Genomic DNA, 56,093 nt, shown 5'->3' with positions numbered 1-56,093 from the left:
GGGCGTGTGGGTCCTTATTGACTTAACGTTTCAGACAGTGGAGGATGATTGGATGCGTAATATCTCTGATATTATCGAACGATATCTGAAGAGTATTTTGCATGAAAGTCCCGAAGGAATGGTTGAAATTCAGCGTAATGATCTGGCAGATCAATTCTCATGTGTACCTTCCCAGATCAATTATGTCATCAGCACACGTTTTACACTCGAGAAGGGATACCTGGTAGAGAGTAAACGCGGCGGTGGTGGTTATGTTCGCATACAGCGCATTGAATTACCGGCCCAATCAGCTCTGCATAATCATTTGCACCATAGTATTGGTGAAGAGATCGGGCAGACAGCTGCCGAAGGTTTGATCTATCAATTGGAAGAAGCACGCTTCTTGAGCAAGCGGGAAGCCGGGTTGATGCGAGCTGCTGTATCTAGAGAGGTTATATTAGTCAAACTTCCTTACCGGGATCAAATTCGTGCCAGAATGTTGAAGGCGATGTTAATATCTTTGCTCGGTAAATGAAAACTATCGGGGTCAAAGGAGGTACATCAATATGCTGTGCCAAGAATGCAATAAACGTCCGGCGACACTTCATTTTACGAAAATCGTAAATGGAGAGAAGACGGAATTCCATATTTGTGAGTCATGTGCCCGTGAAAAAGGGGAAATGATCCCTGGAACAGCAGGTGGGTTTTCCATTCACAACTTGTTGTCCGGATTGCTTGATTTTGATCCAGCCAGCAAAAGTGGATCGGCAGGAACACCACCTGCAAAAGCACTTCAGTGTGAAGAGTGTGGTATGACGTACTCACAATTCAGCAAGATAGGCCGATTTGGCTGCAGTTCATGTTATAAATATTTTGACAGCCGTCTGGACCCTTTGTTCAAGCGGGTTCATGGTAGTACGTCCCATGTAGGCAAAGTGCCTGCACGAGCTGGTGGTCGCATCAAGGTGAAACGGCAAATCGCTGATCTGAAGCGTGAGCTCCAGGAGAGCATCGCGCAAGAGGAATTTGAAGAGGCGGCTCAGATCCGTGACCAGATCAGAGGACTTGAAAAAGGAATAGCTCAGGAGTAAAGTTTGTCATGAGTAGGAGGGATGCGTAATGCCTAATCTGCGCTTTACAGAGAAGGCGCTCAGCGACTGGATGCGCAGTGATGCGGCTGATTCCGAAATTGTCATTAGCAGCCGTGTCCGGATTGCACGCAACCTTCAGCATGTTCCGTTTCCGATGCTGGCTTCCAATGAGCAATCGGAAGAGGTGCTGAATAAGCTGAGCGAAGTACTTCAATACGATGACGTTCATGCCTTTGGGGATTTTCATACGTTGGATCTGATCGATATTGACGAACTCGACAAACGGGTGCTGGTGGAGAAACATCTCATCAGTCCAAGTCTTGCGAATGAATCCAGGAATGGTGCGGTTATTCTCAGTGAGGATGAGTCGGTCAGTATTATGATTAATGAAGAGGATCATCTTCGTATCCAGTGCCTCTATCCGGGGTTCCAGGTGAAAGAAGCCTGGGAGAAAGCTTCCGCAATAGATGATGCTTTTGAAGCGCACGTGGACTATGCTTTTGATGATCGCAGAGGATACTTAACCAGCTGTCCTACCAATGTAGGTACAGGTGTTAGAGCATCGGTTATGATGCACTTGCCTGCCCTGGTGATGACGCAACAGATAGGCCGTATTCTAACCGCAGTTTCCCAAGTGGGATTAACTGTAAGGGGGATATATGGTGAAGGCAGTGAGGCGATGGGTAACCTGTTCCAGATCTCGAACCAGATTACATTGGGACAGACCGAACAGGAAGTCATCGAGAACCTGCATGGTGTTGTATTACAGATGATAGGTCATGAGCGTACAGCCAGAGAACGGTTAATTACCGACTCCAGACTTCGGATTACGGATCGTGTCATGCGTTCTTACGGCATATTGTCTCATGCAGCTATTGTTGATTCTAAGGAAGCTGCACAGCGCTTATCGGATGTACGCCTTGGCGTGGATCTCGGCTTACTGGATGGATTGTCCATCACGGTAATGAATGAGTTGAATGTGATGACACAGCCGGGATTTTTGCAGAAAACATTCGGGGAAGATATGCGCACAGATGAGCGTGACATCTATCGTGCTCAGTTGATTCGTGATACGATCAATGCAGCGAAGCAGTCCTAGCTTAGCCTGATATTGTATTGAATTATGGTTTCATGCCGCATTGCGGCTTTTATATAATAAGGCATGACGAATGCCAAATGACTTTATTCGCAGCACGGCTGCAAACAAAAATGATATGAAGAATACGACGGTTATTTTATTACATGACCCTCGTTTTATCCAAAACCATGGAGGTGCAGGAGATATGATGTTTGGAAGATTTACGGAACGGGCCCAAAAGGTGCTCGCACTCGCGCAGGAAGAAGCTGTCCGTCTCGGTCATAATAACATCGGTACTGAGCATATTTTGCTCGGCCTCATTCGTGAAGGCGAAGGCATCGCAGCCAAAGCACTGATCGGCCTGGGACTCGGATTGGAAAAAATTCAGGATGAAGTAGAAACGCTGATTGGCCGTGGCCAAGAGCAACCTACCAACATTGCATATACGCCACGTGCGAAAAAAGTAATTGAACTGTCTATGGATGAAGCTCGTAAATTGGGCCACACCTATGTAGGCACAGAGCATATCCTGCTCGGATTGATTCGTGAAGGCGAGGGTGTTGCAGCACGTGTGCTCAATAACCTGGGAATTAGCCTGAACAAAGCACGTCAACAAGTGTTACAGTTGCTTGGCAGCAGTGAAGCTGTATCCAGTCATAATGGAACACCTGCCAATGTCAGCACACCAACACTGGACAGTCTGGCACGTGACCTCACGGCTTACGCCAGAGAGAATAACCTTGACCCAGTCATTGGGCGTAGCAAAGAAATTGAGCGTGTCATCCAAGTGCTCAGCCGTCGTACCAAGAACAACCCGGTATTGATCGGTGAGCCAGGTGTAGGTAAAACAGCGATTGCTGAAGGCCTTGCACAAAAAATCATTGCAAATGAGATTCCGGAAACATTGCGCGACAAACGTGTAATGACCCTGGATATGGGTTCAGTAGTCGCTGGAACCAAATATCGTGGTGAGTTTGAAGATCGTCTGAAAAAAATTATGGATGAGATTCGCCAAGCAGGTAACATTGTCCTGTTTATCGACGAATTGCATACCTTGATTGGTGCAGGCGGAGCTGAAGGTGCCATCGATGCTTCTAACATTTTGAAACCGGCTCTGGCCCGTGGAGAACTGCAATGTATCGGTGCGACAACACTGGATGAATATCGTAAATACATCGAGAAGGATGCAGCGCTTGAGCGTCGTTTCCAACCGATTACTGTAGATCAGCCTTCTCCGGAAGAAGCGATTCAAATTTTGCATGGCTTGCGTGACCGTTATGAAGCGCATCACCGCGTGAAAATTACGGACGAAGCGATTGTACAGGCGGTTAAACTGTCTGACCGTTACATCACAGACCGTTTCCTGCCAGACAAAGCGATTGACCTGATTGATGAGGCGGGTTCCAAAGTAAGATTGAACTCTTACACGATCCCACCAAACCTGAAACAACTGGAAAGCCGTCTGGAAGATATCCGTAAAGAAAAAGACGCTGCAGTTCAAAGCCAGGAGTTCGAAAAAGCCGCAGCGCTTCGTGATACGGAACAAAAAATCCGTGAAGAGCTGGATGTAACGAAGAATCAGTGGAAAGAAAAACAAGGTCGCACGGATTCTGAAGTAACACCTGAGGATATTGCACAAGTGGTAGCCAACTGGACAGGAATTCCGGTGAACAAGCTGAAAGAAGAAGAGACACAACGCCTGATGAATCTGGAATCAATTCTTCATGAACGTGTCATTGGCCAGGATGAGGCTGTGAAATCGGTCAGCCGTGCGGTTCGTCGTGCTCGTGCGGGATTGAAAGATCCAAAACGTCCGATGGGTTCATTCATCTTCCTCGGTCCTACTGGGGTAGGTAAAACAGAACTTGCTCGTGCTCTGGCTGAAGCAATGTTCGGTGATGAAAATGCAGTAATCCGGATTGATATGTCTGAGTATGGCGAGAAACATTCAACTTCCCGACTCGTCGGAGCGCCTCCAGGATATGTTGGATACGAAGAAGGTGGTCAGCTGACAGAGAAAGTTCGTCGCAAACCATACTCCGTAGTCCTGCTTGATGAGATCGAGAAAGCACACCCAGAAGTATTTAATATCTTGCTGCAAGTGCTTGAAGATGGTCGTCTGACAGATTCCAAAGGTCGCGTTGTTGACTTCCGGAATACGCTGATTATCCTGACATCCAACGTGGGTGCCGAAGCGATCAAACGTAACTCTACACTTGGCTTCACAGCGGTTGTGGATGCAGGTGCGGATTACGATAACATGAAGGGTAAAGTTATGGATGAGCTGAAGAAAAGCTTCCGTCCAGAGTTCCTTAACCGGATTGATGAAATTATCGTATTCCACTCTCTGGAACAGAAACACATTGCAGAGATTGTTACCCTCATGAGTGAGGAACTTCGCAAACGGCTGCGTGAATACGAAGTTGACTTCGAACTCACCGACAATGCGAAGGACTTCCTTGCCAAAGCCGGCTTTGATCCAGCTTACGGTGCACGTCCGCTTCGTCGGGCAATCCAGAAGCATATCGAGGACAAATTGTCTGAAGAGTTGCTCACAGGTAACGTAACCAAAGGGGATTCATTGCTCATCGACGAAGAGAACGGTGCATTGTCTGTTACGAAAAAAGACGTGGTTGTTCCTTCGAATGAGGAAATCGAAACTAAATAATATACAGCAAGCACTGGAGTTAAACTTCAGCTTGTATTAATCCTTAATCCTTCTCGGCTTCGGCCGGGGAGGATTTTTTGCACTTTGGACAGAAGACGGACATGATTATGTCAGGAACATGTGTAAAGTTTGCGATAATCCTTTACGAAAAATCTCAAACAATGGTAAACTTTTAGTAACCCTGCACGTCAGGGAGTTTGGGTGAAATTCGTCGAATAATGCAAAATGCTGTTATAAAACTAAATTATAGGAGTGCTGAAGTGGCCAAAGTTAAAACCAAGTTTCAATGTACGGAATGCGGCTATGAAGCCCCCAAGTGGTACGGTAAGTGTCCGGGTTGTCAGTCATGGAATTCAATGGTGGAAGAAACAGAGACGGTGGTCAAAACACAAGGGAGAAATTCTCCTCTGTTTGACAGTAAAGATAAACCGCTTCCTATCATAGATATAGATAGCGGTCAGGAACCGCGTGTACAGACTGGAATCGGAGAGTTGAACCGGGTATTGGGTGGCGGAATCGTTCCAGGTTCACTCGTTCTGGTGGGCGGAGATCCGGGTATCGGTAAATCAACGTTGATGTTGCAGACGTCTCATGCTTTAACGCACTCGGGTTTGCGTGTGTTATATGTTTCCGGTGAGGAATCAGTCAAGCAAACCAAATTGCGGGCAGACCGTCTCGGGGCACTCTCTGCCGAGTTGTATGTGCTGTGTGAAACCAATATGGAACGTGTAGAGGAAGCGGTGGATCAGATCCAGCCGCATTTCCTTGTCATCGACTCCATTCAGACGGTATATCTTCCCGAAGTTACCAGTGCGCCGGGTAGTGTAGCACAGGTAAGGGAATGTACGTCAAGGTTCATGCGGATTGCCAAAGGCAGAGGCATTGCAACGGTTCTTGTGGGGCATGTTACCAAAGAAGGTGCCATTGCCGGTCCGCGTATGTTAGAACATATGGTGGATTGCGTGCTTTATTTTGAAGGAGAACGGCATCATACGTATCGCCTGCTGCGTGCGGTGAAGAACCGTTTTGGTTCAACCAATGAGATTGGCATTTTTGAAATGGGCGAGGATGGACTTCGTGAGGTGGGCAATCCGTCCGAACTCTTTTTGTCAGAACGCCCACTGGGTGTAGCGGGTTCAACGGTAGTTGCCAGTATGGAGGGGACACGTCCTCTGCTCGTGGAATTACAGGCGTTGATCTCGACTACCCATTTCCCTTCTCCCCGCCGTATGGCAACAGGGGTAGATCTGCATCGATTAAATCTGATTATTGCAGTGCTGGAGAAACGGATGGGCATGTTTTTACAGACCCAGGATGCGTATCTGAACGTGGCTGGTGGAGTACGGTTGGATGAGCCCGCTGTAGATTTGGCGGTTGCTGTCAGCATTGCATCCAGTTTGAGAGATGTACCGACCAAGCCGGATGACGTCATCTTTGGCGAGATTGGTCTGACAGGTGAGGTTCGAGCCGTATCACGGGCCGAACAACGAGTGAAGGAAGCCGCGAAGCTGGGCTTCAAACGAGTCATTTTACCGGAAAAAAGCTTAAAGGGCTGGAAACATCCTCGCGGGATACAACTGATCGGTGTGAATACCGTGGCAGATGCACTAGCGGTTGCTTTAGATTAGGGGGCATAACAAGATGAAAGATTCGAGCCAACTGGATAATATGAATGAATTGTTAAGGCTGATCGCACCAGGTACACCTTTCCGCGAAGGTCTGGAAAATGTGCTACGCGCCAAGACGGGCGCACTGCTTGTTGTAGGATACAGCCCTGAAGTAATGGAAGTGGTGGATGGGGGATTCTCGATTAACTGTGATTTCTCCCCGAACTACCTGTACGAACTCGCCAAGATGGATGGAGCCATTATTCTTAGCGAGGATTTGAAGCGTATTCTTTACGCCAATACCCAGTTAATCCCGGACTCTTCGATCTCTTCATCAGAGACGGGGATTCGTCACCGGACGGCAGAGCGTGTAGCAAAGCAAACGGGTAAATTGGTCGTATCCATATCACAGCGCCGGAATATCATTACCTTGTATCAGGGAACACTTCGTTATTCCCTCAAGGAAATCGGGGTTATTTTGACCAAAGCGAATCAAGCGATTCAAACCCTGGAGAAATACAAAGCGGTATTAACACAGTCCCTTACAAATCTGAGTGCCTCTGAATTTGAGGAACTGGTGACGATTCCTGAGGTGGTCAATGTAATTCAGCGTACCGAAATGGTGATGCGGATCAAAACGGAAATCAAACGATATATTCATGAACTCGGGAATGAGGGACGACTCATTTCCATGCAAATGGAAGAACTCGTGGGTACAACGGAAGAAGAAGCCTGGTTATTGTATAAGGACTATGCTCGTGACGACAGTGATGACAAAATCCGTGAAATTATCGTGGGACTGAAAAGATTGTCGGACGATGAGTTGCTGGATGCACATCATATTGTCCGTCTTCTCGGCTATCCTTCATCAGCCGCTACTTCTGAGGATTCGGTTGCACCTCGTGGATTCCGGGTATTAAATAAGATCCCCCGCCTGCCCAATGTCATTATCCATAACCTGGTGGATCAATTCGAACAATTGCCTCATGTTATTATGGCTACAATTGAAGAACTGGACGAAGTGGATGGTATTGGTGAAGTTCGTGCCCGGACCATTAAGGAAGGCCTCAAACGTTTGCAGGAGCAGATGTTTATCGACAGACAGATGTAAGGGTTTGCCTATATAAAGGCTTGAAATGGATGAGGTGAAACAACGATGCTAACCAGATTCATTCCGAATCTCTTTACCCTGGGTAATCTGTTTCTTGGAATGATGGCAATTTTGCTTGCGATTGATGGGAATTACAGTTTGGCTGCCATTATGGTCATTGTAGCGATGCTGCTGGATGGTCTGGATGGCCGAGTGGCACGTGCACTCAATGCCCAAAGCGAATTCGGCAAGGAACTTGACTCCTTGTCTGACATGGTTTCCTTTGGTGCAGCACCAGCCTTGATCATATTTATGGTGTCGTTTCAAGATTCGATGCCGATCCTCGCCTGGATCGCAACAGCGGCTTTTCCGATCTGTGGAGCCATTCGTCTTGCTCGGTTTAATGTTCGTCCGGGAATCCCCGGTTACTTTACAGGTCTGCCGATTCCCGCAGCCGGTGGGGTGCTGGCTACACTGTCCTTGTTCAATAAGGATATTGGCCCGGTTAGCATGATGATTGCTACATTGCTGTTATCGTATCTGATGGTGAGTTCGCTTAAATATCCCAATTTCAAAAAGGTCGGTTTGCCACGCAAGGCAATCTGGATTGCACCGTGGGTTGTGTTATTTGCCATAGCCGTAGCCGTTATTTTTCCGGAGCAGTTATCCAAATTGATCTTTATTCCGCTGGTGTTATACGCCTTGTATGGAATGAAGCATAATGTGCGAACAGCGGCCTCGCGTAGTCGGGCGAAAAAGCGCAAGGATGAGAAATCTTCCCGTCCTTCCGATCGTTAAGTCGCCTTGGGGACAGACACTATACAAAGAAAGCACGTACTCTCCTGAACTGGAGAATGCGTGCTTTTTGTTTATTCAGATCTATTTACGGTAAAAGAAACCCTTGCGGACGACATGCATATCTTCTTACGACAGATTAAACATCCCTAACGTTGAACACTTCTGTGATTCGTGATTTACGACCTCTTCCATGTTAATGTCCAGCAGATTGCAGAGAGCCGACATGTAGAATAGGTTCCGCCCTAGCTCAGAACTGATGACCTCTCTGCAGTTCTCACACAACTCACCTTCCACATGCGTTTCCAGCAGGCCCTTGGTTTGAGCGATATCGCTCTCCGGGGCATATTTCTGCTTGGTGGCGTGCAGCTCGATGCAGCCGCATTCGGTAATGGCTTTGGACACGGCACGGTTAACAGACGCTCCGGCTTGTCCCGTTTTGGACAGTACATCAATCAGGCTGCGATGACGCAGCAACAGTTCAGAAACTTGATCCTGGAAAGCCTGTAAACTTAGCGTACTCATTTTGCCACTCACCTCGGGATATGAATTGAATTCATTATATGCCAATAATTTACCTACTTTCAACTGACGATTGCAACATTTCCAAAAAGTTCTTCCAGATGGGATTAGCAATTCAGGAATTGGATCATACTGGATATAAAGATCGAGATACATTGAAGGAGGTGCAGGGACTAATGTGGAAAAAAGGCATTTTAACTTTTACAGGATTGTGCGGTGCATGGTTCGGCTACACGGCATATCATCTGGCAGGAAAATCGGTCCCATGGATGGCTGAGTGGATTCAGTCAGCAGGATTACTGGGAGCTGGTATATCAACGCTGCTGGGAGCTGTAATGTTTATGGCTGTATGTAATATTGGTGGAACATTGATGGCAGACAGGCTGCATAGTGGGATCAATTCATTGGCGAAAGTACCTATGAACGAATTGGCTGCAGGTGCCGCAGGTACCGTTGCTGGGTTGCTGGTGGCTTTGTTGCTCTACCCTGTTGTGAGATGGATGGGGACGGCAGGAGAAGTGCTGCAAGTGGCGCTGACGGTGATTAGTGCTTATTCCGGTTATGCCCTTGCCATGGCGAAGAAAGACGATCTGGGGGCCTTCTGGATGTCTGGACGATGGGGTCATCCCGAGGTGGACGAGGATAGACGGATGGAAGAACATAAAATTCTGGATACCAGTGTTATTATCGATGGGCGTATTGCTGATATATGCAAAACCGGATTTATTGAAGGCACGATCGTAATTCCGGAATTTGTTCTTGAGGAGTTACAGCATATTGCCGATTCATCGGATCTGCTCAAGCGGAACAGAGGACGGCGTGGACTGGACATTTTGAACAAAATCCAGAAGGAACTCGATGTAAAAGTCCTGATCTACGAGGGGGATTTCGAGGAAATCTCCGAGGTGGACAGCAAACTGGTTAAACTGGCTAAAGTGCTCCAGGGTAAAGTGGTCACCAATGACTTTAACCTGAACAAAGTGTGCGAACTTCAGGGTGTATCTGTGTTGAACATTAATGATCTCGCCAATGCGGTTAAGCCAGTTGTTCTGCCAGGTGAGGAGATCATGGTGCAGATCATCAAGGATGGTAAGGAGCATGGTCAAGGTGTAGCCTATCTGGATGATGGCACAATGATCGTTGTGGAGGGCGGACGCGAGTATATCGGCATGATGATGGAAGTGCTGGTGACCAGTGTGCTGCAGACTTCAGCGGGGCGAATGATTTTTGCCAAGCCGAAACTGTTGGAAAAAGCCCAATAAAGCGGTATGATGGGTAGTGTATCGTTGAATGATATTGTATATCTTTGGACGATAAACTGACAGACAAGGCAGGGATTGCGGCATGGATAAAGGGTGGGGCGTTGTCATTGTGGCAGCAGGTCGCGGAACCCGGATGGGGACGACCGAGAGCAAACAGTTTCTGTTGCTGCAGGACAAGCCCGTTTTCATACATACGCTTGAGGTATTTGCTGCGCTGGACGAGATCCGCGAGATGGTGCTGGTCACAGGAGCCGCAGATGTTGAACGCTGCCAGGATTGGGTAAAAGAATACCAACTGGATTCACGTGTCCGTGTTATCCCCGGAGGGAAAGAGAGACAACATTCTGTCCATAAAGGCCTTGAGGCACTTGGGACTGATTGGGTTCTCGTTCACGACGGGGTACGTCCTTTTGTGAACCATGAGCAGATCAAGGGATGCATGGCGGCCGCCATATCCGGTGGTGGAGCAGCTGTACTGGCGGTTCCCGTGAAGGATACGATCAAACAAGTGAATGCGGAAGGAGTCGTTACGGCGACGCCAGACCGCAGCAGTCTGTGGAGCATTCAAACCCCGCAGGCTTTTCGTCTTTCCTCCCTGCTCTCCGCCTACGAATCAGCCGAGCAGGACGGATTTCTGGGGACAGATGACGCCATGCTGGCTGAACGTCAGGGAATGTCGGTCAAGGTTGTGGAAGGCAATTATACTAATATCAAATTAACAACGCCGGAAGATTTGCAATACGCTGCGTTTTTGCTGGGGGGAGAGAAGAAGCGATGATACGTGTAGGACAGGGATTTGATGTACATCAGCTGGTAGAGGGACGCCCGTGTATTATTGGCGGAGTAACGATTCCTTATGAAAAAGGACTGCTGGGTCACTCGGACGCAGACGTGCTGTTACACGCGATTAGTGATGCCATTTTGGGTGCGCTGGCACTTGGAGATATTGGCAAGCACTTCCCGGATACCGATCCGGAATTCAAAGATGCCGACAGCCTGAAATTGCTGGAGCATGTATGGCAGCTTGTGAAGGATCGCGGGTATAAGCTAGGGAATATCGACTCAACGATTATTGCCCAAAAGCCGAAGATGGCTCCTTACATTCCACAGATGGCTGAGGTTATTGCCAAGGCGCTAGAAGCGGATGTAACACAGGTGAACGTGAAAGCAACAACGACAGAGCAACTGGGATTCCCGGGACGGGGAGAGGGCATTGCCGCTCAATCCGTTGTTTGCCTTGTACGTGTGTGATATCATCAATCAATTAGTGACGGAGGGGATCATATGAGCACGGAAATTCGTGTGCGTTACGCGCCGAGCCCAACGGGACACCTGCATATCGGGAATGCCCGTACGGCGTTGTTTAACTATTTATATGCCAAACATAATAACGGTAAATTCATTATTCGTATTGAAGATACAGACGTGAAACGGAATATTGCTGGTGGTGAAGAAAGCCAACTGAAATACCTGAAATGGCTCGGAATCGAGTGGGACGAAAGTATTGACGTGGGCGGAGAATACGGACCATACCGTCAAACGGAACGTCTGGACCTCTATCGTAAATATACGCAGGAATTGCTGGATAAAGGTCTGGCTTACCGTTGTTTCTGCACGGAAGAAGAATTGGAGCAAGAGCGCGAGGAACAGTCAGCACGTGGAGAAACACCGCGTTATTCTGGCAAACACCGTGACCTGACTCCAGAGCAAATTAGTGCGTTTGAAGCTGAAGGCCGCGTAGCGAGTATTCGTTTCCGTGTGCCGGAAGAGCGCACATATACGTTTGATGACATGGTTAAAGGTACAATCTCGTTCAACAGCAAGGAATCCGGTGACTTCGTCATTGTGAAAAAAGACGGCATTCCCACATACAACTATGCCGTTGCTGTGGATGATCACTTGATGAAGATCTCCCACGTCCTGCGTGGGGAAGATCACATCTCAAACACGCCGCGTCAACTGATGATCTATGAAGCGCTTGGCTGGGAGCCACCGCAATTCGGTCATATGACGCTGATCGTGAATGAAAATCACAAGAAGCTGAGTAAACGGGATGAATCCGTCATTCAGTTTATTGAGCAGTATGATCAGCTCGGCTATTTGCCTGAAGCGATGTTTAACTTCATTTCCCTGCTTGGCTGGTCGCCGGAAGGGGAGGAAGAAATCTTCTCGCAAGAGCAGCTGATCTCCATTTTTGATACGAAACGTCTGTCCAAGAGCCCGGCGGTATTTGATACCCACAAGCTGGCTCACTTGAACAACCACTATATCAAACATGCTGACCCGGAACGTATTGCCGAAATGGCCATTCCGCATCTGCAAAAGGCTGGACGTATTTCTTCCGAGCTGTCTGCTGAACAAAAAGAATGGGCGTATACTTTGGTACACCTGTACCAGGAGCAAATGAATTCTGCCTCCGATATTGTCGAATTGTCGGAAGTATTCTTCCGTTCCAATCTGGAGCTTGAAAGTGAAGGAGAAGCCGTGCTTGCGGAGGAGCAGGTGCCAACCGTACTGAAGGCATTTGCGGATAAAGTACAGGCGAGCGAAGAGTTTACTCCAAGCAAAATGGCTGCATTGATCAAGGAAGTACAGAAAGAAACCGGCTTTAAGGGCAAACAGCTCTTTATGCCAATTCGTGTAGCCTTGACTGGACAGACGCATGGACGGGATCTGAACCAAACGATCGTACTTCTGGGTCGGGATACGGTGATCGAACGTTTGCTTGCGCAAGTAAAATAATCTTAGTCGAGGACATTCCGTTTATTTGGAATCTGAACACAGTCCTATGATGTTTGGATTACGTAGGAGGCTGTTGTCAGTCTGAAGCCTTTTCGCTATAATAACAACACAACGAATAATTGATATGATTTATCTAATAGAACAGCAAAGATCGGGAGGAGTAGACTGACCCGGACAGATTCAGAGAGGATGGTCCCGCAGCAAAGAAAGATTTCTTTGGTTGCGGTGGCTGTGAACCATCCACTGTCCATCAGTCGAAATGCGCCCGTGAGCTGCACAGCCGAATCCAGCCCCGCCTTTGTCGATCATGACATAGGAAAACGTTAGGATAGGTTGTGACGATTGGTTTCCGTTACCAAACCGCTTGAGGGCTTATTCTATTTAAGAATGAACCGAGCAGAGTGGGACCGCGATAAACGCCTCTGCAGCTAAATGCTGCAGGGGCGTTTTTTTGTTTAGGCGAGTGTGCAGTACACTACCAAGGAACGCGCCGTCCGGTAAGCCGGAGGACGGGAACCTGAACAAGAGGGGAACGAGCATGTTCAAGAAGATCAGATCAGATATCCAGGTGGTGTTTGAAAACGATCCGGCGGCCCGAGGTTGGTTTGAGGTGGTATTTACCTACTCAGGGCTGCATGCGATATGGGCACACCGGATCGCTCATTTTTTATACAAGCGAAGATGGTTCTCGGTTGCCAGGTTCATTTCGCAGGTTAGTCGATTTATGACAGGAATCGAGATACATCCTGGAGCTACGATCGGAAATCGGTTGTTTATTGACCATGGAATGGGCGTCGTTATTGGAGAAACATGTGAGATTGGCGACGATGTTGTTATCTACCAGGGGGTTACTCTTGGCGGAACAGGGAAAGAAAAAGGAAAGAGACATCCGACCATTGGTAATAATGTGGTTATCTCATCCGGAGCAAAGGTGCTGGGTTCATTTAGCGTGGGGGATCAATGCAACATTGGTGCGAACTCCGTTGTGCTTAAGGAGGTCCCTTCCAATAGTACCGTGGTAGGTATACCGGGCAGAATTGTAAAACAGGATGGCCGACGGGTAGATCGCCTCAGTCAGCAATTGCCCGATCCGGTCGTTGACTCCTTGCGCAGTATGCAAAAAGAACTCGAACGATTGCAGGAAGAAGTACGTACACTGCAGAATGCCCGTGAAAATGAGACTGTGCGTGATACGTGATACAATAAATAAAGGCAGTATAGGATGAAAGGATAAGTGACCATGACGCTTCAGATTTATAATACGATGAGTCGTACCAAAGAGGAATTTGTTCCCCAAGAGCCAGGGAAAGTAAAAATGTATGTCTGCGGACCAACGGTATATGACTACATTCATATCGGGAATGCACGCCCGGTTATCTTTTTCGACACGGTTCGTGGATACCTGGAACAGACAGGACATGATGTGAACTATGTGGTGAACTTCACGGATGTGGACGATAAGCTGATTCGCAAAGCAGAACAACTTGGAACAGACGTTCCTCACGTGGCTGAGAAATTTATTGCTGCCTATTATGAAGACCTTGAGGGATTGGGTATTCCCAAGGCGAGCAGTAATCCGAGAGTAACGGAAAACATGCCGCTGATCATTGATTTTATCCGTGAGCTCGTTGAAAAAGGATTTGCGTATGAAAATGGCGGTGACGTTTATTATCGTACAGGCAAATTCAGCGAATATGGCAAACTTTCGAAACAAAACCTGCAGGAGCTGCAGTTCGGAATCCGTGTGGGTGTAGACGAGCGCAAAGAGCATCCCGAAGATTTTGTGCTCTGGAAGGCTGCCAAACCAGGTGAGATCTATTGGTCCAGTCCTTGGGGCGATGGTCGACCAGGCTGGCATATTGAATGCTCCGCCATGGCTCGGGAGTACCTTGGGGATACACTGGACATTCACGGGGGTGGACAGGATTTGCAGTTCCCGCACCATGAGTGCGAATGCGCCCAATCCGAGGTATTAACAGGTAAACCACTTGCGAACTACTGGATGCATAATGGATTCATCCGGATTGATAACGAGAAGATGTCAAAATCACTCGGTAATGGTGTTCTTGTTAAAGACTTGCGGAATCAATATAAACGCGAAGCGATTCGTTATTTCATGTTGTCTACCCACTATCGCAACCCATTGAACTTCACGGATGATACGATGGAGCAGGCACAGAACAGTGTGGACCGGATTGCGAATGCGGTAGGTAACCTGAACCATCGTCTGAATGCAGTAACTGTTGATCAGGATATCACAGCAGAGTTTGCGGCAAGACTCGACCAAATTCGTCAACAATATCACGAGAAGATGCAGGATGATTTCAATACTCCTGATGCAATTACTGCGATGTTTGAGTGGGCAGGGGAAGCCAACCAACTGTTGCAGCAAGAAGTAGTTAATGCGGCAGACATTCGCGCGCTCCTCGAATTGTTCAGTGAATTGAATGCTGTACTGCGCATTTATACTGACGCAGAGCCAGAACTTCTGGATGAGGAAGTAGAACGTCTGATTGAAGAGCGTGTAGAAGCACGCAAGTCCAAAAACTGGGCAAGAGCGGATGAAATTCGCGATGAATTGTCTGCACGTGGCATTCTGCTTGAAGATACGGCGCAGGGCATGAGATGGCGGCGCAAATGAGCGAAGGACATCCAAATACACCAAAACAACAGGAGCAGGTCACAGAGGGAGGATGGTTCCCATATCCTCCTTCCAGACCTGCGAGGTTGATTCCACCTATTGCACTGGCCTATATTGGTGATGCGGTTTATGAGGTAGCTGTTCGTCAATATCTGTTGTCGAAAGCCAACATGCGTCCCAATCATTTGCACCGTAGTGCAACAGGGCTGGTATCAGCGAAGGCACAGAGCCGCATACTTACAACGATTGAGGCTGAACTGACAGAGGAAGAACGGGATATCGTCCGGCAAGGGCGGAATGCCAAGTCGGGTAGTGTACCCAAAAATGCAGATGTGTTGGAGTACAGACATGCCACGGCTTTTGAATGTCTCATTGGTTACCTCTACAGTAGTGGTCATCATGATCGCATGATTGAACTGATCGGGCATGGCATTGAGCACGCGGAACAACAATCGCCATCACCGACAAAAAAATAGAAATTTCAACAAAACAACGCATTACAGAGAGGATCGAACAACGATGGAAGAAGAATGGATCGCCGGTAAACACTCCGTGACGGAGGCGCTGCGTTCAGGCCGGACCATTAATAAAATATGGATTGCCGATACAGCACAGAAACATCTGACTCAACCTATTATCTCAGAAGCTAAAAAACTAGGTATTGTCATTCAACACGTGGACAAGCGTAAGCTGGATCAAACGGTACCAGGCATTCAGCATCAGGGGGTAGTTGCACAAGCTGCACCTTACGCTTATGTTGAGGTAGAAGACATTCTTGCCGCAGCAAAAGCGAAGAATGAGCATCCTTTCCTGATTCTGCTGGATGAGATTGAAGATCCTCATAACCTGGGGTCAATTTTGCGGACAGCAGATTGCACGGGTGCACATGGCGTTATTGTACCCAAACGTCGTTCGGCAGCAGTAACCGTGACGGTATCCAAAACGTCAGCAGGCGCCGTGGAGTACGTGCCAGTGGCTCGTGTAAGTAATCTTGGTCAGACCATCGATCGCCTCAAAGAGGAAGGTGTATGGGTTGTAGGGACAGATGTCACGGCTCATGAAGGTGTCTTTGGTAATGGAGTCTTTACTGGTCCTGTGGCATTGGTAATCGGAAATGAGAACAAGGGAATGGGACGACTTATTCGCGAGAAATGCGACGTGCTGATCAAATTACCGATGCAAGGTCAGATTAATTCCCTGAATGCTTCCGTGGCAGCGGGTGTTGTCATGTATGAAGTGCTCCGCTCGCGTCAAGCGCAGGAATAGAAGGTATGGCTGATTCCCGTGATGTGCTTCTTGTAGACGGGTACAACATGATTGGTGACTGGCCGGAATTAACCAAACTGGCGGAAAGTGGGCTCGAAGAGGCGCGTAACAGGCTGCTCTTTCGTCTTGCAGACTACCAGGCTTTCTCCGGCCGTCGGGTCATTGTTGTGTTTGACGCCTACCTCGTGCCTGGACTCGGTAAATCCTTTACTCAGAGCAAAGTGCAGATCTATTTTACAAAGGAAAAAGAGACGGCAGACGAATGCATTGAGAGACTCGTTCGGGAACTAAGCATGCGAAGACGCCAAATCTATGTGGCTACGAGCGATATGGTAGAGCAACATGTCATTTTTGGACAAGGAGCGCTGCGTGTATCTGCAAGGGAATTGCTAATTGAAGTTGAGCAGAACGAAAAAGAATTAAAAAAACGACTGGAAGAAGATCAGGCGAAGACCACGCGTAACACACTTGGGGGCAAGTTGAGTCCGGATGTATTAAAAGAGTTTGAGCGATGGCGCCGGGAATAACAGCGCGTTTTTACAAAATTTAGAATATTGAAACTCTTGACATTTATGTTATTGATGTTCTTTTTTAGGCAGAGCGTGGTTGACGGTGTGAGGTACCATCATATATACTGATCCTATATTTCATAGAGTAGAGTAACGGGGTACCTTGCGTTGCAGCCGGAGGGATTGTCTGTGAGTGTCGACCTCAAAGATATCATGTTATCCAAGTATGATTACCAAAGTGACGAAGACATTGTCGAAGCTTTCCGTGAAGGCGAAAGCGAAGCGTTAGAGTTTCTAATTAACAAATATCGTAACTTTGTACGCGCCAAGGCAAGATCTTATTTTCTGATTGGGGCAGACCGGGAAGATATTATTCAAGAAGGAATGATTGGCCTCTACAAATCCATTCGAGATTTCAAAGGGGACAAGCTGGCTTCGTTCAAGGCTTTTGCCGAACTGTGTATCACAAGACAGATCATCACGGCGATTAAGACAGCAACACGTCAGAAGCATATTCCGCTTAATTCTTATGTATCTCTGGACAAGCCTATTTATGACGAAGAGTCTGATCGTACGTTACTCGATGTGATTTGTGGAACCCAGGTCAGTGATCCGGAAGAACTTATCATCAATCAGGAAGAGTTTGTGGGCCTGGAAGATAAAATGTCCGAGATTCTGAGTGATCTGGAACGTAAAGTATTGATGTTGTATCTGGACGGGAGATCTTATCAAGAGATTGCAGTAGATTTGGACAGACATGTGAAGTCCATTGATAATGCACTTCAGCGCGTCAAGCGCAAACTTGAAAAGTACCTGGAAGTTCGAGATAATTAAACACATGTTGTCGTTGACGGAAAAGGCTCGGTGTTTGAGTCTTTTTTTAGTGTCTCAAGTTTATAAAATCTAAGAATGTTCATACTAGTAATCGCTCGGTCCATGCAGGAGAAGAGAAAAACAGAGATGAGAAACGAATGTATGTTGTACGGAAGTAATACCCAATGAATGAAAGGCTATTCTTTCATTGACACGGTTATACCCTTGTGATAAAGTGTTTTAGGTAGGCCTAAATTTATGGCTTTTTTTCAGGATCAATTTAGAGACTCTGCTTGAATGTGGAAGTCTTCGGGAGGTGTACATCATGCGGGTAATTATTACTTTGGCTTGTACTAACTGCAAACAAAGAAATTACACTACGACAAAAAACAAGCGTAATCACCCCGACCGCATGGAGATGAAGAAATTTTGCAAGTTTTGTAACGAGCAGACTTCTCATCGCGAAACCAGATAGTTTTTGGAGGTGTCGGCGTGAAACGAAGTTTCAAATCTCTGATTTCCTTTTTCTCAGAAAGCTGGGCTGAACTTAAAAAAGTTCGCTGGCCTAATCGTAAAGAGCTGACCAACTACACATTGATCGTACTTGGTACTGTTGTGGTTATGACGCTGTTTTTTTGGGTCATTGACATTGGCATCTCCTTTGTGATCGAAGCGATTATTTAAGAAGGGTTCCGGTGGCTTGATATGGAAAAAAGATGGTACGTCGTTCATACCTATTCAGGGTATGAGAACAAGGTCAAAGCCAATTTGGAAAAACGCGTAGAGTCTATGGGCATGGAAGACAAGATATTCCGCGTTCTTGTTCCTATGGAAGAAGAAGTGGTAAACAAGGACGGTAAGAAAAAAACCGTTATGCGTAAAGTTTACCCTGGTTATGTCTTGGTGGAAATGGTACAGACGGATGATTCTTGGTATGTTGTTCGCAACACACCAGGTGTTACAGGATTTGTCGGTTCGACAGGTTCTGGGTCCAAACCAACTGCATTGTTGCCTGAAGAAGTGGAACAAATTCTGAAGCACATGGGTATGGTTGAACCTAAGCCGAAAATTGAGTTCGATATTAAGGAATCCGTACGTATTAAAGTCGGCCCTTTTGCGAATTTCGTAGGCTCCGTGGAAGAAATTTTGGTAGACAAAAGCAAGTTGAAAGTGCACGTGAACATGTTTGGACGGGAAACACCGCTTGAGTTGGAATACACGCAAGTGGAGAAGATATAGTCTCTTCAAGTTTCTTGTGGGAGGGTTGAAAAACCCGTTAACCACTATTTTGCAAGGAGGTGTCAATCATGGCGAAAAAAGTTATTAAAATGGTAAAACTGCAGATTCCAGCAGGTAAAGCAAACCCAGCACCACCAGTAGGTCCAGCTTTGGGTCAAGCAGGTGTCAACATCATGGCATTCTGTAAAGAATTCAACGCTCGTACAGCTGATCAAGCGGGATTGATTATTCCAGTTGAAATTTCTGTATTCGAGGACCGTTCCTTTACTTTCATCACTAAAACTCCACCAGCAGCAGTTCTGTTGAAAGTGGCAGCTAAAGTTGAAAAAGGATCCGGCGAACCGAACAAGAAAAAAGTTGCTACTGTTAAACGTGATGCGGTACGTCAAATCGCAGAAACAAAAATGCCTGACCTGAATGCAGCAGACGTTGAGTCCGCTATGCGTATGGTCGAAGGTACTGCCCGCAGCATGGGTATCACCATCGAAGACTAATTTTCATAAGAAACATGGCTTCGTAAAACCGGTCGATTCGCGACCGGTTGATGTGGGAGGTATATCCGCTAACACCACAAAGGAGGAATAAAACATGGCTAAACACGGTAAAAAATACCTGGAAGCTGCTAAGCTGATTGACAGCGAAGCAACTTACGAGCCTTCAGAAGCTGTAGAGCTTGTGAAAAAGGCAGCTACTGCAAAATTTGATGAAACAATCGAAGCAGCAGTTCGTTTGGGCGTAGACCCTCGTAAGCAAGACCAGGCTGTACGTGGTGTTGTTGTCTTGCCACACGGCACAGGTAAAACACAACGCGTATTGGTATTTGCAAAAGGTGACAAAGCGAAAGAAGCGGAAGCGGCTGGCGCGGACTATGTTGGTGATGCAGACATGATCAACAAAATCCAACAAGGCTGGTTCGAATTCGACGTCTGCGTAGCGACACCAGATATGATGAGTGAAGTAGGTAAATTGGGCCGACTGCTCGGCGGTAAAGGTCTGATGCCTAACCCTAAAGCCGGAACGGTAACTTTCGATGTAACTAAGGCTGTTCAAGAAATTAAAGCCGGTAAAATCGAATATCGTCTGGATCGTGCAGGTCAAATTCATGCACCGATTGGTAAAGCTTCTTTCTCTTCTGAGCAACTTAATGAGAACTTCAAAGCTCTCATGGAAGCTCTGAATCGTGCTAAACCAGCGGCAGCAAAAGGTGTTTATCTGAAGAATGTTAGTCTTTCTTCCACGATGGGCCCTGGCGCACGCGTGAACGCAGCAGCTTTTAGATAATATCTCTTGACAGGCTTGTCCTGTTTTTGATAAGATATAAAAGTTGTGAGTCCGAGTGACTGACCGTTGACATTTGAATATGCTTGCCGTAGACAGTAGGTGCCATTTGGCTTAATTTCCTGCCGAGGTGTGATTATAGAACTTAGAACGATGCAAATCGATGATGAGTATATATCAAGCCTTCGTGATTCTACGGAGGCTTTTCTTAATGGGATAAATTTGATCAGGAGGTGTACAGATTGGCAAACGCAAAAGTGATTCAAGCAAAACAAGAGTCCGTAGATGCAGTAACAGCAAAATTGCGCGAGAGCGTTACAACTGTTGTTGTTGACTATCGCGGATTGAACGTTGCCCAAGTAACTGAGTTGCGTAAGCAACTTCGTGAAGCAGGGATCGAATTCCAAGTGCTGAAAAACTCGTTGCTTCGCCGTGCAGCTGCAGCAGCAGAACTGACAGAACTCGATAGTGTTCTTACAGGTCCTACTGCAATTGCATTCAGCGTAGATGACGTTGTGGCTCCAGCTAAAATTCTGAACGACTTCGCGAAAAAGAACGATGCACTGGAATTGAAAGGTGCAGTTGTAGAAGGTCGCGTAATCGGAGTACAAGAAGTTAAAGCATTGGCAGAACTGCCATCCCGCGATGGTCTCCTCTCCATGCTCCTCAGCGTGCTTCAAGCGCCAGTGCGCAACTTCGCGCTTGCGGTTAAAGCAGTTGCGGAAAAAGAAGAACAAGGCGCGTAAGCAACTTGATCTGAATGCTGCTTAAGTGGCAAATGAATTAAAAAAAATAATATTATATATGGAGGTTCACTCATGAGTAAAGAGCAAATCTTGGAAGCAATCAAAGGCATGACTGTACTGGAATTGAACGATCTTGTTAAAGCAATCGAAGAAGAATTCGGCGTAACTGCTGCAGCTCCAGTAGCTGCTGCAGGTGCAGTAGCTTCTGCTGAAGCTGAGCAATCCGAGTTCGACGTAATCTTGACTAACGCTGGTGCTTCCAAAATCAACGTTATCAAAGCAGTTCGCGAAATCACAGGTCTTGGCCTGAAAGAAGCAAAAGAACTGGTTGACAACGCTCCAAAAGCACTGAAAGAAAAAGTTGCTAAAGAAGAAGCAGAAGCGGTTAAAGCTAAGCTTGAAGAAGCTGGCGCTACAATCGAAGTTAAATAATTTAGCTTTTATAAGCTAGATGAACAAAACAACAAACCCCTTGACTTATATCAAGGGGTTTGTTGCTGTAATTGTAAATGGAAAGTGAGTGAGGGCATGTCCAATCATTATTATTCGGACAAACCGCAAGTAGCGCATGATCGCAGAGCAACTGAAGCGGTTCTTCGCGGATTCAGTCTGCGATTCGTGACGGACGCCGGTGTGTTTTCCAAAAACGGAATCGATTATGGCAGCAGAGTATTGATTGATGCGATAGAGTTGCCATCAGGGGCTCATGTTCTCGATGTGGGCTGTGGATACGGGCCAATGGGTCTTACAGCAGCCAAACTTGTACCGGATGGGCATGTCACCATGATCGATATCAACGAGAGAGCCGTTGAACTTTCCAGGGAAAATGCAAAAGCGAACGGAATTAACAATGTTACGGTATTACAAAGTAATCTACTGGCTGAAGTAAAAAAGCAAGATTTTGACGTTATTCTGACCAATCCGCCTATACGGGCTGGGAAAGAGACGGTTCATACTATTTTCGAACAGGCACATCGCCATCTGAAGGTAGGCGGTTCGTTGTGGATTGTCATTCAGAAGAAACAAGGAGCCCCATCAGCGAAAGCGAAATTGGAATCTTTGTTTGGAAGAGTGGAAGAAGTGACGAAGGATAAAGGCTATCGGATTTTCAAAGCGGTGAAATCGGAAGAGGTATCTACTAAAAGCTGAATCCGAGTTTGTAAAGTAAGCAGGGGATCATTTTTTTTGCAATAGGACTATTGACTTGAAATTCAGGTCGTGGTATAGTTGTAAAATGTCAGTATTAAGATGCCCTACTTGGCTTTAGCTAACTAAAAAATGTCAACCTTTTTTTTACGCCGAACGGGCTTATTATGCCTACGTTTGGCGTATAATATGTACATTTTGGGCAAACTGGGGATAAGAATGATTTGGAAAGACATCCGCCGATCAAAGTTGCTCTTTTTTCGAACGACATTTCGAGTAAGGGCTTTTCTTTATTTGTGGATGCATTGCTTTGCTCTGTATGTGTACCATTATAAGGTTACAAACAGAGGTTCGCAACGAAATTTTTAAAGTGAGTAGACATTGAGGGGTGAGTTTAAGTTGGCAGGACATCTTGTTCAATATGGTCGACGCACTCGGCGCAGTTATGCACGAATTAACGAGATACTCGAAGTTCCGAACCTGATTGAAATCCAGCAAAAATCCTATGATTGGTTTTTGGAGGAAGGGTTGCGCGAAATGTTCCAGGATATCTCGCCGATTCAGGATTTTACAGGTAACTTGATTTTGGAATTTATCGATTACAGTCTCGGTGAACCGAAGTATACAGTAGACGACGCGAAAGAGCGTGACGTTACTTATGCAGCACCGCTTCGGGTCAAAGTCCGGCTCATTAATAAGGAAACCGGCGAAGTCAAAGAGCAGGAAGTATTCATGGGAGATTTCCCGCTGATGACCAACACGGGCACATTTATTATTAATGGTGCGGAACGGGTTATTGTCAGCCAGTTGGTTCGCTCTCCTAGCGTTTACTTCAGTACCAAAGTAGATAAAAACGCCAAAAAAACGTATACCGCTACAGTTATTCCTAACCGCGGCGCTTGGTTGGAACTGGAGATGGACGCGAAGGATGTTGTTTACGTCCGGATCGACCGTACACGTAAAATACCGGTTACGGTTCTCTTGCGTTCACTTGGTTTTGGCACAGATGCTGAGATTCTGGATCTGCTCGGTAATGACGAATATATCCGCAACACACTGGACAAAGACAACACGGATTCCACGGAGAAAGCACTCATTGAGATCTATGAGCGTCTTCGTCCGGGCGAGCCTCCAACGCTGGATAATGCGAAAAGCTTGCTCGTAGCACGTTTCTTTGATCCAAAACGTTATGACCTGGCTAATGTAGGTCGTTACAAAATGAATAAAAAACTTCACATCAAAAACCGTTTGTTTAACCAACGCTTGGCTGAGTCACTTGTAGACGCTGAGACAGGTGAAATCATTGCAGAAGCAGGTCAAATGGTTGATCGTCGTTTGTTGGATGAAATCATGCCGTATCTGGAGAAGAGCGTTGGATTCCGCACGTATCACGTGGGTAACGGCGTTTTGGATGCCAATGATATCCCTATGCAAACGATTGATGTGTTCTCACCAACTGAAGATGGTAAAGTGGTCAAACTGATTGCCAATGCAAACATTGACAAGTCCGTTAAAAACGTGACACCGGCGGATATCATTTCGTCCATCAGTTATTTCCTTAACCTTCTGCAGGGAATTGGTAGCACGGATGATATCGATCATCTGGGTAACCGTCGTTTGCGTTCGGTGGGTGAACTTCTGCAGAACCAGTTCCGTATTGGTTTGTCCCGTATGGAGCGTGTGGTTCGTGAGAGAATGTCCATTCAGGATGCTAACGTAATTACACCACAGGCTTTGATTAACATACGTCCTGTTATTGCATCGATTAAAGAGTTCTTTGGTAGCTCTCAGTTGTCACAGTTTATGGATCAAACGAACCCTCTGGGTGAGTTGACACATAAACGTCGTTTGTCCGCACTCGGACCCGGTGGTTTGACGCGTGAGCGCGCAGGTATGGAAGTGCGTGACGTCCATCCATCCCACTATGGCCGTATGTGTCCAATCGAGACTCCAGAGGGACCAAACATCGGTTTGATCAACTCCTTGTCTACGTTCGCCCGTGTGAATGAATATGGCTTCATTGAAGCTCCATATCGTTGGGTTGATCCGAAGACAGGTATTGTAACAGAACAAATTGATTACCTGACAGCGGACGAAGAGGACAACTATGTTATCGCGCAAGCGAATGCGAAGTTGAACGAAGACGGTACATTTGAAGAAGAAGCGATCATTGTACGTTACAACAAACAGTCGGATAACATCCTTACGATGCCGAGTGAGCGAGTTGACTACATGGACGTATCTCCTAAACAGGTTGTATCCGTCGCTACAGCGCTGATCCCGTTCCTTGAGAACGATGACTCCAACCGTGCACTCATGGGATCAAACATGCAGCGTCAGGCGGTTCCACTCCTGATTCCTAAAGCACCACTTGTAGGAACAGGTATGGAGCACAAAGCTGCAAAAGATTCTGGTGTATGTATTGTCTCCGATTATGACGGAATTATTGAACGTTCTTCTGCGAACGAAATTTGGCTCCGTCGTGTTGAAGAAGTGGACGGTCAGGAAGTTAAAGGCGATATCGTTAAATATAAATTACACAAATTTATGCGTTCGAACCAAGGAACATGCATTAACCAGCGTCCGATTGTCAAAAGAGGTGCTGCTGTCAAAGCTGGCGATATCCTCGCTGATGGTCCTTCAACGGAAATGGGTGAATTGGCTCTGGGACGTAACGTTGTTGTTGCCTTCATGACTTGGGAAGGTTACAACTACGAGGATGCGATCTTGCTCAGTGAAAAACTCGTTAAGGAAGATGTATACACATCCATCCATATCGAGGAATATGAGTCAGAAGCACGTGATACCAAGCTCGGACCTGAAGAGATCACACGTGACATCCCTAACGTTGGGGAAGAAGCGTTGCGTAACTTGGATGAGCGCGGTATTATCCGCATCGGTGCTGAGATTAGTGCTGGCGACATTCTGGTTGGTAAAGTAACACCTAAGGGTGTAACAGAGCTGACAGCAGAAGAACGTCTCTTGCATGCGATCTTTGGTGAGAAAGCACGTGAAGTACGTGATACTTCCTTGCGTGTACCACATGGTACTGACGGTATCGTAGTAGACGTGAAAGTATTTACCCGTGAAAACGGTGATGAACTGCCTCCAGGTGTTAACCAACTCGTTCGTGTCTATATCGCTCAAAAACGGAAAATTTCCGAGGGTGATAAAATGGCCGGACGTCACGGTAACAAAGGGGTCGTGGCCCGCATCTTGCCGGAAGAAGATATGCCTTTCCTGCCAGACGGTACACCGGTTCAGATCGTTCTTAACCCACTGGGCGTACCTTCCCGGATGAATATCGGTCAAGTACTTGAGGTTCACTTGGGTATGGCGGCGATGCAACTGGGTATTCACGTAGCAACTCCTGTATTCGACGGAGCGAAGGAGTATGACGTCTTCGATACGATGGAAGAAGCAGGTATGCAACGTAATGGTAAAACTGTCCTGTATGATGGTCGTACAGGGGAAGAGTTTGAACGTGAAGTTACCGTAGGTGTCATGCACATGATCAAATTGGCACACATGGTTGATGATAAAATCCATGCCCGTTCCACGGGTCCTTACTCACTTGTTACGCAACAGCCATTGGGTGGTAAAGCCCAATTTGGTGGACAGCGTTTCGGGGAGATGGAAGTATGGGCGCTTGAGGCATACGGTGCAGCTTATACACTGCAAGAAATCTTGACTGTTAAATCCGATGATGTTGTTGGTCGGGTTAAAACGTATGAATCCATTGTCAAAGGTGAGAATGTTCCGGAACCAGGCGTTCCTGAATCATTCAAAGTATTGATCAAAGAGCTGCAAAGCTTGGGTATGGATGTTAAGATTTTGAGCGAAGATGAGCAAGAGATTGAAATGAGAGAAATGGACGATGAAGATGACGCTGCGAGCGATAAGCTCAGCCTCAACCTTGAGGGTACAGAGGTCGGAGCGGAATAAACCGCTTCGAGCGCATGATGACCGGCGTTTTTCATCAGGCTCGCGTCTTGCTCCGGCTTCGGCCGGAGTGGGCGTAACCTAGAATACAGGAATTGGTTAAGGAGGGTTGCTCCTTGTTGGACGTCAACAATTTCGAATACATGAAGATCGGGCTTGCTTCCCCAGAGAAAATTCGTTCTTGGTCCCGCGGAGAAGTGAAAAAACCGGAAACGATCAACTATCGTACGTTGAAACCGGAAAAAGAAGGGCTGTTCTGCGAAAAGATTTTTGGCCCTACAAAAGACTGGGAATGTCATTGCGGTAAATACAAACGCGTCCGTTATAAAGGCGTTGTCTGTGATCGTTGTGGCGTTGAAGTAACACGTGCGAAAGTACGCCGCGAACGGATGGGCCATATTGAGCTCGCTGCTCCGGTATCGCATATCTGGTACTTCAAAGGTATTCCGAGCCGTATGGGTCTTGCGCTGGATATGTCTCCAAGATCACTCGAAGAGATTATTTATTTTGCATCATATGTTGTAACTGATCCAGGAGAAACTCCACTGGAGAAAAAACAGCTGTTGTCCGAGAAAGAATACCGCAGCTACCGTGAAAAATACGGCTATGGTTTCCAGGCTGGCATGGGCGCAGAAGCGGTTAAAAAATTGCTTCAAGACCTTGACATAGACAAAGAGCTCGAGTTCCTGAAAGAAGAGCTCCGGACTGCGCAAGGACAACGTCGTAATCGTGCAATCAAACGTCTGGAAGTTATCGAAGCATTCCGTAACTCCGGCAACAAGCCAGAGTGGATGATCATGGATGTACTTCCTGTTATCCCACCGGAACTTCGTCCAATGGTACAGTTGGATGGCGGACGTTTTGCAACGTCTGACCTGAATGACTTGTATCGCCGTGTAATCAACCGGAACAACCGTCTGAAACGTCTGCTTGATCTGGGCGCGCCAGATATTATCGTGCAAAATGAAAAACGGATGTTGCAGGAAGCTGTTGACGCATTGATCGATAATGGTCGTCGTGGACGCCCGGTAACGGGTCCTGGTAACCGTCCATTGAAATCTCTCAGCCACATGCTGAAAGGTAAACAAGGACGTTTCCGTCAGAACTTGCTCGGTAAACGGGTTGACTATTCTGGTCGTTCCGTTATCGTTGTTGGACCTTACCTGAAAATGTATCAGTGTGGTCTGCCAAAAGATATGGCACTTGAATTGTTCAAGCCTTTTGTTATGAAAGAGCTTGTTAATAAAGGGCTTGCCCACAACATCAAGAGCGCGAAACGTAAAGTTGAGCGTGTAAGTCCTGAAGTATGGGATGTTCTTGAAGAAGTAATCAAGGAGCATCCGGTTCTGTTGAACCGTGCCCCTACGCTTCACAGACTCGGTATTCAAGCATTTGAACCGATTCTCGTTGAAGGTAAAGCAATTCGTCTTCACCCGCTCGTATGTACGGCATACAATGCCGACTTTGACGGTGACCAAATGGCCGTGCACGTTCCGTTGTCCGCTGAAGCTCAAGCGGAAGCACGTATCCTGATGCTCGCATCTGGTAACATTTTGAACCCGAAAGACGGTAAACCGGTTGTTACTCCTTCCCAGGATATGGTGCTTGGTTCTTATTACCTCACTATGGACAACAAGGAAGAAAAGGGCACAGGTATGATCTTGCGTACAGTTAACGAAGCTGTATCGGCATACCAACGTGGTACTGCTGGTCTGCATGCGCGTGTAGCTATTCCGGTTAAGGCGCTTGGTAAAACAAGCTTCACGGAAGAACAGCAAGAAGGAATGTTGCTGACAACTATCGGTAAAATTATCTTTAATGAAATTTTCCCGGCAAGCTTCCCGTATATCAATGATGCGACTCGTGCTAACCTATACCAAGGTACTGCAGATCACTCATTTGTATATGAAAAAGGTGCTGATCTCAGAGAAGCTATTATGAATGCTCCTCTGGCTGGCGGTGTCGGTAAAGAATACCTCGGCTCCATCATTGCACGTTGTTTTGAAATTTATCACACAACGGAAACAGCCGTTATTTTGGATAAAATCAAACAACTTGGATTCACATACTCTACACGTGCCGGTATTACGGTTGCGGTATCTGATGTTATCGTTCCGCCTGAGAAGTTTGAAATTCTTAGACAGTCTGAGGAAAAAGCACAAATCGTTACGAATCAGTACCGTCGTGGTCTGATTACGAATGAAGAGCGCTATGACCGTATCATTGATATCTGGTCAAAATCCAAAGATGACATCACTGAGATTCTGATGAAGTCCATGGATCGTTACAACTCGATCATGATGATGGTAGACTCCAAAGCACGGGGTAACAAATCGCAAATCACCCAATTGGGCGGTATGCGTGGTCTGATGGCCAACCCATCCGGTCGTATTATCGAACTCCCAATCAAATCGAATTTCCGTGAAGGTCTGACGGTACTCGAGTACTTTATCTCCACTCACGGAGCGCGTAAAGGTTTGGCGGATACAGCCCTGCGTACAGCCGATTCAGGTTACCTGACTCGTCGTCTCGTAGACGTAGCCCAAGACGTAATCGTGCGTGATGATGATTGTGGTACAGATAAAGGCTTTACGGTAAGTCGTATCCAGGATGGTAAAGAGGTTATTGAAGATCTCTACGACCGTATTGAAGGCAGATACTGCTTCGAGACAGTTCGTCATCCGGAAACAAAAGAAATCATTGCAGGTCGCAATGAATTGATTGACTCCGATAAAGCAGAAGCGATCATCAAAGCGGGAATCACCAAATTGCAAATCCGCTCCGTACTCAGCTGCCGTGCAAGTCACGGTGTCTGCAAGAAGTGTTATGGTCGTAACCTTGCGACAGGTAAACACGTGGAGATTGGTGAAGCAGTTGGTATTATTGCAGCACAATCCATTGGTGAGCCGGGAACACAGCTTACAATGCGTACGTTCCACACCGGCGGTGTAGCCGGAGACGATATTACGCAAGGTTTGCCGCGTATCCAAGAGTTGTTTGAAGCTCGTAATCCTAAGGGTCAAGCAACGATCAGTGAGATTGATGGTGTGGTTAAAGAGATTCGCGAAGCGAAAGATCGTCGTGAAATCGAAATTCAAGGTGAAGCGGAGTCCAAAGTATACTCTGTTACCTACGGTTCCCGTGTGCGCGTAAGCGAAGGCATGGAAATTGAAGCGGGTGACGAGTTGACAGACGGTTCCATCGATCCTAAAGAAATGCTGCGCATTAAAGGCGTACGTGGCGTACAAAACTACATTTTGCAGGAAGTACAGCGCGTATACCGTAACCAAGGCGTAGAAATCAATGACAAGCACGTTGAAGTTATGATCCGTCAAATGCTGCGTAAAATCCGCATCGTAGATGCAGGTGATACAACGCTGTTGCCAGGATCGTTCGTAGATACGCATGAGTACGAAAGAGCTAACAAAATTGCGATTCTTAGTGATAAAGAGCCTGCGGTTGCTAAACCAATCCTGCTCGGTATTACGAAAGCATCGCTGGAAACAGACTCCTTCCTCTCGGCGGCTTCGTTCCAAGAAACTACACGTGTACTGACAGATGCAGCGATCAAAGGTAAAGTCGATCAGTTGCTCGGTCTGAAGGAAAATGTAATCATCGGTAAATTGATTCCTGCAGGTACAGGTATGCACCGTTACCGCAGCATCAAATTTGCTGAGCCAGAAGATGGTCAATCTTCAGTAGAAGAACTTGAGCCAGTTTCGGTTGATTAAATAGATTCCTCCTCATTTAGAGGAGAATGAAAGTTTTGTACGTCAGGAGGCGGACGCTTGTATAATGCAGGCGGACGAATCCTGATGTGCGTAAACTTTTAAAAAATGTTTTAGGATTAGCATTGACAATGCTTGCGCTAGATGCTAATATATCAAAGGTGCGTGGGCAGCTGATTGTACATGGTTATATTCGGAGGAATGCACAATGTCTAATGAAAAAGCCTTGCAAGATGCTCATGTCAAAATAGGTACCAAACAGACCATGCGGATGGTGCAGACAGGTATGGCTTCTGAAGTCTATGTCGCAGAAGATAGTGATCCGCAGCTCACTTCCAAAATCATTGCTTTGTGTGAACAACACAATGTGAAGTACACGAAAGTGGATACAATGAAAAATCTCGGCAAAGCTTGCGGGATTGGAGTGGGAGCAGCTATGGCTGCTGTCGTAAAATGATAGTGTAAGGAACGTTTTTGTCCGAGAACTTTTAGGGATTCTCTAAGGCAAAAACTTTTCATTTGTCTTTTTATGAACCGCCTGGGTCTGTGGACTTAGCGAAAAGAGGTTTATAAAGAAACATGAATATTTGAGGAAGGGGGTGGCAATCACATGCCAACTATTAATCAACTGGTTCGTAAAGGACGTCAAGCAAAAGTTGAGAAGTCAAAATCTCCAGCTTTGCAAAAAGGATTCAACGCTTTGAAACGTGAATCTACTAACATCAGTGCCCCACAAAAACGTGGTGTCTGCACTCGTGTAGGTACAATGACTCCACGTAAACCAAACTCTGCACTTCGTAAGTATGCTCGTGTTCGTTTGACGAACCGTCTCGAGGTAACTGCTTATATCCCGGGAATCGGACATAACCTTCAAGAGCACAGTGTGGTATTGATCCGCGGAGGTAAAGTTAAAGACCTTGCAGGAGTTCGTTATCACATCGTTCGTGGAGCTCTCGATACTGCAGGCGTAAACAACCGTATGCAAGCTCGTTCGAAATACGGTGCAAAACGTCCAAAAGCTAAAAAAGCCTAAACCATTATAAGCAGAGAACCTGAAAGCCTTCTGGCTTAGGTCTGGAAGGTACAGGGTCTGCTGAACAAGAAAGAAAGGGGGATATCCATGCCACGCAAAGGTCCAGTTACGAAAAGAGACGTGTTGCCAGATCCGGTATACAACAGCAAGTTGGTTACTCGTTTGATCAATCGCATCATGCTCGACGGAAAACGCGGTGTTGCTCAAAGCATTCTGTATAATGCGTTCAAGTTGATTCAAGAACGTACGGGTAATGACCCGATGGAAGTATTTGAAGCAGCAATCAAGAATATCATGCCAGTCCTGGAAGTTAAAGCTCGCCGTGTCGGCGGTGCCAACTACCAAGTACCAATCGAGGTAAAACCAGAGAGACGTACTGCTCTGGGACTACGTTGGCTCGTGAACTACTCCCGCAACCGCGGTGAGAAAACAATGGAAGAGCGTTTGGCGGCTGAGATCATCGACGCTTCCAACAACACAGGCGCTTCCGTTAAAAAACGTGAAGATACGCACAAAATGGCTGAAGCGAACAAAGCGTTTGCTCACTACCGTTGGTAGGATTCAGTTCACAATAAAAAACTTCAATTTTGAAGGGAGACCCATTTCATGGCTAGAGAGTTCTCCTTGAAAAATACACGTAATATCGGGATCATGGCTCATATTGATGCGGGTAAAACCACGACAACTGAGCGGATCTTGTTCTACACAGGACGTACGCACAAAATCGGTGAAGTACACGAAGGCGCTGCGACAATGGACTGGATGGAACAGGAACAGGAGCGCGGAATTACGATTACTTCCGCTGCAACTACCGCTGCTTGGAAAGGCCACCGCGTTAATATTATTGATACCCCGGGACACGTTGACTTCACTGTTGAAGTTGAACGTTCCCTTCGTGTATTGGACGGAGCAGTTGGTGTATTCAGTGCGAAAGAAGGCGTTGAGCCTCAGTCCGAAACCGTATGGAGACAGGCTGACAAGTACGGCGTACCTCGTATCGCATATGTAAACAAAATGGATATCATCGGTGCTGACTTCCTGAATGTTGTATCTGACATGCGTGATCGCCTTCAAGCGAACGCTGTTGCGATTCAACTTCCAATCGGCGCTGAAAATGATTTCAAAGGTATCATCGATATCGTTGCACAAAGAGCTCATATGTACAAAGATGATCTCGGACAAGATATCGAAGAAACCGACATTCCTGCAGAATTTGCAGATCAAGTTGAAGAACTTCGCAACGAGTTGATTGAGCGCGTTGCTGAACTGGATGAAGACTTGACAATGAAATACCTGGAAGGCGAAGAAATCACAATTGATGAGATCAAAGCCGTACTCCGTAAAGGTGTTGTAGATGTTAAGATCTTCCCAGTTATCTGTGGATCCTCATACCGTAACAAAGGTGTTCAACTGATGTTGGATGCTGTTATCGACTACTTGCCAGCTCCAACAGATGTACCATCAATCACTGGTCATCTTGAAGATGGAACTGAAGCAGTTCGTAAGTCCTCTGATGAAGAGCCATTCTCCGCATTGGCATTCAAAATCATGACTGACCCTTACGTTGGTAAATTGACATTCTTCCGCGTATACTCCGGTGTTCTTCAATCCGGATCATATGTATTGAATGCCACTAAAAACAAACGTGAGCGTATCGGTCGTATCCTTCAAATGCACGCGAACAGCCGTCAAGAGATCACTGAAGTTTACTCCGGTGATATTGCAGCTGCCGTAGGTTTGAAAGATACGGGTACAGGTGATACACTATGTGATGAGAAAAATCCGGTTATCCTGGAGTCAATGAACTTCCCTGATCCGGTTATCGAAATCGCCGTTGAACCTAAAACCAAAGCTGACCAAGATAAAATGGGTGTTGCTCTCGGTAAGTTGACTGAAGAGGATCCAACTCTTCGTGCTCATACTGACGAAGAAACAGGTCAAACAATCTTGGCAGGTATGGGTGAGCTTCACCTTGATATCATCATCGACCGTATGCGTCGTGAGTTCAAGGTTGAAACTACTGTGGGTAAACCACAAGTAGCTTACCGTGAAACATTCCGTGCTCCAGCGCGCGTTGAAGGTAAATTCGTACGTCAATCCGGTGGTCGTGGTCAATACGGTCACGTATGGGTTGAATTCGAACCTCTCGAGCCGGGTACAGGCAGCCAGTTCGAAAGTAAGGTTGTCGGTGGTTCCGTTCCAAGAGAATACATTCAACCTGCACTGTCAGGGATTGAAGAGCAAATGAAAAACGGCGTTATTGCAGGCTTCCCGCTTGTTGACGTTAAGGCTACAATCGTAGACGGATCTTACCATGATGTCGATTCCAACGAGATGGCATTTAAAATTGCCGGATCTATGGCGCTTAAAGCGGCTAAAGACAAGTGTAAACCAGTTCTGCTTGAGCCTATCATGAAAGTAGAAGTAACTGTTCCAGAAGAGTACATGGGTGACGTAATGGGTATGTTGAACTCCCGTCGTGGCCGCATTGAAGGTATGGATTCCCGTAGTGGAGCTCAAATCATCCGTGCTAAGGTACCTTTGTCTGAAATGTTTGGTTACTCTACAACTCTTCGTTCCGGTACTCAAGGACGCGGCGTATTCTCCATGGAACTCTCTCATTATGAAGAAGTTCCTAAGAGCATCGCTGAAGAAATCGTTGCTAAAACAAAAGGCACCGAGTAGTTTTCTCACACTGGATGCAAGTGCATAAGAATTCATTTCGGAGCACTTCATTCAGTGAAAACATAAAATTATAATTTTAAGGAGGCCACGTTCAAATGGCAAAGGCTAAATACGAACGTAATAAACCCCACGTTAACATCGGTACTATTGGTCACGTCGATCACGGTAAAACAACTCTGACTGCTGCAATCACAACTGTATTGTCCAAAACTTACGGTGGTGCTGCTGTAGCATTCGACCAAATCGACAAAGCTCCAGAAGAGCGCGAGCGCGGTATCACTATCTCCACAGCACACGTTGAGTACGAAACTGACACTCGTCACTACGCTCACGTAGACTGCCCAGGTCACGCCGACTATGTTAAAAACATGATCACTGGCGCGGCACAAATGGACGGAGCTATCTTGGTAGTATCCGCAGCTGACGGCCCAATGCCACAAACTCGTGAGCACATCTTGCTCTCCCGTCAAGTAGGCGTACCTTACATTGTTGTATTCTTGAACAAATGTGACATGGTTGAAGACGAAGAGTTGTTGGAATTGGTTGAGATGGAAGTTCGCGACCTTCTTAACGAATATGAGTTCCCAGGTGACGATACTCCAATCACTCGTGGATCCGCTCGTGAAGCACTGGCAAACCCAGATGGCGAATGGGCTCAAAAAATCGTTGAGATGTTCAAAGAGATCGACACTTACATCCCACTGCCTGAGCGTCAAACTGACAAGCCTTTCTTGATGCCTGTCGAGGACGTATTCTCCATCACTGGTCGTGGTACTGTTGCTACTGGCCGTGTAGAGCGTGGTACTGTTAAAGTCGGCGAAGAGATCGAAATCGTTGGTATCACTGAAGAAACTAAAAAATCTGTTGTAACAGGCGTTGAGATGTTCCGCAAATTGCTGGATTCCGCTCAAGCTGGTGACAACATCGGAGCACTTCTTCGTGGTGTTGACCGTAACAACATCGAGCGTGGCCAAGTTTTGGCTAAACCGGGTTCTGTTAAGCCTCACACAGAATTCACAGCTCAAATCTACGTTCTGACTAAAGAAGAGGGCGGACGTCACAAACCATTCTTCACTGGTTACCGTCCACAGTTCTACTTCCGTACAACTGACGTAACAGGCATCATCAACTTGCCTGAAGGTACTGAAATGGTAATGCCTGGTGATAACATCACTGTTACTGTTTCCCTGATCTCCCCAATCGCGATTGAAGAAGGAACTAAGTTCTCCATTCGTGAAGGTGGACGTACAGTAGGTGCCGGTTCCGTAGCATCTATCCAAAAATAATTCGGCTTAACGCTGAATAAAGCATATGCAACAGTGTACTGGAACGAGTAACATTGTATTGTAACGAAGCTTCGGAAGAGTTCTTTATCCGACATCGGATAGAGAACTCTTTTATTATGTTAAAAGTTTCGGAACCTGCGTCATACGAAATGAACATCATTTACGAGTTTAGAAGGATTGGCAAGGCAGCCTGGATATTGAAGAATAACACTGCAATAAACGAAGTCATTTCATCAGAAAAGATAAGTTTAAATGTTTTTCTTAAATATGCTTGCAATACGCCTATCTTTTCTATATAATAATGAATGTTGTTCTGTGACGTTGCGATGATGTGAGAGGTTACTGGCACACCCGGCCCCTTTGCCATGGGAGAGTGGCTAGAAAATTTTCACGGAGTATGTCCGATAAAAAATTGGGCGATAGAAGGAGGGACTAAAATGGCAAAGCAAAAAATTCGTATTCGTTTGAAAGCTTACGACCACAGAATTCTTGATCAATCCGCGGAGAAAATTGTTGAAACAGCAAAACGTTCGGGTGCTGGTGTATCCGGTCCGATTCCGCTTCCTACTGAAAAACAAATCATTACTATTCTTCGTGCGGTGCACAAGTACAAGGATTCTCGGGAACAATTCGAACAACGTACACATAAACGTTTGATCGACATCGTTAACCCGACTCCACAAACTGTGGATGCCTTGATGCGCTTGGATCTGCCGTCCGGTGTAGATATCGAAATTAAATTGTAATATAGCTACAACAAAGACCATGTATAGAGGAAAAGAGGTGTCAACATGAAAGCAATCTTAGGAAAAAAACTCGGAATGACTCAAGTATTTACTCCTGAAGGTAACGTAGTTCCAGTAACGGTTATCGAAGCAGGCCCTTGTGTTGTTTTGCAAAAGAAAGACATTGAGAACGATGGCTACGAAGCAATTCAAATCGGTTACTCCGATAAGAAAGAGAAAAATGCTAACAAGCCAGAAGCAGGTCACGCTAAAAAAGCGAACACTGCCCCTAAGCGCTACGTTCGTGAAGTTCGCGGTATCAACATCGCAGAATATGAAGTTGGCCAAGAACTGAAAGCTGACATTTTCGCTGAAGGCGAATTCGTTGACGTAACGGGTGTATCTAAAGGTAAAGGTTTTGCCGGCGTTATCAAACGTTGGGGACAAAGCACTGGACCTATGTCACACGGTTCGCGTTACCACCGTGGCCCTGGTTCAATGGGTTCGATCCAAGCTAACCGCGTTCCTAAAGGCAAACGCCTGCCAGGACACATGGGACATGATACTGTTACAATCCAACGTCTTGAAGTAGTTAAAGTAGACGCTGAGCGTAACGTGTTGCTCGTGAAAGGTTCCATTCCTGGACCGAAAAACAGTCTCATTAAAGTTAAAGAAACGGTGAAAAAATAACCACTGAAGAAAGGAGGAACACAAAATGCCAAAAGTATCAGTTTACAATGTAGATGGTAGCCAAGTAGGCGAAGTTGAATTGAACGATGCGGTTTTCGGAATTGAGCCGAACCAACACGTTCTGTACGATGCAGTTCTTATGCAACGCGCTTCCCTTCGTCAAGGTACCCACAAAGTAAAAGGACGTTCTGAAGTACGTGGCGGTGGACGTAAGCCTTGGAAACAAAAAGGTACAGGTCGCGCTCGTCAAGGTTCAATTCGTTCACCACAATGGAAAGGCGGCGGTATCGTATTTGGTCCAACACCACGGAGCTATGCGTACAAACTGCCTAAGAAAGTTCGCCGCTTGGCGATCAAATCAGCCCTTTCATCCAAAGTGCTTGACAATGACATTATCGTTTTGGACGCTCTCACATTGAGCACACCTAAAACTAAAGAATTCGCAGCCATCTTGAGTAACCTCAAAGTGGGACGTAAAGCTTTGATTGTAGCTCCTAGCTATGATGATAATGTAGCTCTTTCCGCACGGAATATTCCAGGCGTGAAATTCGTAGCTGCTGACGGCATTAATGTTCTTGACGTGCTTTCGCACGACAAATTGATCATTACGAAAGAAGCAGTTCAGAAGGTAGAGGAGGTGCTCGCGTAATGAAGGATCCTCGTGATATTGTAAAACGTCCGATTATTACGGAACGTACTGCTGACATGATGAACGACTTGAAATATGTATTTGAAGTCGATATCCGTGCAAACAAAACCGAGATCAAAAAGGCAGTAGAAGCTATTTTCAATGTAAAAGTGAAAAACGTGAACACGCTTCGTGTTCCAGCTAAGCCGAAACGGTACGGACGTTATTCCGGATATACTAGCGAATGGAAAAAAGCGTTTGTAACGCTGACAAAAGACAGCAAAACGCTTGAGTTCTTTGAAACTGTATAATTGAATTTTTGAAGTAAGGAGGGAAACCCAGTGCCAATCAAAAAGTATAAACCAACTTCCCCGGCAAGACGGAACATGTCCGTTTCTACATTTGAGGAAATCACCACAAATCAGCCGGAGAAATCGTTGTTGGCCCCGTTGAGCAAACAAGCAGGCCGCAACAACCAAGGTAAAATTACAGTTCGTCACCATGGTGGTGGACACAAACGTAAATACCGTATCATTGACTTCAAACGTACTAAAGATGGAATACCGGGCCGCGTTGCTACGATTGAGTATGACCCGAACCGTACATCCAACATCGCTCTGATTCACTATGCTGATGGTGAGAAACGTTATATCATCGCTCCTAAAGGTTTGAAAGTTGGAGATCAAGTATTCTCCGGACCTGAATCAGACATCAAAATCGGTAACGCACTGCCACTCGAAAACATTCCAGTAGGTACCGTTATCCACAACATCGAGTTGAAACCAGGTAAAGGCGGACAATTGGTTCGTGCTGCTGGTACAGAAGCTCAATTGCTTGGTAAAGAAGAAAAATACGTTTCCGTTCGTCTCTCTTCCGGAGAAGTTCGTCGTATTTTGAAAGTTTGCCGTGCGACAATCGGATCTGTTGGTAACCAAGACCACGAGCTCATCAAAATCGGTAAAGCCGGTCGTAGCCGTTGGTTGGGTAAACGTCCTGAGGTTCGTGGTGTAGTAATGAACCCTAACGATCACCCACACGGTGGTGGTGAAGGTCGTGCTCCAATCGGACGTAAATCGCCAATGTCACCATGGGGTAAACCTACTCTTGGTTACAAAACGCGTAAGAAAAATAAAGCTTCTGATAAATACATCATTCGCCGCCGCACGAAGTAATACACACTGTGCATAACTTCGTGAGGCATCTGCGGATGCATAATAGCTACGTTTGAAGGGAGGATCTCCACATGGGTCGCAGTTTGAAAAAAGGGCCATTCATTGATGGCTACATGCTCAAAAAGGTAGAAGAGATGGAAGCTTCAGGTAAGAAGAACGTAATCAAAACCTGGTCCCGTCGTTCTACAATTTTCCCACAATTCATCGGACACACATTTGGCGTTTACGATGGTCGTAAACACGTGCCAGTATATGTAACTGAGGACATGGTCGGACACAAACTGGGTGAGTTCGCTCCAACCCGTACGTACAAAGGCCATACTGATGATGATAAGAAAACAAGAAGATAAATGAACATCTTTAATGTTTGAGAGGAGGTTACACAATGGAAGCAAAAGCACATGCTAAGTTTATCCGGATTGCTCCTCGTAAAGTTCAACTCGTTGTTGACTTGATTCGCGGCAAGCAAGTAGGTGAGGCGGTTGCCATTCTCCGTCACACTCCGAAATCCGCTTCTCCAATCGTTGAGAAGTTGCTTAACTCCGCTATTGCGAATGCGGAACATAACTATTCTTTGGATGTTAACAACTTGGTTATCTCGCAAGCTTACGTGAACCAAGGACCGACAATGAAACGTTTCCGCCCTCGTGCAATGGGACGTGCAAGTCGTATTAACAAACGTACTAGCCACATTACTTTGGTGGTATCTGAGAAGTAGAAGGAGGGGAAATGTGTGGGCCAAAAGGTAAATCCAGTCGGACTCCGTGTCGGAATTATCCGTGACTGGGAATCTAAGTGGTATGCAGGCAAAGACTTCGGTGATCTTTTGATGGAAGACGTGAGAATTCGTGAATTCCTGAAAAATAAATTGAAAGACTCCGCTTTATCTCGTGTAGAAATTGAGAGAGCGGCTAACCGCGTAAACGTAACGATTCACACTGCTAAACCAGGTATGGTTATTGGTAAGGGTGGTTCGGAAGTTGAAAATCTTCGTAACCAAATTACGAAAATTGCTGGCGGTAAAAAAGTACACATCAACATTTCTGAAATTAAGAACCAAGACTTGGACGCTGTTCTTGTAGCTGAAAGCATTGCACAACAATTGGAACGTCGTGTTTCTTTCCGTCGTGCTCTGAAACAAGCAATTCAAAGAACTATGCGCTCCGGTGCTAAAGGTATCAAAACTCAAGTAGGCGGACGTCTTGGCGGTGCTGAGATCGCACGTTCTGAAGGCTACAGCGAAGGAACTGTTCCACTGCACACACTGCGTGCTGACATTGACTATGGTACAGCAGAGGCTCATACTACTTACGGACGTATCGGCGTAAAAGTATGGATCTATCGTGGAGAGGTTCTTCCTACGGCTAAGAAACAAGCTGCTAAGGAAGGAGGCAACTAATCATGTTGGTACCAAAACGTGTAAAACACCGTAAGCAACAACGTGGACATATGAAAGGCCAAGCTAAAGGCGGAACGACTCTGAACTTTGGCGAATACGGTCTGCAAGCTACGGAACCGGCTTGGATTACGAACCGTCAGATCGAAGCGGCTCGTATTGCGATGACTCGTTACATCAAACGTGGTGGTAAAGTTTGGATTAAAATTTTCCCAGACAAACCAATCACTCAAAAGCCTCTCGAGGTTCGGATGGGTAGCGGTAAAGGTAACGTAGAAAAATGGGTTGCAGTAGTGAAACCAGGTAAGATCATGTTTGAACTTGCTGGTGTACCGGAGGAAATTGCACGCGAAGCAATGCGTCTTGCCGCTCACAAACTGCCAATCAAAACGAAGTTCGTGAAACGTGAAGAATTGGGTGGTGAAGCAAATGAAAGCTAGTGAATTTCGCAACCTAACCTCTGCTGAAATCGAGCAAAAGATTGCCGGATTTAAAGAAGAACTCTTTAACCTCCGCTTTCAATTAGCTACCGGTCAGCTGGATAACCCGACTCGCATCCGTGATGTGCGGAAAGAAATAGCTCGTGCTAAAACCATTATCCGTGAGAGAGAATTGGGAATCGGTTAATTAGGGATAGGATGGACAATCCGTCCGTAATCAGGAAGGAGGCCAACAATGAGCGAAGAACGTAACGCACGTAAAGTGCAAACTGGTAAAGTGGTCAGCGATAAAATGGACAAAACAATTGTTGTTGCTGTAGAAACTTACAAAAAACACAACTTGTACCATAAACGCATTAAGGTTACTAAAAAATTCAAAGCACATGACGAAGAAAACACTGCGAAAATCGGTGACACGGTGAAAATCATGGAGACTCGTCCGCTTTCGAAAGATAAACGCTGGAGACTTACTGAAATCGTAGAAAAAGCGGTTATCATCTAATGCTCAGCAGCACTGCTGAAAGGAGGAATACTAAATGATTCAACCATTTACACGTTTGACTGTGGCTGACAACTCCGGTGCGAAGGAACTGATGTGTATCCGCGTACTCGGCGGTACGGGACGTCGTACAGCTCAAATCGGTGATCTGATCGTTTGTTCTGTTAAACAAGCAACACCAGGCGGCGTTGTCAAAAAAGGTGATGTAGTTAGAGCGGTTGTCGTTCGTACGAAACGTTCTGTACGTCGTAAAGACGGTTCCTACATCGGTTTTGATGAAAATGCAGCGGTTGTTGTAAAAGACGACAGAAGCCCACGTGGAACACGTATTTTCGGACCAGTTGCTCGCGAACTTCGCGATAAAGACTTCATGAAAATCGTTTCCTTGGCTCCAGAAGTAATCTAAAGCTTAATCTCGTGATGTTAGAAACAGGAGGTGTACGAAATGCCAAGAGTGAAAAAAGTTCTGGAATCCCATAACAACAAACTTCACGTTAAGAAGGAAGATACGGTTATGGTGATCAGCGGTAAAGACAAAGGTAAAAAAGGCCGTGTCATCGCTGCTTATCCTCGTGAGAACCGCGTCCTTGTGGAAGGTGTTAACATGGTGAAAAAACACCAGAAGCCTAACCAGCAAAATCCGCAAGGCGGCATTATCGAGAAGGAAGCTCCGATTCACGTTTCCAACGTAATGCACATCGATCCGAAGAGCGGAAAAGTAACCCGTGTAGGTTACAAAGTTTTGGATAACGGAAAGAAAGTGCGCGTTGCTAAACGTTCCGGAGAAATTATCGACTAATTGAACCGAATGAGAAAGGAGGGCTATGATTCATGGCATCAAGAATGAAAGAACGTTACCTGCAAGAAATCGCTCCTGCTTTGATGCAGAAGTTTAACTATACAACGGTAATGCAAGTGCCGAAAATCGAGAAAATCGTTATCAACATGGGTGTGGGCGACGCTGTCCAAAACTCCAAAGTGTTGGATTCCGCAGTAAGCGATTTGCAACTGATCGCAGGTCAAAAACCTGTAATCACTCGTGCTAAAAAATCTATCGCAGGATTCAAACTGCGTGAGAATATGCCTATCGGTGTTAAAGTAACATTGCGCGGCGAGCGTATGTACTTCTTCCTCGATAAACTGTTCAACGTTACGCTTCCTCGTGTCCGCGACTTCCGTGGTGTATCGAGCAAAGCTTTCGACGGACGTGGTAACTACACACTGGGTCTGAAAGAACAATTGATCTTCCCAGAGATCGAGTATGATAAAGTTGATAAAGTCCGCGGTATGGATATTGTCATCGTAACAACGGCGAAAACAGACGAAGAGTCCCGCGAATTGCTCACGCAAATGGGAATGCCTTTCGTTAAGTAATGTTGGCATAACGTTTCCGGGTGTCTGGAAAGACTCCCTTTTCTCCGAAATTATTTAGGAGGTGTCAGGCTAAGTGGCAAAAACTTCGATGAAAGTTAAACAACAACGTACACCTAAGTTTAAAGTACGTGCATATACACGCTGTGAGCGTTGCGGACGTCCACATTCGGTCCTGCAAAAGTTCAAAATTTGCAGAATTTGTTTCCGTGAATTAGCTTATAAAGGCCAGATCCCTGGCGTGAAAAAAGCAAGCTGGTAAAAAGTCCTGAACGGGAAGGAGGTTAACTCACAATGACTATGTCTGATCCAATTGCAGATATGCTTACTCGTATTCGTAACGCGAACACTGTTCGTCACGAAACGGTAGAAATGCCTGCTTCGACAATGAAAAAACAAATCGCCGATATCCTGAAGCGTGAAGGTTTCATCCGTGACGCTGAAGTTATCGATGATAACAAACAAGGGATTATCCGTGTTTTCCTGAAATACGGTCAAAATAACGAGCGCGTTATCACTGGTCTGAAAAGAATCAGTAAACCTGGTCTTCGTGTTTACACGAAAAGCAACGAAGTACCTCGTGTACTTGGTGGCCTGGGAATCGCGATCATCTCGACATCTAAAGGTATCATGACGGACAAAGAAGCTCGTCAATCGAAATCCGGCGGAGAAGTCGTTTGCTACGTTTGGTAATATAACGTCACAAGATAGGAGGTGCAACATATGTCTCGTATTGGTCGCAAACCAATCACAGTACCAAGTGGTGTAGACATCACCCTGGACAACACCGTTATTACGGTAAAAGGACCAAAAGGAACTTTGACTCGTGAGCTTCATAAAGACATGAAGGTTACAGTTGAAAATAACGAAATCACAGTTGTGCGTCCTTCCGATAACAAAACTCACCGTTCTTTGCACGGCACAACGCGTAGCGTTGTAAACAATATGGTGAGCGGCGTTACTGAAGGATTCGCGAAATCTCTGGAATTGGTTGGGGTCGGATATCGTGCAAGCAAATCCGGAGATAAAATCGTTCTAAACGTTGGTTACTCTCACCCGGTTGAAATTACACCTGAAGCGGGAATTGAATTCGAAGTACCTTCGAATACAAAAATCATCGTTCGCGGAATTGACAAAGAGCGTGTAGGTGCTTACGCTGCTAAAATCCGTTCCGTACGTGAGCCTGAGCCGTACAAAGGTAAAGGTATTAAATATGAAGGCGAGCGTATCATCCGTAAGGAAGGTAAAGCCGGTAAGAAGAAATAAGATTTCTCTTACCGCCTTTGCGCGGCTTTCGGCTTGCTTGCTTCGTGTGTCTCTAATATACCCCGTGGCTTCTGCTTTGAAGCCAGCGAGGTAACCTGAAAGGAGTGAATCTTTGAGATGATTACGAAACCAGATAAAAATAAGGCTCGTCTGAAAAGACACCTTCGTGTTCGTAAGAAAATCCAAGGAACGGCAGCACGTCCTCGTTTGAACGTATTCCGTTCTGGTAAACATATGTATGCTCAAATCATCGATGATGTTGCTGGTGTAACAATCGCTTCTGCGTCTACTGTAGACAAAGAATTGAGCACTGACATCAAAAATGGTGCATCTGTTGAATCAGCTCGTAAAGTTGGCGAACTCGTTGCTAAACGTGCTAAAGATAAAGGTGTTTCCAACATCGTATTTGACCGTAGCGGATATCTGTACCATGGTCGTATCGCAGCATTGGCTGAAGCGGCTCGTGAAGCAGGACTTGAGTTTTAAGATATTTTTCAAAAGGAGGTTAACGACTTGCGTGTAGATCCGAATACTTTGGAACTGACTGAAAGAGTTGTAAATATTAATCGCGTAGCTAAAGTAGTAAAAGGCGGACGCCGTTTCAGCTTTAGCGCACTGGTTGTAGTCGGCGACGGCAACGGCTGGGTTGGAGCTGGTATCGGTAAAGCGGGCGAAGTACCTGATGCAATTCGCAAAGGTATTGAAGACGCTAAGAAAAACCTTGTACACGTTCCACTCGTAGGAACATCGATTCCTCACTTGGTAACAGGTAAGTTCGGCGCAGGACGCGTGCTGTTGAAACCAGCATCTGAAGGTACTGGTGTTATCGCTGGTGGTCCTGTACGTGCGGTTCTCGAACTTGCTGGTGTAGGTGACATTTTGACAAAATCTCTGGGTTCTTCGAATTCCATGAACATGGTCAATGCGACTTTGGAAGGTTTGTCCCGTTTGAAGCGTGCTGAAGACGTGGCTAAACTGCGCGGAAAATCCGTCGAAGAGCTTCTGGGTTAAGGAGGGAATTCTCATGGCTAAATTAGAAATTACCCTCGTCCGCAGCTTGATCGGACGTCCGGAGACGCAAAGAACAACTGTGAAAACATTGGGTTTGCGCAAAATCAATAGCAAAGTGGTACAAAACGATAATCCTGCCATCCGTGGTATGATTAACAAAGTAAGCCACTTGGTTGCTGTTAAAGAATTAGAAGCTTAAAAACGGGTTAATCCCACAAATCTTTAAGGAGGTGCAACGAACGATGAAGTTACATGAGCTTTCACCATCTCCTGGATCCCGCAAAGAACGTAAACGTCTTGGTCGCGGTCCAAGTAGTGGTACAGGTAAAACATCAGGTCGCGGTCACAAAGGACAAAATTCTCGTTCTGGCGGTGGAGTTCGTCCAGGCTTCGAAGGTGGACAAAATCCATTGTATCGTCGCTTGCCAAAACGTGGTTTTGTAAACCCAACTCGCAAAGAATATGCAGTTGTGAATACTGAAGACCTGAACAGTTTTGCTGCGGGTACTGAAGTAACTCCAGAATTCTTGATGACGAACGGCGTAGTTAAAAACGCTAAATCCGGAATCAAAATCCTGGGTAACGGTGATGTCACTGTGAAGCTGACTGTTAAAGCTAACAAGTTTTCTCAATCTGCTATTGAGAAAATTGAAGCTGCTGGCGGTACAACTGAGGTGATTTAATGTTCAAGACCCTAAAGAATATCTGGCGGGTTGAAGATCTGCGCAAAAGGGTATTATTTACCCTTTTTGTACTGATCATTTACCGCATCGGCTCCTTTGTCCCCGTGCCGGGAGTTAACAAAGATGTGTTCGAAGCGACAAATTCTGCGGGTAAAGAAGTTTTTGGACTTCTCAATACGTTCTCGGGTGGAGCGCTCTTCCAGTTCTCGATATTTGCGCTCGGGATCGTGCCTTACATCACTGCGTCTATCATAGTACAGTTGCTTTCCATGGACGTTATTCCTAAATTAGCGGAGTGGGCAAAGCAAGGTGAACAAGGTAAGAAGAAATCTGCACAGTTAACCCGTTATTTAACCATCGGGCTGGCATTGATTCAAGCGTTTGGTACGTCGATCGGATTCAACCGCTTGTACAATACAGAGATGGTGCCTAACGCTACATTTGCAGATTATATCTTGATCGCGATTGTACTTACAGCCGGTACTTCATTCCTGATGTGGCTTGGTGAGCAGATCACCGAGAAGGGCATAGGAAACGGGATTTCGATCTTGATCTTTGCGGGTATCCTATCTACGGTGCCTAACATTATCAAACAAACGATCGAATCTGACTTCATTCAACCTGACCAACTGTTTATGAATATTCTTAAAGGTGTTATCATCGCAATTGTTATTGTGTTGATCATCATAGGAGTCATTTACATTCAGCAGGCGATTCGGAAAATTCCTGTACAGTACGCTAAACGTGTCGTAGGTAACAAAATGTACGGTGGACAGAATACACATATCCCGCTGAAAATTAATGCAGCAGGTGTTATCCCTGTCATCTTTGCTTCATCGCTGTTGATGTTCCCAACGATCATCGCCAACTTCTGGGCAGATCGCCTCTGGGCACAGTGGATCGGACAGAACCTGACTACACACAAACCTCTGGGTATGTTGCTGTATGTCGTGATGATCTTCGGTTTCACATTCTTCTATACTTTTGTACAGATGAATCCACAGCAGATGGCTGATAATATGAAAAAGAACGGCGGTTACATCCCAGGCATTCGCCCGGGTAAAGCAACCGAGAAATATCTGACCCGTGTCATGACTCGTTTGACAATGGCCGGAGCCATCTTCTTGGCAGTCATTTCCGTTCTGCCTGTATTCTTAGGGGCACTTTCTGGTTTGCCTCAATCTGCGCAAATTGGAGGAACATCCCTCCTGATCGTTATCGGTGTTGCGCTGGATACGATGAAGCAAATCGAAAGCCAATTGATCAAACGCCACTACAAAGGTTTTATCAATAAATAGGCAATAGGTACCGGTCGAGTGAAGATTTACTTGCCGGCACCTATTGTGCTGTTTGTTGATGTAGGGTAGTCTTGGAGGGAGTGACATAACGTGAACATCCTATTCATGGGCCCTCCGGGGGCAGGAAAAGGAACGCAAGCAGACGTCATCGTGAAAGAGTTCGGTATTCCCCATATTTCAACAGGCGATGCATTTCGTCTCGCGATCAAACAGGGAACTCCCATTGGCATGAAAGCCAAGGAATATATGGATCAAGGATTGCTTGTACCAGATGATGTAACCATTGGCATCGTTGAAGAACGTTTGCAGCAGCCTGACTGCAGAGAAGGTTTCCTCTTGGACGGATTTCCAAGAACCCTTTCGCAAGCAGAAGCGCTCGATGGCATTCTGGATCGATTGAACTCAGGTCTCGATCATGTAATCAACCTGAAAGTGGATCGCAACAAATTGCTGGCTCGTTTGACGGGGCGTCGAATTTGTAAAAACTGTGGTTCCACTTATCATGTGGTATTCAATCCGCCTAAGCAGGAAGGTATTTGTGATAAATGCGCTGGTGAGTTGTATCAACGCTCTGATGATAATGAAGAGAGTGTAGGTACACGACTGGACGAGTATATCAACAAAACAGCACCACTCCTCACGTTCTATGAGACTAAAGGTCTTCTTCGTCAAATGAACGGAGAACAGGATATCGATCAAGTTTCTCAAGAAATCGTGTCCTTACTGAGAGGTTAATTGATGATCATTGGTAAGTCCGAAACGGAACTGGGCTTGATGAGGGAAGCAGGGAGAATTGTTGCGGAAACGCACCGTCTCTTGGCAGAGCATATCGCTCCCGGTATTACGACTGGAGAACTTGACCATATGGCCGATCAATATATCCGCAGTCAAGGAGCTGTGCCGTCTTTCAAAGGTTATAACGGTTTCCCTGCCAGTGTGTGCGCTTCAGTAAATGAAGAGTTGGTACATGGATTTCCCGGCAAACGCAAGTTGAACGAGGGCGATATCGTTACGTTTGACATTGGCGCGCAGTACCAGGGGTATCATGGAGATTCCGCCTGGACTTATCCGGTCGGCCGTATTTCCGAAGAAGCCCGTCGTCTTCTGGACGTTACCGAGGCTTCGTTATACGCAGGTCTGGCGCTGGTAAAACCGGACGTTCGCTTGTTTACAATATCTCATGCGATTCAGAAATATATTGAAGATGAAGGGTTCTCCGTAGTTCGTGAATATGTCGGTCACGGCATAGGCGCAGATCTGCACGAAGAACCACAGATTCCGAACTATGGTCTTCCCGATCGGGGACCACGGCTTAAAGCGGGCATGGTGCTGGCCATAGAGCCGATGGTTAACGTAGGTAGACGGTATGTGAAAACGTTGGAAGATAACTGGACTGTCGTCACGGTTGATGGTAAGTTATGTGCCCACTTTGAACACACCGTAGCAGTTACACCAGATGGTATGGAAATTTTCACGAAACTGAATGCGTAGGTGATGAGGCATGAACAGTCAGTCTAATCCGCAGCTCGGTCAACTTGTGAAGATCCGTAAAGGCCGCAATGCGGACCAAGCCGCAGTAATTGTTGCTATAGCGGACAGTAAGTTCGTATATATTGCGGATGGAGACAAACGTAAGTTTGATCAACCTAAGAAGAAGAATCTTCTTCATCTTGAACTCCAGCCCATGATTAGCAGCGAGGTTGTGAACAGTTTAAACGAGAGTGGTCGGGTGACAAATGGAAAGCTCCGTTACGCGGTTCATTCATTTCTGGAATCCACCAACATTCAAGCTGAAGAGAAAGGAGACTGACTAATGGCCAAGGAAGATGTCATTGAAGTGGAAGGTACGGTTCTCGAACCGCTACCGAATGCAACATTCAAGGTTGAGCTTGAGAACGGTCATCAAATTCTCGCTCACGTTTCCGGAAAACTGCGGATGCACTTTATCCGTATCCTGACTGGAGACAAAGTAGTTGTTCAGTTGTCGCCTTATGATTTAACAAAAGGTCGCATAACTTACCGTAAATAGTAGTAGACAGTTGCAATGAACTGTGAAGCTTATGTAGCGGGTTTTGCCCGGCAAAACTTGCGAAAGCTTCGAAGCCGGTTTTACAATAGTAGAACAAGGTCAATGCTTACGAAGAGGGTTTTGCTTAGCAAAACTTTGAGGAGGTAATTCACATGAAGGTAAGACCTTCGGTCAAGCCGATTTGCGAAAAATGCAAAGTCATTCGCCGCAAAGGGAATGTTATGGTTATCTGTGAAAATCCGAAACACAAACAAAAACAAGGTTAAAGAAGGGGGTGTAGCGTAAAATGGCACGTATAGCTGGTGTGGATTTGCCACGTGATAAGCGCGTTGAGATCGCCTTGACTTATATTTTCGGAATCGGTAAAACGACTTCCCAGAAAATTCTGAGCACAACAGGCATCAATCCGGACACTCGTGTTCGTGATTTGACGGAAGATGAAGTCAGCAAATTGCGTGAAAGTATCGATAAAGAGGTCAAAGTAGAAGGTGACCTGCGTCGAGAAATCTCTTTGAATATTAAACGTTTGACGGAGATCGGTTGTTACCGTGGAGTTCGTCATCGTCGTGGTCTGCCTGTTCGTGGACAACGTACGAAAACGAATGCTCGTACTCGTAAAGGTCCTCGTCGTACAGTAGCGAACAAGAAGAAATAATAAGGGGGGATAAGAGAAAATGGCTAAACCGAAAAAAGTCGTACGTACTAAACGTCGTGACCGTAAGAATATTGAATCTGGCGTGGCGCATATCCGTTCCACTTTCAATAACACTATCGTTACTATTACGGATCCTCACGGAAATGCAATTTCGTGGGCAAGCTCCGGCGGCCTCGGATTCAGAGGTTCCCGTAAATCGACTCCGTTTGCTGCACAAATGGCTGCTGAGACTGCTGCCAAAGCTGCAATGGAACATGGGATGAAAGCCGTTGAGGTTATGGTTAAAGGACCAGGCGCAGGCCGTGAAGCAGCGATCCGCTCTTTGCAAGCTGCTGGTCTTGAAGTTAACCTGATCAAAGACGTAACTCCAGTCCCGCATAACGGATGCCGTCCTCCAAAACGTCGTCGTGTCTAATGAGATTTGCCCCTGCGTGTGGTATATTTCCGGCACAATCTGCTAATAATGGTTGTTTAGGCATACTACTACATGTTTTCGCAAGAGAAGGTAAATGTTTCATAGAGGACCGACGTTTTGAAGGAGGGGTATTGCAGTGATTGAAATCGAAAAGCCGAAAATTGAGACGGTAGACGTCAACGATGATGGCACCTATGGGAAATTCGTAGTAGAACCGCTTGAGCGCGGATACGGTACGACGCTTGGAAACTCGCTTCGCCGAATCTTGCTCTCGTCACTGCCGGGTGCGGCAGTGTCTTCGGTTCAAATCGATGGCGTTCTGCATGAATTTGCTACAGTTCCTGGCGTAATGGAAGATGTAACGGAGGTTATTCTTAACCTGAAAGCTTTGTCGCTTAAGATTCATTCGGACGAGGAGAAAGTGCTCGAGATTGATGCTGAAGGCGAAGGAGCAATTACGGCTGGAGATATCCGTGCTGACTCCGATGTGGAAATCCTTAACCCGGATTTGCACATTGCTACGCTCGGACCAGGTTCGAGACTTCACATGCGTATTTTTGCCAATCGCGGTCGCGGCTACGTCCAGGCAGATCGGAATAAACGCGATGACCAGCCGATCGGCGTCATCCCAGTCGATTCCATCTTCACCCCGATCAGTCGCGTTAACTACGCTGTGGAAAATACGCGTGTCGGTCAAGTGACCAACTATGACAAGCTCACGTTGGAAGTTTGGACTGATGGAAGTATTCGTCCTGAAGAGGCTGTAAGCCTCGGCGCTAAAATTTTGACTGAGCATCTGATGCTCTTCGTGGGTCTTACAGACGAAGCGAAAGATGCAGAGATCATGGTCGAAAAAGAAGAAGACAAAAAAGAAAAAGTACTCGAAATGACGATCGAAGAGCTGGATCTCTCTGTTCGTTCCTACAACTGCCTCAAACGTGCCGGTATTAATACCGTGCAAGAGCTGACTACGAAAACGGAAGAAGACATGATGAAAGTCCGTAACCTCGGACGCAAGTCTTTGGAAGAAGTTCAAGAGAAGCTTGAGGAACTTGGTTTGGGACTCCGTACAGAAGAATAGACAGCCGAGTGCTTGAAGTGAAGGAGGGAAAACAATGGCATACCAAAAGTTGGGCCGTAATTCCAGCGCACGTAAAGCTTTGTTCCGTGACCTGGTAACCGACCTGTTCTTATACGAACGCATTCAGACAACTGAAGCGAAAGCAAAAGAGGTTCGCTCTATTGCTGAAAAACTGATCACTAAAGCGAAAAAGGGAGATCTTCATGCCCGTCGCCAAGTGGCAGCTTATGTTCGCCGCGAAACTATCGATGGTGAGCAAGATGCAATCCAAAAACTGTTTAGCGAATTGTCCGGTCGTTACGCTGAGCGTCCAGGTGGATACACTCGTATCTTGAAACTGGGACCTCGTCGTGGTGACGCAGCGCCAATGGTTTACTTGGAACTGGTAGACCGCGCGTAAAACAGATGAGATGAGGAAAGGGGACAGAATCAACGATTCTGGATTAACCCTTTTTTTCTCTTCATTTCGGAATTCGTGCTGTAATAGAAGCTCCGTAAGGGGCTTCTTTTGCTGTTCGGGATAGGGATATGTATAGTATGGAACAAAGGTGTGGTAATAATGCGGAACTTATGTATGACGTTAACTTATGATGGCACTGCCTATTACGGCTTCCAAGTACAGCCGGGTGGGAATACCATTCAGGATCATCTTGAAGATGCGATTCGTGCTTTAACCGGTGAGAAGGTTAAAATTACAGGTTCGGGCCGAACAGATGCAGGTGTTCACGCCCGCAGACAAATCTTCAATTTTCCTACGGAGTCCCAGATCCCGATTGAACGTTGGTGTATTGCACTCAACTCCAGATTACCCTCCGATATTGTCGTTATTGATGCGATTGAAGTTTCGGCTGATTTTCATTCTCGCTATGCAGCGAAAAAGAAAACGTATCGTTATACAGTCAATGCGAATCAATTCCCGGATGTATTCAACAGAAGACTGCAATATCATCATCATGCGAAGCTTGATATTATGGCAATGCAGGAGGGCTTACGACATTTCATAGGGACGTATGATTTCACCTCTTTTGCTTCACGCAAGTCTCAGAAAGAGAATCATGTCCGTTCGGTATACGAAGCATGGATGGAAGTGGACCGATCAATGTGCAGAGACCATCCGCGCGATCAGGGTGTCATTCACATTTATGTGAGTGGTAACGGCTTTTTGCAGCATATGGTTCGTATTATTGTTGGGACACTGCTGGAGATCGGAGAGGGCAAACGGAAAGCCTCTGATGTACCGAATATGATTGCTGCATGTAATCGATCTGCTGCAGGACCTACTGCAGTTAGCTGGGGTTTAATGCTCTGGGATCTTGAATACAAAAAAGATTAAATTTGGTGAGTGAAAAGCTTAATTAACACTTGCGATTTAATCGCCTATCATGTAATATAAAAGTTGTGTTTTCTTAATGGCTTTCCCACAGCCCCAATTAAGAGGTTCACATCAAATTTACAATCCATCAACACCTAAAGTTATAACTTAACGAACGAAGATAAATGAAAATGATGATTTTGAACATTTTAAGGAGGAACTTTTCATGCGTACTACGTACATGGCGAAGCCTAACGAAGTTGAGCGCCAATGGCACATCATTGATGCTGAAGGCAAAACCCTCGGACGTTTGGCGAGCGAAGCAGCTGCTTTGATTCGCGGCAAACATAAGCCACAATTCACTCCACATGTGGACACTGGCGATTTCGTTGTTATCATCAATGCTGAGAAAATCGTATTGACTGGTAAGAAAATGCAAGGTAAAAAATACTACCGTCACTCTATGCACCCAGGTGGTTTGAAAGTAACTACTGCTGAAGAGATGGTTAAAAACAAACCTGAGCGTATGTTGGAATTGGCTGTTCGCGGTATGCTTCCTAAAACTCGCATGGGCGAGAAAATGAAGTTGAGACTTAAAGCGTACAGAGGCACTGAGCATCCACATGCAGCACAAAAACCAGAAGTTTACGAACTTCGCGGTTAATTAAAAGGAGGACAGTTTCATGGCACAAGTACAATACTATGGGACAGGTCGTCGTAAACATTCGGTAGCACGTGTTCGCCTTGTACCGGGTGAAGGACGCATTGTCATCAATAAACGTGATATTAATGAATACTTCGGTTTGGAAACACTCAAACTGATCGTAAAACAACCACTGAACTTGACAGAAACGCTCAACAACTATGACGTTCTTGTTATTGCTCATGGTGGCGGAATCTCCGGTCAAGCCGGCGCAATCCGTCATGGTATCTCCCGCGCTCTGTTGAAAGCAGATCCGGAATACCGTGCATCCCTGAAAAAAGCAGGATTCCTGACTCGTGACCCACGTATGAAAGAGCGTAAAAAATACGGTCTTAAAGCGGCTCGTCGCGCACCTCAGTTCTCCAAACGTTAATATTAAAAGCCTTTGGCCTCGGTCAAAGGCTTTTTTATATATTCATGACGATTCAGCCTTATACAGTATCTGTTTTTGTAATATCTCTGATATCTCTCCTCATGCTTATGAATTTTCCCCACATTGCCTTTGCAATGTCTTCTTAATATCCCTTATTATAGTTCTATAATATGTACCTTTAAAACATCTAACTGAACCTCTTTAATCTTTTTAGATCATTCTTTTTTCGCTTACCCATCACTCACTACACGATCAACACCTTCTTATATAATCATCAATTGGCGCTCACGCTGGATTTCTTAAAGCATTTGGTTTACTGGTTTTGCACTTAATGCTTTACTGCAGCAAGCCTCATCAGTATTTCTTATAGAAACGATAAAAGTCCCTTACATATCAATCGCTATATGTCGTCACTCACCTCCCTTTAAAACTTCATCTTCTTTTTCTTTATTTTTAATCGACTAGTCATTTTTTGATGCTGCTTTTGCCTGCAAGAACTGTCCAAACCTAGCGGCAGCAAAACTTTCCAAGCCGAAGAGATGTATTATCATCTGACCAATGACTTGGACCAACATCATTGTTTTTGTCTCATGAACTGAGAAATGGATAAATTGAACCAGAATATTGTGTTAGAGCGACAATCAAAAATGGGCAAAAACTGATTTATTTTACCATATGGCAGGCATTGACATCCGCATTGAAAGATTTATACTAAACATAATTCATATTAGATTAGTCGGCTTTAAGATGTATTGAAATGCAGAATGGGGGAAATTCACAGATGAACTTGTTGGAGAAAGAAGAATTGGCACGGACGAAGGCAGAGGAACTGGAACATGCTAGTCCAGAGGATATTATTCGTTATGCTATTGAAACATTTCCTAATATCACTTTTGCATGTAGCTTTGGTGCGGAAGATGTTGTACTTGTAGATATGTTGCAGAAGATCAGCCCATCCACAGATATTTTTTATCTGGATACTGATTTCCACTTCAAAGAAACATATGAAACACGTGATAAGATGCAAGAGAACTACAACCTTGAATTTGTACGCGTGTCACCTAAGATTACTCCGGAAGAGCAGGCAGCTCAACACGGTGAAGAGTTGTGGAAGTCTGATCCCAATGCGTGCTGTAACATTCGCAAAGTCGAACCGTTAACACGAATTCTTTCTCAGTATGATGCATGGATTACAGGTATTCGTAGAGATCAAGCACCAACTCGTGCAAACTCCAAGAAGGTTGAGTATGATTCAAAATTTGGCCTGATGAAGTTTAATCCGATTGCACATTGGACGACGGAGGATGTATGGCAATATATTCGTGACAATAACGTTGTATATAATCCTCTACATGATCAGAACTACCCGAGTATTGGCTGTGAGCATTGCACACGTCAGGTTATGCCTGGCGAGGACCCTCGTGCTGGACGCTGGTCTGGTAATGATAAAACGGAATGTGGCCTTCATAAATAATAGATACACAAGGAACTGACAAGATGACATCGATTCTGCCACATGGAGGTACGCTGGTTCAGCGTATCGTACAAGGAGAAGAACGGGAGCAATTGTTGCAAGACAGTAAACACTTATCCTCTTTGCGTATTAATACCTGGACGATATCAGATTTGGATCTGATTGGTGTGGGTGCGTTCTCACCACTTGAAGGTTTCTTGAATGAGGAAGATTACCTTTCGGTGGTGTCTCGCATGCGTCTCGCCGATGGAACAGCCTGGAGTATACCAATCACACTTGCTGTTGACGATAAACAAGCCGCATCCATCCAGATTGGTGAACGTGTGAAACTTGTTGGTGATCAAGATGGAGTCACTTATGGATTGCTTGAAGTCCAAAGTATATACCAGGTGGATCAGGGTGAAGAAGCCCGGCGTGTATTCAAAACAGATGATCCCGAGCGTCCTGGTGTTGAAAAACTGTTGGAGCGCCCTGCAACATACGTAGGAGGTCCAATCCAAGTGTTGAACCGTCCAAAACCTTCGAAATTTGAAGAATTCTATTATGATCCTGCAGATACCCGGAAGATTTTTCAGGAGAAGGGTTGGAAGACGGTAGTTGGTTTTCACACACTTAATCCGGTCCATCGGGCTCATGAGTACATCCAGAAGAGCGCTATGGAATTTGTAGACGCACTCTTCCTGAATCCGCTTGTGGGAGAGACGAAGTCCGACGATGTTCCCGCAGATGTTCGGATGAAGAGTTATCTGGTATTACTGGAGAACTATTACCCGGCTGATCGTGCGTTTCTTGGTGTGTTCCCCGCAGCCATGCGGTATGCCGGTCCACGTGAAGCTATTTCCATGCGATGGTTCGCAAAAATTACGGGTGTACCCACTTTATTGTTGGTCGTGACCATGCGGGTGTGGGTGAATATTATGGAACATATGAAGCACAGGAGATCTTTACTAACTTTACAGCAGAGGAACTGGGGATCACACCGCTGTTCTTCGAACATACTTTCTTCTGTACCAAATGTGGAAACATGGCATCCAGCAAAACTTGTCCACATGATAAAGAACATCATATGGCGCTTTCCGGCACCAAAGTACGCGGGTTGCTCCGTGACGGCCAGTGCCCTCCACCTGAATTTACACGTCCTGAGGTAGCTGAGGTGCTGATTGAAGGAATGGCGGAGCAAGTCCGGTCCTAGCGGTATATTTGTCCATCTTGTCCCATATAGATGATTAGAGTCATTTATAGGGACGAGGTGGTTTTTTTATGCGTAAAAATATGGGGAAACACTTTGTAGTCTGGATTAGGCTAAAAACACTCAAAAGGGTCATGCTGAGTCTCTGTCTGCTGGCCATGTTAGTGGCGGTAATGTCCTATGAACTACCTTCCGCTAAGACGTCAGGTTATTGGAGTTTGCCGATGGCGGGTAAAGTCATTGCCATTGATGCAGGACACGGAGGTCCAGATGGAGGAGCGGTAAGTAAACAGGGGGTTATTGAAAAAGATATCAACCTGTCTATCGCCCTGTATGTGAGAGATTATTTGCAACAGGCAGGGGCCTTAGTGGTGATGACACGAGAAATAGACACTGATTTGGCGGAATCGGACACCAAGGGGTACTCCAAACGCAAGACGGAAGATCTGAAACAAAGAGTACGGCGGATAGAGGATAAGCAAGCAGATCTCTTTATTAGCATTCACATGAACAGTGTCCCTTCCAACCGATGGAGTG

Annotated in this window: 69 protein-coding genes, 1 pseudogene and 1 other annotated feature (1 of these 71 running past the window's edge); of the genes and pseudogenes, 69 read left to right on the top strand and 1 reads right to left on the bottom strand. The window is 46.0% G+C overall.

Annotated features, from left to right (window positions below; translation table 11 throughout):
- The first annotated feature begins 52 nt into the window (after positions 1-52).
- The 7 genes from QNO02_RS26935 (at position 53) to pssA (ending at position 8,311) form a co-directional block, all read left to right on the top strand.
- Complete coding sequence (locus QNO02_RS26935) at positions 53-514, top strand: CtsR family transcriptional regulator (RefSeq protein WP_036607135.1); 462 nt, start codon at positions 53-55, stop codon at positions 512-514.
- A gap of 31 nt (positions 515-545) precedes the next feature.
- Entirely contained in the window at positions 546-1,070 is a 525-nt protein-coding gene (gene mcsA, locus QNO02_RS26930) for a protein-arginine kinase activator protein McsA (protein ID WP_091039155.1), read from the top strand.
- 28 nt (positions 1,071-1,098) lie between these two features.
- Positions 1,099-2,169 carry a protein-arginine kinase McsB gene (mcsB, locus tag QNO02_RS26925; RefSeq protein WP_036607140.1) on the top strand — a complete coding sequence of 357 codons (1,071 nt, stop codon included), beginning with the start codon at positions 1,099-1,101 and terminating at the stop codon, positions 2,167-2,169.
- A 184-nt stretch (positions 2,170-2,353) separates the two neighbouring features.
- Complete coding sequence (locus QNO02_RS26920; RefSeq protein WP_062836200.1) at positions 2,354-4,816, top strand: ATP-dependent Clp protease ATP-binding subunit; 2,463 nt, start codon at positions 2,354-2,356, stop codon at positions 4,814-4,816.
- Between the two features lie 260 nt (positions 4,817-5,076).
- Positions 5,077-6,444 carry a DNA repair protein RadA gene (gene radA / locus QNO02_RS26915; protein WP_036671578.1) on the top strand — a complete coding sequence of 456 codons (1,368 nt, stop codon included), beginning with the start codon at positions 5,077-5,079 and terminating at the stop codon, positions 6,442-6,444.
- A gap of 13 nt (positions 6,445-6,457) precedes the next feature.
- Positions 6,458-7,534 (top strand): DNA integrity scanning diadenylate cyclase DisA, encoded by a 1,077-nt coding sequence (disA, locus tag QNO02_RS26910; protein WP_062836168.1) that lies wholly within the window; start codon positions 6,458-6,460, stop codon positions 7,532-7,534.
- A 45-nt stretch (positions 7,535-7,579) separates the two neighbouring features.
- Positions 7,580-8,311 carry a CDP-diacylglycerol--serine O-phosphatidyltransferase gene (pssA, locus tag QNO02_RS26905; RefSeq protein ID WP_017692048.1) on the top strand — a complete coding sequence of 244 codons (732 nt, stop codon included), beginning with the start codon at positions 7,580-7,582 and terminating at the stop codon, positions 8,309-8,311.
- A 126-nt stretch (positions 8,312-8,437) separates the two neighbouring features.
- On the opposite strand, the gene QNO02_RS26900 is transcribed toward pssA, so the two are convergent.
- On the bottom strand, positions 8,438-8,833 hold the full coding sequence (locus QNO02_RS26900; protein WP_017692049.1) for a nucleoside triphosphate pyrophosphohydrolase family protein: 396 nt from the start codon (positions 8,831-8,833) through the stop codon (positions 8,438-8,440).
- Positions 8,834-9,006: 173 nt separating this feature from the next.
- Here QNO02_RS26900 and QNO02_RS26895 point away from each other — a divergent pair, with 173 nt between their 5' ends.
- The 62 genes and pseudogenes from QNO02_RS26895 to cwlD all read left to right on the top strand — a co-directional run.
- Positions 9,007-10,092, top strand: a complete 1,086-nt coding sequence (locus QNO02_RS26895) for a PIN/TRAM domain-containing protein (protein ID WP_091039184.1) — start codon at positions 9,007-9,009, stop codon at positions 10,090-10,092.
- Between the two features lie 82 nt (positions 10,093-10,174).
- Positions 10,175-10,870: a 2-C-methyl-D-erythritol 4-phosphate cytidylyltransferase gene (gene ispD / locus QNO02_RS26890; RefSeq protein WP_091039159.1), complete on the top strand. Its 696-nt coding sequence runs from the start codon at positions 10,175-10,177 to the stop codon at positions 10,868-10,870.
- Positions 10,867-11,343: a 2-C-methyl-D-erythritol 2,4-cyclodiphosphate synthase gene (ispF, locus tag QNO02_RS26885; RefSeq protein ID WP_017692052.1), complete on the top strand. Its 477-nt coding sequence runs from the start codon at positions 10,867-10,869 to the stop codon at positions 11,341-11,343. Before ispD ends, ispF begins: the two co-directional genes overlap by 4 nt.
- 33 nt (positions 11,344-11,376) lie before the next feature.
- The gene (gene gltX / locus QNO02_RS26880; protein ID WP_076334125.1) at positions 11,377-12,834 is read left to right on the top strand and encodes a glutamate--tRNA ligase; all 1,458 of its coding nucleotides are present in this window, start codon (positions 11,377-11,379) and stop codon (positions 12,832-12,834) included.
- Positions 12,835-13,372: 538 nt separating this feature from the next.
- Entirely contained in the window at positions 13,373-14,032 is a 660-nt protein-coding gene (gene cysE / locus QNO02_RS26875; protein ID WP_091039161.1) for a serine O-acetyltransferase, read from the top strand.
- A gap of 42 nt (positions 14,033-14,074) precedes the next feature.
- The gene (gene cysS, locus QNO02_RS26870) at positions 14,075-15,475 is read left to right on the top strand and encodes a cysteine--tRNA ligase (RefSeq protein ID WP_091020524.1); all 1,401 of its coding nucleotides are present in this window, start codon (positions 14,075-14,077) and stop codon (positions 15,473-15,475) included.
- A complete protein-coding gene (locus tag QNO02_RS26865; protein ID WP_076334124.1) occupies positions 15,472-15,951 on the top strand; it encodes a Mini-ribonuclease 3 in 480 nt (159 codons plus the stop codon). Before cysS ends, QNO02_RS26865 begins: the two co-directional genes overlap by 4 nt.
- A 43-nt stretch (positions 15,952-15,994) precedes the next feature.
- Positions 15,995-16,741 carry a 23S rRNA (guanosine(2251)-2'-O)-methyltransferase RlmB gene (gene rlmB, locus QNO02_RS26860; protein ID WP_017692057.1) on the top strand — a complete coding sequence of 249 codons (747 nt, stop codon included), beginning with the start codon at positions 15,995-15,997 and terminating at the stop codon, positions 16,739-16,741.
- 5 nt (positions 16,742-16,746) lie between these two features.
- Positions 16,747-17,268, top strand: a complete 522-nt coding sequence (locus QNO02_RS26855; protein WP_036607162.1) for an NYN domain-containing protein — start codon at positions 16,747-16,749, stop codon at positions 17,266-17,268.
- Between the two features lie 171 nt (positions 17,269-17,439).
- Complete coding sequence (gene sigH / locus QNO02_RS26850) at positions 17,440-18,084, top strand: RNA polymerase sporulation sigma factor SigH (RefSeq protein ID WP_017692059.1); 645 nt, start codon at positions 17,440-17,442, stop codon at positions 18,082-18,084.
- Between the two features lie 304 nt (positions 18,085-18,388).
- Positions 18,389-18,538: a 50S ribosomal protein L33 gene (gene rpmG / locus QNO02_RS26845; RefSeq protein WP_072735843.1), complete on the top strand. Its 150-nt coding sequence runs from the start codon at positions 18,389-18,391 to the stop codon at positions 18,536-18,538.
- 17 nt (positions 18,539-18,555) lie between these two features.
- Complete coding sequence (gene secE / locus QNO02_RS26840; RefSeq protein ID WP_017692060.1) at positions 18,556-18,747, top strand: preprotein translocase subunit SecE; 192 nt, start codon at positions 18,556-18,558, stop codon at positions 18,745-18,747.
- A 21-nt stretch (positions 18,748-18,768) separates the two neighbouring features.
- Entirely contained in the window at positions 18,769-19,302 is a 534-nt protein-coding gene (nusG, locus tag QNO02_RS26835; RefSeq protein WP_024633599.1) for a transcription termination/antitermination protein NusG, read from the top strand.
- Between the two features lie 68 nt (positions 19,303-19,370).
- The gene (gene rplK, locus QNO02_RS26830; RefSeq protein ID WP_017692062.1) at positions 19,371-19,796 is read left to right on the top strand and encodes a 50S ribosomal protein L11; all 426 of its coding nucleotides are present in this window, start codon (positions 19,371-19,373) and stop codon (positions 19,794-19,796) included.
- 94 nt (positions 19,797-19,890) lie between these two features.
- Positions 19,891-20,583 carry a 50S ribosomal protein L1 gene (rplA, locus tag QNO02_RS26825; protein WP_017692063.1) on the top strand — a complete coding sequence of 231 codons (693 nt, stop codon included), beginning with the start codon at positions 19,891-19,893 and terminating at the stop codon, positions 20,581-20,583.
- 68 nt (positions 20,584-20,651) lie between these two features.
- Positions 20,652-20,798, top strand: a sequence feature (ribosomal protein L10 leader region).
- 24 nt (positions 20,799-20,822) lie between these two features.
- Complete coding sequence (rplJ, locus tag QNO02_RS26820; RefSeq protein WP_062836175.1) at positions 20,823-21,326, top strand: 50S ribosomal protein L10; 504 nt, start codon at positions 20,823-20,825, stop codon at positions 21,324-21,326.
- A gap of 72 nt (positions 21,327-21,398) precedes the next feature.
- Positions 21,399-21,758 (top strand): 50S ribosomal protein L7/L12, encoded by a 360-nt coding sequence (gene rplL / locus QNO02_RS26815; RefSeq protein ID WP_062836176.1) that lies wholly within the window; start codon positions 21,399-21,401, stop codon positions 21,756-21,758.
- 96 nt (positions 21,759-21,854) lie between these two features.
- Positions 21,855-22,475 (top strand): class I SAM-dependent methyltransferase, encoded by a 621-nt coding sequence (locus tag QNO02_RS26810; protein WP_036607169.1) that lies wholly within the window; start codon positions 21,855-21,857, stop codon positions 22,473-22,475.
- 396 nt (positions 22,476-22,871) lie between these two features.
- The gene (gene rpoB, locus QNO02_RS26805) at positions 22,872-26,417 is read left to right on the top strand and encodes a DNA-directed RNA polymerase subunit beta (RefSeq protein WP_091039164.1); all 3,546 of its coding nucleotides are present in this window, start codon (positions 22,872-22,874) and stop codon (positions 26,415-26,417) included.
- 113 nt (positions 26,418-26,530) lie between these two features.
- Positions 26,531-30,145, top strand: a complete 3,615-nt coding sequence (rpoC, locus tag QNO02_RS26800; RefSeq protein ID WP_091039166.1) for a DNA-directed RNA polymerase subunit beta' — start codon at positions 26,531-26,533, stop codon at positions 30,143-30,145.
- 205 nt (positions 30,146-30,350) lie between these two features.
- Positions 30,351-30,599 carry a ribosomal L7Ae/L30e/S12e/Gadd45 family protein gene (locus QNO02_RS26795; protein ID WP_047841123.1) on the top strand — a complete coding sequence of 83 codons (249 nt, stop codon included), beginning with the start codon at positions 30,351-30,353 and terminating at the stop codon, positions 30,597-30,599.
- 153 nt (positions 30,600-30,752) lie between these two features.
- Positions 30,753-31,175, top strand: a complete 423-nt coding sequence (gene rpsL, locus QNO02_RS26790) for a 30S ribosomal protein S12 (protein WP_017692070.1) — start codon at positions 30,753-30,755, stop codon at positions 31,173-31,175.
- A gap of 87 nt (positions 31,176-31,262) precedes the next feature.
- Complete coding sequence (rpsG, locus tag QNO02_RS26785; protein WP_018753997.1) at positions 31,263-31,733, top strand: 30S ribosomal protein S7; 471 nt, start codon at positions 31,263-31,265, stop codon at positions 31,731-31,733.
- A gap of 48 nt (positions 31,734-31,781) precedes the next feature.
- A complete protein-coding gene (gene fusA / locus QNO02_RS26780) occupies positions 31,782-33,860 on the top strand; it encodes an elongation factor G (RefSeq protein WP_091039168.1) in 2,079 nt (692 codons plus the stop codon).
- A gap of 95 nt (positions 33,861-33,955) precedes the next feature.
- Positions 33,956-35,146 (top strand): elongation factor Tu, encoded by a 1,191-nt coding sequence (gene tuf / locus QNO02_RS26775; RefSeq protein WP_062836181.1) that lies wholly within the window; start codon positions 33,956-33,958, stop codon positions 35,144-35,146.
- Positions 35,147-35,583: 437 nt separating this feature from the next.
- Positions 35,584-35,892 carry a 30S ribosomal protein S10 gene (rpsJ, locus tag QNO02_RS26770; protein ID WP_017692074.1) on the top strand — a complete coding sequence of 103 codons (309 nt, stop codon included), beginning with the start codon at positions 35,584-35,586 and terminating at the stop codon, positions 35,890-35,892.
- Positions 35,893-35,937: 45 nt separating this feature from the next.
- Entirely contained in the window at positions 35,938-36,561 is a 624-nt protein-coding gene (rplC, locus tag QNO02_RS26765) for a 50S ribosomal protein L3 (protein ID WP_053779208.1), read from the top strand.
- A gap of 25 nt (positions 36,562-36,586) precedes the next feature.
- Entirely contained in the window at positions 36,587-37,210 is a 624-nt protein-coding gene (rplD, locus tag QNO02_RS26760; RefSeq protein WP_017692076.1) for a 50S ribosomal protein L4, read from the top strand.
- On the top strand, positions 37,210-37,500 hold the full coding sequence (rplW, locus tag QNO02_RS26755; protein WP_017692077.1) for a 50S ribosomal protein L23: 291 nt from the start codon (positions 37,210-37,212) through the stop codon (positions 37,498-37,500). Before rplD ends, rplW begins: the two co-directional genes overlap by 1 nt.
- A 30-nt stretch (positions 37,501-37,530) precedes the next feature.
- The gene (gene rplB / locus QNO02_RS26750; RefSeq protein ID WP_017692078.1) at positions 37,531-38,361 is read left to right on the top strand and encodes a 50S ribosomal protein L2; all 831 of its coding nucleotides are present in this window, start codon (positions 37,531-37,533) and stop codon (positions 38,359-38,361) included.
- Positions 38,362-38,432: 71 nt separating this feature from the next.
- On the top strand, positions 38,433-38,711 hold the full coding sequence (gene rpsS, locus QNO02_RS26745; RefSeq protein ID WP_062836183.1) for a 30S ribosomal protein S19: 279 nt from the start codon (positions 38,433-38,435) through the stop codon (positions 38,709-38,711).
- A 35-nt stretch (positions 38,712-38,746) separates the two neighbouring features.
- Positions 38,747-39,079: a 50S ribosomal protein L22 gene (gene rplV / locus QNO02_RS26740; RefSeq protein ID WP_024633583.1), complete on the top strand. Its 333-nt coding sequence runs from the start codon at positions 38,747-38,749 to the stop codon at positions 39,077-39,079.
- 15 nt (positions 39,080-39,094) lie between these two features.
- Entirely contained in the window at positions 39,095-39,760 is a 666-nt protein-coding gene (rpsC, locus tag QNO02_RS26735; RefSeq protein ID WP_076216858.1) for a 30S ribosomal protein S3, read from the top strand.
- A gap of 2 nt (positions 39,761-39,762) precedes the next feature.
- Positions 39,763-40,197 (top strand): 50S ribosomal protein L16, encoded by a 435-nt coding sequence (gene rplP / locus QNO02_RS26730; protein ID WP_017692082.1) that lies wholly within the window; start codon positions 39,763-39,765, stop codon positions 40,195-40,197.
- Complete coding sequence (gene rpmC / locus QNO02_RS26725; RefSeq protein ID WP_017692083.1) at positions 40,187-40,384, top strand: 50S ribosomal protein L29; 198 nt, start codon at positions 40,187-40,189, stop codon at positions 40,382-40,384. Before rplP ends, rpmC begins: the two co-directional genes overlap by 11 nt.
- A gap of 48 nt (positions 40,385-40,432) precedes the next feature.
- Positions 40,433-40,699 (top strand): 30S ribosomal protein S17, encoded by a 267-nt coding sequence (rpsQ, locus tag QNO02_RS26720; protein ID WP_017692084.1) that lies wholly within the window; start codon positions 40,433-40,435, stop codon positions 40,697-40,699.
- 34 nt (positions 40,700-40,733) lie between these two features.
- Positions 40,734-41,102 carry a 50S ribosomal protein L14 gene (gene rplN / locus QNO02_RS26715; RefSeq protein ID WP_017692085.1) on the top strand — a complete coding sequence of 123 codons (369 nt, stop codon included), beginning with the start codon at positions 40,734-40,736 and terminating at the stop codon, positions 41,100-41,102.
- A gap of 39 nt (positions 41,103-41,141) precedes the next feature.
- A complete protein-coding gene (gene rplX / locus QNO02_RS26710; RefSeq protein WP_017692086.1) occupies positions 41,142-41,495 on the top strand; it encodes a 50S ribosomal protein L24 in 354 nt (117 codons plus the stop codon).
- Between the two features lie 32 nt (positions 41,496-41,527).
- On the top strand, positions 41,528-42,070 hold the full coding sequence (rplE, locus tag QNO02_RS26705) for a 50S ribosomal protein L5 (protein WP_062836185.1): 543 nt from the start codon (positions 41,528-41,530) through the stop codon (positions 42,068-42,070).
- Between the two features lie 73 nt (positions 42,071-42,143).
- Positions 42,144-42,329: a type Z 30S ribosomal protein S14 gene (locus QNO02_RS26700; protein ID WP_013312154.1), complete on the top strand. Its 186-nt coding sequence runs from the start codon at positions 42,144-42,146 to the stop codon at positions 42,327-42,329.
- 32 nt (positions 42,330-42,361) lie between these two features.
- Complete coding sequence (gene rpsH / locus QNO02_RS26695) at positions 42,362-42,760, top strand: 30S ribosomal protein S8 (RefSeq protein WP_017692088.1); 399 nt, start codon at positions 42,362-42,364, stop codon at positions 42,758-42,760.
- Positions 42,761-42,790: 30 nt separating this feature from the next.
- Positions 42,791-43,333, top strand: coding sequence for a 50S ribosomal protein L6 (gene rplF, locus QNO02_RS26690; RefSeq protein WP_017692089.1), 543 nt, complete (start codon positions 42,791-42,793; stop codon positions 43,331-43,333).
- A gap of 117 nt (positions 43,334-43,450) precedes the next feature.
- Positions 43,451-43,819 (top strand): 50S ribosomal protein L18, encoded by a 369-nt coding sequence (rplR, locus tag QNO02_RS26685; RefSeq protein ID WP_017692090.1) that lies wholly within the window; start codon positions 43,451-43,453, stop codon positions 43,817-43,819.
- A 27-nt stretch (positions 43,820-43,846) separates the two neighbouring features.
- On the top strand, positions 43,847-44,344 hold the full coding sequence (rpsE, locus tag QNO02_RS26680) for a 30S ribosomal protein S5 (RefSeq protein ID WP_017692091.1): 498 nt from the start codon (positions 43,847-43,849) through the stop codon (positions 44,342-44,344).
- Positions 44,345-44,357: 13 nt separating this feature from the next.
- Positions 44,358-44,543, top strand: a complete 186-nt coding sequence (rpmD, locus tag QNO02_RS26675) for a 50S ribosomal protein L30 (protein WP_289390452.1) — start codon at positions 44,358-44,360, stop codon at positions 44,541-44,543.
- A 43-nt stretch (positions 44,544-44,586) separates the two neighbouring features.
- Complete coding sequence (gene rplO, locus QNO02_RS26670) at positions 44,587-45,027, top strand: 50S ribosomal protein L15 (protein ID WP_017692093.1); 441 nt, start codon at positions 44,587-44,589, stop codon at positions 45,025-45,027.
- Positions 45,027-46,325: a preprotein translocase subunit SecY gene (gene secY, locus QNO02_RS26665; protein ID WP_047841120.1), complete on the top strand. Its 1,299-nt coding sequence runs from the start codon at positions 45,027-45,029 to the stop codon at positions 46,323-46,325. Before rplO ends, secY begins: the two co-directional genes overlap by 1 nt.
- Positions 46,326-46,415: 90 nt before the next feature.
- Positions 46,416-47,060, top strand: coding sequence for an adenylate kinase (locus QNO02_RS26660; protein WP_036607188.1), 645 nt, complete (start codon positions 46,416-46,418; stop codon positions 47,058-47,060).
- 3 nt (positions 47,061-47,063) lie between these two features.
- Positions 47,064-47,816: a type I methionyl aminopeptidase gene (gene map / locus QNO02_RS26655; protein ID WP_036607191.1), complete on the top strand. Its 753-nt coding sequence runs from the start codon at positions 47,064-47,066 to the stop codon at positions 47,814-47,816.
- Positions 47,817-47,826: 10 nt separating this feature from the next.
- The gene (locus tag QNO02_RS26650; RefSeq protein WP_091039171.1) at positions 47,827-48,135 is read left to right on the top strand and encodes a KOW domain-containing RNA-binding protein; all 309 of its coding nucleotides are present in this window, start codon (positions 47,827-47,829) and stop codon (positions 48,133-48,135) included.
- A gap of 3 nt (positions 48,136-48,138) precedes the next feature.
- Positions 48,139-48,354 carry a translation initiation factor IF-1 gene (infA, locus tag QNO02_RS26645; protein ID WP_017692098.1) on the top strand — a complete coding sequence of 72 codons (216 nt, stop codon included), beginning with the start codon at positions 48,139-48,141 and terminating at the stop codon, positions 48,352-48,354.
- A gap of 152 nt (positions 48,355-48,506) precedes the next feature.
- A complete protein-coding gene (gene rpmJ / locus QNO02_RS26640) occupies positions 48,507-48,620 on the top strand; it encodes a 50S ribosomal protein L36 (protein WP_003333770.1) in 114 nt (37 codons plus the stop codon).
- 20 nt (positions 48,621-48,640) lie between these two features.
- Entirely contained in the window at positions 48,641-49,009 is a 369-nt protein-coding gene (gene rpsM, locus QNO02_RS26635) for a 30S ribosomal protein S13 (protein WP_062329455.1), read from the top strand.
- Positions 49,010-49,028: 19 nt separating this feature from the next.
- Positions 49,029-49,424 carry a 30S ribosomal protein S11 gene (gene rpsK, locus QNO02_RS26630; protein ID WP_017692100.1) on the top strand — a complete coding sequence of 132 codons (396 nt, stop codon included), beginning with the start codon at positions 49,029-49,031 and terminating at the stop codon, positions 49,422-49,424.
- A 136-nt stretch (positions 49,425-49,560) separates the two neighbouring features.
- Complete coding sequence (locus QNO02_RS26625; protein ID WP_017692101.1) at positions 49,561-50,505, top strand: DNA-directed RNA polymerase subunit alpha; 945 nt, start codon at positions 49,561-49,563, stop codon at positions 50,503-50,505.
- A 34-nt stretch (positions 50,506-50,539) separates the two neighbouring features.
- Positions 50,540-50,905, top strand: coding sequence for a 50S ribosomal protein L17 (gene rplQ / locus QNO02_RS26620; protein WP_017692102.1), 366 nt, complete (start codon positions 50,540-50,542; stop codon positions 50,903-50,905).
- A 159-nt stretch (positions 50,906-51,064) separates the two neighbouring features.
- On the top strand, positions 51,065-51,838 hold the full coding sequence (gene truA, locus QNO02_RS26615; RefSeq protein ID WP_289390451.1) for a tRNA pseudouridine(38-40) synthase TruA: 774 nt from the start codon (positions 51,065-51,067) through the stop codon (positions 51,836-51,838).
- A gap of 205 nt (positions 51,839-52,043) precedes the next feature.
- Positions 52,044-52,481, top strand: a complete 438-nt coding sequence (gene rplM, locus QNO02_RS26610) for a 50S ribosomal protein L13 (RefSeq protein WP_024633564.1) — start codon at positions 52,044-52,046, stop codon at positions 52,479-52,481.
- Between the two features lie 19 nt (positions 52,482-52,500).
- Positions 52,501-52,893: a 30S ribosomal protein S9 gene (gene rpsI, locus QNO02_RS26605; RefSeq protein WP_017692105.1), complete on the top strand. Its 393-nt coding sequence runs from the start codon at positions 52,501-52,503 to the stop codon at positions 52,891-52,893.
- Between the two features lie 781 nt (positions 52,894-53,674).
- Entirely contained in the window at positions 53,675-54,367 is a 693-nt protein-coding gene (locus QNO02_RS26600; RefSeq protein WP_091039173.1) for a phosphoadenylyl-sulfate reductase, read from the top strand.
- Between the two features lie 92 nt (positions 54,368-54,459).
- Positions 54,460-55,559, top strand: a pseudogene (gene sat, locus QNO02_RS26595) (sulfate adenylyltransferase).
- Between the two features lie 68 nt (positions 55,560-55,627).
- Positions 55,628-56,093 carry the 5' portion of an N-acetylmuramoyl-L-alanine amidase CwlD gene (gene cwlD / locus QNO02_RS26590; RefSeq protein ID WP_133387520.1) on the top strand. It continues 290 nt past the right edge of the window, so only the first 466 of its 756 coding nucleotides appear in the window; the start codon lies at positions 55,628-55,630; its stop codon lies beyond the right edge, outside the window.

This window comes from Paenibacillus sp. PK1-4R, assembly GCF_030369595.1.
In the GTDB taxonomy this organism is placed as follows: domain Bacteria; phylum Bacillota; class Bacilli; order Paenibacillales; family Paenibacillaceae; genus Paenibacillus.
Note: the sequence above shows the minus strand (reverse complement) of the source record. Positions and strands in the feature narration are given on the sequence as shown.

Excerpts from the sequence above, each read along its gene's own strand:
- QNO02_RS26935 (WP_036607135.1), top strand. The coding sequence starts at position 53 with ATGCGTAATATCTCTGATATTATCGAACGATATCTGAAGAGTATTTTG.
- mcsA (WP_091039155.1), top strand. The coding sequence starts at position 546 with ATGCTGTGCCAAGAATGCAATAAACGTCCGGCGACACTTCATTTTACG.
- mcsB (WP_036607140.1), top strand. The coding sequence starts at position 1,099 with ATGCCTAATCTGCGCTTTACAGAGAAGGCGCTCAGCGACTGGATGCGC.
- QNO02_RS26920 (WP_062836200.1), top strand. The coding sequence starts at position 2,354 with ATGATGTTTGGAAGATTTACGGAACGGGCCCAAAAGGTGCTCGCACTC.
- disA (WP_062836168.1), top strand. The coding sequence starts at position 6,458 with ATGAAAGATTCGAGCCAACTGGATAATATGAATGAATTGTTAAGGCTG.
- pssA (WP_017692048.1), top strand. The coding sequence starts at position 7,580 with ATGCTAACCAGATTCATTCCGAATCTCTTTACCCTGGGTAATCTGTTT.
- QNO02_RS26900 (WP_017692049.1), bottom strand. The coding sequence starts at position 8,833 with ATGAGTACGCTAAGTTTACAGGCTTTCCAGGATCAAGTTTCTGAACTG.
- QNO02_RS26895 (WP_091039184.1), top strand. The coding sequence starts at position 9,007 with ATGTGGAAAAAAGGCATTTTAACTTTTACAGGATTGTGCGGTGCATGG.
- ispD (WP_091039159.1), top strand. The coding sequence starts at position 10,175 with ATGGATAAAGGGTGGGGCGTTGTCATTGTGGCAGCAGGTCGCGGAACC.
- ispF (WP_017692052.1), top strand. The coding sequence starts at position 10,867 with ATGATACGTGTAGGACAGGGATTTGATGTACATCAGCTGGTAGAGGGA.
- gltX (WP_076334125.1), top strand. The coding sequence starts at position 11,377 with ATGAGCACGGAAATTCGTGTGCGTTACGCGCCGAGCCCAACGGGACAC.
- cysE (WP_091039161.1), top strand. The coding sequence starts at position 13,373 with ATGTTCAAGAAGATCAGATCAGATATCCAGGTGGTGTTTGAAAACGAT.
- cysS (WP_091020524.1), top strand. The coding sequence starts at position 14,075 with ATGACGCTTCAGATTTATAATACGATGAGTCGTACCAAAGAGGAATTT.
- QNO02_RS26865 (WP_076334124.1), top strand. The coding sequence starts at position 15,472 with ATGAGCGAAGGACATCCAAATACACCAAAACAACAGGAGCAGGTCACA.
- rlmB (WP_017692057.1), top strand. The coding sequence starts at position 15,995 with ATGGAAGAAGAATGGATCGCCGGTAAACACTCCGTGACGGAGGCGCTG.
- QNO02_RS26855 (WP_036607162.1), top strand. The coding sequence starts at position 16,747 with ATGGCTGATTCCCGTGATGTGCTTCTTGTAGACGGGTACAACATGATT.
- rpmG (WP_072735843.1), top strand. The coding sequence starts at position 18,389 with ATGCGGGTAATTATTACTTTGGCTTGTACTAACTGCAAACAAAGAAAT.
- nusG (WP_024633599.1), top strand. The coding sequence starts at position 18,769 with ATGGAAAAAAGATGGTACGTCGTTCATACCTATTCAGGGTATGAGAAC.
- rplK (WP_017692062.1), top strand. The coding sequence starts at position 19,371 with ATGGCGAAAAAAGTTATTAAAATGGTAAAACTGCAGATTCCAGCAGGT.
- rplA (WP_017692063.1), top strand. The coding sequence starts at position 19,891 with ATGGCTAAACACGGTAAAAAATACCTGGAAGCTGCTAAGCTGATTGAC.
- rplL (WP_062836176.1), top strand. The coding sequence starts at position 21,399 with ATGAGTAAAGAGCAAATCTTGGAAGCAATCAAAGGCATGACTGTACTG.
- QNO02_RS26810 (WP_036607169.1), top strand. The coding sequence starts at position 21,855 with ATGTCCAATCATTATTATTCGGACAAACCGCAAGTAGCGCATGATCGC.
- QNO02_RS26795 (WP_047841123.1), top strand. The coding sequence starts at position 30,351 with ATGTCTAATGAAAAAGCCTTGCAAGATGCTCATGTCAAAATAGGTACC.
- rpsL (WP_017692070.1), top strand. The coding sequence starts at position 30,753 with ATGCCAACTATTAATCAACTGGTTCGTAAAGGACGTCAAGCAAAAGTT.
- rpsG (WP_018753997.1), top strand. The coding sequence starts at position 31,263 with ATGCCACGCAAAGGTCCAGTTACGAAAAGAGACGTGTTGCCAGATCCG.
- fusA (WP_091039168.1), top strand. The coding sequence starts at position 31,782 with ATGGCTAGAGAGTTCTCCTTGAAAAATACACGTAATATCGGGATCATG.
- tuf (WP_062836181.1), top strand. The coding sequence starts at position 33,956 with ATGGCAAAGGCTAAATACGAACGTAATAAACCCCACGTTAACATCGGT.
- rpsJ (WP_017692074.1), top strand. The coding sequence starts at position 35,584 with ATGGCAAAGCAAAAAATTCGTATTCGTTTGAAAGCTTACGACCACAGA.
- rplC (WP_053779208.1), top strand. The coding sequence starts at position 35,938 with ATGAAAGCAATCTTAGGAAAAAAACTCGGAATGACTCAAGTATTTACT.
- rplD (WP_017692076.1), top strand. The coding sequence starts at position 36,587 with ATGCCAAAAGTATCAGTTTACAATGTAGATGGTAGCCAAGTAGGCGAA.
- rplW (WP_017692077.1), top strand. The coding sequence starts at position 37,210 with ATGAAGGATCCTCGTGATATTGTAAAACGTCCGATTATTACGGAACGT.
- rpsS (WP_062836183.1), top strand. The coding sequence starts at position 38,433 with ATGGGTCGCAGTTTGAAAAAAGGGCCATTCATTGATGGCTACATGCTC.
- rplV (WP_024633583.1), top strand. The coding sequence starts at position 38,747 with ATGGAAGCAAAAGCACATGCTAAGTTTATCCGGATTGCTCCTCGTAAA.
- rplP (WP_017692082.1), top strand. The coding sequence starts at position 39,763 with ATGTTGGTACCAAAACGTGTAAAACACCGTAAGCAACAACGTGGACAT.
- rpmC (WP_017692083.1), top strand. The coding sequence starts at position 40,187 with ATGAAAGCTAGTGAATTTCGCAACCTAACCTCTGCTGAAATCGAGCAA.
- rpsQ (WP_017692084.1), top strand. The coding sequence starts at position 40,433 with ATGAGCGAAGAACGTAACGCACGTAAAGTGCAAACTGGTAAAGTGGTC.
- rplN (WP_017692085.1), top strand. The coding sequence starts at position 40,734 with ATGATTCAACCATTTACACGTTTGACTGTGGCTGACAACTCCGGTGCG.
- rplX (WP_017692086.1), top strand. The coding sequence starts at position 41,142 with ATGCCAAGAGTGAAAAAAGTTCTGGAATCCCATAACAACAAACTTCAC.
- rplE (WP_062836185.1), top strand. The coding sequence starts at position 41,528 with ATGGCATCAAGAATGAAAGAACGTTACCTGCAAGAAATCGCTCCTGCT.
- rpsH (WP_017692088.1), top strand. The coding sequence starts at position 42,362 with ATGACTATGTCTGATCCAATTGCAGATATGCTTACTCGTATTCGTAAC.
- rplF (WP_017692089.1), top strand. The coding sequence starts at position 42,791 with ATGTCTCGTATTGGTCGCAAACCAATCACAGTACCAAGTGGTGTAGAC.
- rplR (WP_017692090.1), top strand. The coding sequence starts at position 43,451 with ATGATTACGAAACCAGATAAAAATAAGGCTCGTCTGAAAAGACACCTT.
- rpmD (WP_289390452.1), top strand. The coding sequence starts at position 44,358 with ATGGCTAAATTAGAAATTACCCTCGTCCGCAGCTTGATCGGACGTCCG.
- rplO (WP_017692093.1), top strand. The coding sequence starts at position 44,587 with ATGAAGTTACATGAGCTTTCACCATCTCCTGGATCCCGCAAAGAACGT.
- secY (WP_047841120.1), top strand. The coding sequence starts at position 45,027 with ATGTTCAAGACCCTAAAGAATATCTGGCGGGTTGAAGATCTGCGCAAA.
- map (WP_036607191.1), top strand. The coding sequence starts at position 47,064 with ATGATCATTGGTAAGTCCGAAACGGAACTGGGCTTGATGAGGGAAGCA.
- QNO02_RS26650 (WP_091039171.1), top strand. The coding sequence starts at position 47,827 with ATGAACAGTCAGTCTAATCCGCAGCTCGGTCAACTTGTGAAGATCCGT.
- infA (WP_017692098.1), top strand. The coding sequence starts at position 48,139 with ATGGCCAAGGAAGATGTCATTGAAGTGGAAGGTACGGTTCTCGAACCG.
- rpmJ (WP_003333770.1), top strand. The coding sequence starts at position 48,507 with ATGAAGGTAAGACCTTCGGTCAAGCCGATTTGCGAAAAATGCAAAGTC.
- rpsM (WP_062329455.1), top strand. The coding sequence starts at position 48,641 with ATGGCACGTATAGCTGGTGTGGATTTGCCACGTGATAAGCGCGTTGAG.
- rpsK (WP_017692100.1), top strand. The coding sequence starts at position 49,029 with ATGGCTAAACCGAAAAAAGTCGTACGTACTAAACGTCGTGACCGTAAG.
- rplQ (WP_017692102.1), top strand. The coding sequence starts at position 50,540 with ATGGCATACCAAAAGTTGGGCCGTAATTCCAGCGCACGTAAAGCTTTG.
- truA (WP_289390451.1), top strand. The coding sequence starts at position 51,065 with ATGCGGAACTTATGTATGACGTTAACTTATGATGGCACTGCCTATTAC.
- rplM (WP_024633564.1), top strand. The coding sequence starts at position 52,044 with ATGCGTACTACGTACATGGCGAAGCCTAACGAAGTTGAGCGCCAATGG.
- rpsI (WP_017692105.1), top strand. The coding sequence starts at position 52,501 with ATGGCACAAGTACAATACTATGGGACAGGTCGTCGTAAACATTCGGTA.
- QNO02_RS26600 (WP_091039173.1), top strand. The coding sequence starts at position 53,675 with ATGAACTTGTTGGAGAAAGAAGAATTGGCACGGACGAAGGCAGAGGAA.